The organism is Streptomyces hygroscopicus, assembly GCF_026168105.1.
Classification (GTDB): domain Bacteria; phylum Actinomycetota; class Actinomycetes; order Streptomycetales; family Streptomycetaceae; genus Streptomyces; species Streptomyces hygroscopicus_D.
This window is the reverse complement of record NZ_LBMW01000034.1, coordinates 1-56,263: the sequence shown is the minus strand read 5'-3', so window position 1 is coordinate 56,263 and position 56,263 is coordinate 1. Positions and strand designations below refer to the sequence as shown.

At 71.0% G+C, this 56,263-nt stretch carries 53 protein-coding genes and 2 pseudogenes; 23 read left to right on the top strand and 32 right to left on the bottom strand.

The window, feature by feature from the left end:
- Positions 1-342: 342 nt before the first annotated feature.
- Positions 343-1,029, top strand: a complete 687-nt coding sequence (locus AAW14_RS27715; RefSeq protein ID WP_265566687.1) for an SCO3374 family protein — start codon at positions 343-345, stop codon at positions 1,027-1,029.
- On the opposite strand, the gene AAW14_RS27710 is transcribed toward AAW14_RS27715, so the two are convergent.
- From AAW14_RS27710 to AAW14_RS27665, 10 genes are all read right to left on the bottom strand, one after another.
- Entirely contained in the window at positions 1,008-1,346 is a 339-nt protein-coding gene (locus AAW14_RS27710) for a histone-like nucleoid-structuring protein Lsr2 (RefSeq protein ID WP_265566686.1), read from the bottom strand. The two genes, AAW14_RS27715 and AAW14_RS27710, sit on opposite strands and share 22 nt — an antisense overlap.
- 252 nt (positions 1,347-1,598) lie before the next feature.
- Positions 1,599-2,132, bottom strand: a complete 534-nt coding sequence (locus tag AAW14_RS27705) for an amino-acid N-acetyltransferase (protein WP_265566685.1) — start codon at positions 2,130-2,132, stop codon at positions 1,599-1,601.
- A 9-nt stretch (positions 2,133-2,141) separates the two neighbouring features.
- Complete coding sequence (locus AAW14_RS27700) at positions 2,142-2,666, bottom strand: BlaI/MecI/CopY family transcriptional regulator (protein WP_416223385.1); 525 nt, start codon at positions 2,664-2,666, stop codon at positions 2,142-2,144.
- 198 nt (positions 2,667-2,864) lie between these two features.
- The gene (locus AAW14_RS27695; protein ID WP_265566683.1) at positions 2,865-3,044 is read right to left on the bottom strand and encodes a hypothetical protein; all 180 of its coding nucleotides are present in this window, start codon (positions 3,042-3,044) and stop codon (positions 2,865-2,867) included.
- Positions 3,045-3,317: 273 nt separating this feature from the next.
- Complete coding sequence (locus AAW14_RS27690) at positions 3,318-3,968, bottom strand: hypothetical protein (RefSeq protein WP_265566682.1); 651 nt, start codon at positions 3,966-3,968, stop codon at positions 3,318-3,320.
- A 206-nt stretch (positions 3,969-4,174) separates the two neighbouring features.
- The gene (locus AAW14_RS27685; RefSeq protein WP_265566681.1) at positions 4,175-4,972 is read right to left on the bottom strand and encodes a type III pantothenate kinase; all 798 of its coding nucleotides are present in this window, start codon (positions 4,970-4,972) and stop codon (positions 4,175-4,177) included.
- Positions 4,973-4,980: 8 nt separating this feature from the next.
- Positions 4,981-5,988 carry a carboxylating nicotinate-nucleotide diphosphorylase gene (gene nadC / locus AAW14_RS27680; RefSeq protein ID WP_265566680.1) on the bottom strand — a complete coding sequence of 336 codons (1,008 nt, stop codon included), beginning with the start codon at positions 5,986-5,988 and terminating at the stop codon, positions 4,981-4,983.
- Positions 5,989-5,993: 5 nt separating this feature from the next.
- Positions 5,994-7,751 (bottom strand): L-aspartate oxidase, encoded by a 1,758-nt coding sequence (locus AAW14_RS27675; protein WP_265566679.1) that lies wholly within the window; start codon positions 7,749-7,751, stop codon positions 5,994-5,996.
- Positions 7,748-8,767: a pantoate--beta-alanine ligase gene (panC, locus tag AAW14_RS27670; protein WP_265566678.1), complete on the bottom strand. Its 1,020-nt coding sequence runs from the start codon at positions 8,765-8,767 to the stop codon at positions 7,748-7,750. The genes AAW14_RS27675 and panC overlap by 4 nt, the downstream gene beginning before the upstream one ends.
- Complete coding sequence (locus tag AAW14_RS27665) at positions 8,764-9,693, bottom strand: Rossmann-like and DUF2520 domain-containing protein (protein WP_265566677.1); 930 nt, start codon at positions 9,691-9,693, stop codon at positions 8,764-8,766. The genes panC and AAW14_RS27665 overlap by 4 nt, the downstream gene beginning before the upstream one ends.
- Before the next feature lie 242 nt (positions 9,694-9,935).
- Between AAW14_RS27665 and AAW14_RS27660 the strand changes: the two genes are divergently transcribed.
- Both AAW14_RS27660 and AAW14_RS27655 read left to right on the top strand, forming a co-directional pair.
- Complete coding sequence (locus tag AAW14_RS27660) at positions 9,936-11,132, top strand: threonine aldolase family protein (protein ID WP_265566676.1); 1,197 nt, start codon at positions 9,936-9,938, stop codon at positions 11,130-11,132.
- A 115-nt stretch (positions 11,133-11,247) separates the two neighbouring features.
- Entirely contained in the window at positions 11,248-12,354 is a 1,107-nt protein-coding gene (locus AAW14_RS27655; RefSeq protein WP_265566675.1) for a DUF5937 family protein, read from the top strand.
- An 85-nt stretch (positions 12,355-12,439) separates the two neighbouring features.
- Here the strand turns inward: AAW14_RS27655 and AAW14_RS27650 are convergent, their stop codons facing one another.
- From AAW14_RS27650 to AAW14_RS27640, 3 genes are all read right to left on the bottom strand, one after another.
- Positions 12,440-13,072: an AAA family ATPase gene (locus AAW14_RS27650; protein WP_265566674.1), complete on the bottom strand. Its 633-nt coding sequence runs from the start codon at positions 13,070-13,072 to the stop codon at positions 12,440-12,442.
- A 45-nt stretch (positions 13,073-13,117) separates the two neighbouring features.
- Entirely contained in the window at positions 13,118-13,789 is a 672-nt protein-coding gene (locus AAW14_RS27645; protein ID WP_265566673.1) for a response regulator transcription factor, read from the bottom strand.
- 75 nt (positions 13,790-13,864) lie between these two features.
- Complete coding sequence (locus AAW14_RS27640; protein WP_265566672.1) at positions 13,865-15,070, bottom strand: sensor histidine kinase; 1,206 nt, start codon at positions 15,068-15,070, stop codon at positions 13,865-13,867.
- A gap of 233 nt (positions 15,071-15,303) precedes the next feature.
- Here AAW14_RS27640 and AAW14_RS27635 point away from each other — a divergent pair, with 233 nt between their 5' ends.
- Complete coding sequence (locus AAW14_RS27635; protein ID WP_265566671.1) at positions 15,304-16,341, top strand: SAM-dependent methyltransferase; 1,038 nt, start codon at positions 15,304-15,306, stop codon at positions 16,339-16,341.
- Here the strand turns inward: AAW14_RS27635 and AAW14_RS27630 are convergent.
- The gene (locus AAW14_RS27630; RefSeq protein WP_265566670.1) at positions 16,306-17,457 is read right to left on the bottom strand and encodes an NADH-quinone oxidoreductase subunit D; all 1,152 of its coding nucleotides are present in this window, start codon (positions 17,455-17,457) and stop codon (positions 16,306-16,308) included. The genes AAW14_RS27635 and AAW14_RS27630 overlap by 36 nt on opposite strands.
- Here AAW14_RS27630 and AAW14_RS27625 point away from each other — a divergent pair.
- Both AAW14_RS27625 and AAW14_RS27620 read left to right on the top strand, forming a co-directional pair.
- The gene (locus AAW14_RS27625; protein ID WP_416223384.1) at positions 17,456-17,980 is read left to right on the top strand and encodes a PH domain-containing protein; all 525 of its coding nucleotides are present in this window, start codon (positions 17,456-17,458) and stop codon (positions 17,978-17,980) included. The two genes, AAW14_RS27630 and AAW14_RS27625, sit on opposite strands and share 2 nt — an antisense overlap.
- Positions 17,977-19,308: a PH domain-containing protein gene (locus AAW14_RS27620; protein ID WP_265566669.1), complete on the top strand. Its 1,332-nt coding sequence runs from the start codon at positions 17,977-17,979 to the stop codon at positions 19,306-19,308. Before AAW14_RS27625 ends, AAW14_RS27620 begins: the two co-directional genes overlap by 4 nt.
- 71 nt (positions 19,309-19,379) lie before the next feature.
- On the opposite strand, the gene AAW14_RS27615 is transcribed toward AAW14_RS27620, so the two are convergent.
- Together AAW14_RS27615 and AAW14_RS27610 are read right to left on the bottom strand one after the other, a co-directional pair.
- On the bottom strand, positions 19,380-20,819 hold the full coding sequence (locus AAW14_RS27615; RefSeq protein WP_265566668.1) for a hypothetical protein: 1,440 nt from the start codon (positions 20,817-20,819) through the stop codon (positions 19,380-19,382).
- Positions 20,820-21,386: 567 nt separating this feature from the next.
- Entirely contained in the window at positions 21,387-22,514 is a 1,128-nt protein-coding gene (locus AAW14_RS27610) for an alpha/beta hydrolase (RefSeq protein ID WP_265566667.1), read from the bottom strand.
- Between the two features lie 203 nt (positions 22,515-22,717).
- On the opposite strand from AAW14_RS27610, the gene AAW14_RS27605 reads away from it, so the two are divergent.
- From AAW14_RS27605 to AAW14_RS27580, 6 genes are all read left to right on the top strand, one after another.
- On the top strand, positions 22,718-24,556 hold the full coding sequence (locus AAW14_RS27605; protein WP_265566666.1) for a phosphatidylglycerol lysyltransferase domain-containing protein: 1,839 nt from the start codon (positions 22,718-22,720) through the stop codon (positions 24,554-24,556).
- Positions 24,557-24,858: 302 nt separating this feature from the next.
- Positions 24,859-25,809 (top strand): dihydropteroate synthase, encoded by a 951-nt coding sequence (folP, locus tag AAW14_RS27600; RefSeq protein ID WP_265566665.1) that lies wholly within the window; start codon positions 24,859-24,861, stop codon positions 25,807-25,809.
- Entirely contained in the window at positions 25,806-26,309 is a 504-nt protein-coding gene (locus AAW14_RS27595; protein ID WP_265566664.1) for a nuclear transport factor 2 family protein, read from the top strand. Before folP ends, AAW14_RS27595 begins: the two co-directional genes overlap by 4 nt.
- A 329-nt stretch (positions 26,310-26,638) precedes the next feature.
- Positions 26,639-26,998 (top strand): dihydroneopterin aldolase, encoded by a 360-nt coding sequence (gene folB, locus AAW14_RS27590; RefSeq protein ID WP_265566663.1) that lies wholly within the window; start codon positions 26,639-26,641, stop codon positions 26,996-26,998.
- The gene (gene folK, locus AAW14_RS27585) at positions 26,995-27,606 is read left to right on the top strand and encodes a 2-amino-4-hydroxy-6-hydroxymethyldihydropteridine diphosphokinase (protein WP_265566662.1); all 612 of its coding nucleotides are present in this window, start codon (positions 26,995-26,997) and stop codon (positions 27,604-27,606) included. Before folB ends, folK begins: the two co-directional genes overlap by 4 nt.
- A 79-nt stretch (positions 27,607-27,685) precedes the next feature.
- Positions 27,686-28,171, top strand: a complete 486-nt coding sequence (locus AAW14_RS27580; RefSeq protein ID WP_265566661.1) for a DUF3180 domain-containing protein — start codon at positions 27,686-27,688, stop codon at positions 28,169-28,171.
- Positions 28,172-28,195: 24 nt separating this feature from the next.
- Here AAW14_RS27580 and folE read toward each other — a convergent pair whose 3' ends face one another.
- The 6 genes from folE to dacB form a co-directional block, all read right to left on the bottom strand.
- Positions 28,196-28,801 carry a GTP cyclohydrolase I FolE gene (folE, locus tag AAW14_RS27575; RefSeq protein WP_265566660.1) on the bottom strand — a complete coding sequence of 202 codons (606 nt, stop codon included), beginning with the start codon at positions 28,799-28,801 and terminating at the stop codon, positions 28,196-28,198.
- Positions 28,802-28,945: 144 nt separating this feature from the next.
- A complete protein-coding gene (gene ftsH, locus AAW14_RS27570; protein ID WP_265566716.1) occupies positions 28,946-30,970 on the bottom strand; it encodes an ATP-dependent zinc metalloprotease FtsH in 2,025 nt (674 codons plus the stop codon).
- A 224-nt stretch (positions 30,971-31,194) separates the two neighbouring features.
- Entirely contained in the window at positions 31,195-31,755 is a 561-nt protein-coding gene (gene hpt, locus AAW14_RS27565) for a hypoxanthine phosphoribosyltransferase (protein ID WP_265566659.1), read from the bottom strand.
- Positions 31,756-31,986: 231 nt separating this feature from the next.
- The gene (gene tilS, locus AAW14_RS27560; RefSeq protein WP_265566658.1) at positions 31,987-33,030 is read right to left on the bottom strand and encodes a tRNA lysidine(34) synthetase TilS; all 1,044 of its coding nucleotides are present in this window, start codon (positions 33,028-33,030) and stop codon (positions 31,987-31,989) included.
- Between the two features lie 196 nt (positions 33,031-33,226).
- The gene (locus AAW14_RS27555; protein ID WP_265566657.1) at positions 33,227-34,348 is read right to left on the bottom strand and encodes a zinc-dependent metalloprotease; all 1,122 of its coding nucleotides are present in this window, start codon (positions 34,346-34,348) and stop codon (positions 33,227-33,229) included.
- A gap of 94 nt (positions 34,349-34,442) precedes the next feature.
- A complete protein-coding gene (dacB, locus tag AAW14_RS27550; protein ID WP_265566656.1) occupies positions 34,443-36,104 on the bottom strand; it encodes a D-alanyl-D-alanine carboxypeptidase/D-alanyl-D-alanine-endopeptidase in 1,662 nt (553 codons plus the stop codon).
- 79 nt (positions 36,105-36,183) lie between these two features.
- Between dacB and AAW14_RS27545 the strand changes: the two genes are divergently transcribed.
- Positions 36,184-36,675, top strand: coding sequence for an inorganic diphosphatase (locus tag AAW14_RS27545; protein ID WP_265566655.1), 492 nt, complete (start codon positions 36,184-36,186; stop codon positions 36,673-36,675).
- A 130-nt stretch (positions 36,676-36,805) separates the two neighbouring features.
- Positions 36,806-38,503 carry a threonine/serine ThrE exporter family protein gene (locus tag AAW14_RS27540; RefSeq protein WP_265566654.1) on the top strand — a complete coding sequence of 566 codons (1,698 nt, stop codon included), beginning with the start codon at positions 36,806-36,808 and terminating at the stop codon, positions 38,501-38,503.
- Positions 38,504-38,521: 18 nt separating this feature from the next.
- Here the strand turns inward: AAW14_RS27540 and AAW14_RS27535 are convergent, their stop codons facing one another.
- The gene (locus AAW14_RS27535; protein ID WP_265566653.1) at positions 38,522-39,700 is read right to left on the bottom strand and encodes a DedA family protein; all 1,179 of its coding nucleotides are present in this window, start codon (positions 39,698-39,700) and stop codon (positions 38,522-38,524) included.
- Between the two features lie 159 nt (positions 39,701-39,859).
- Between AAW14_RS27535 and AAW14_RS27530 the strand changes: the two genes are divergently transcribed.
- A complete protein-coding gene (locus AAW14_RS27530; protein WP_265566715.1) occupies positions 39,860-40,225 on the top strand; it encodes a YbjQ family protein in 366 nt (121 codons plus the stop codon).
- 103 nt (positions 40,226-40,328) lie between these two features.
- Here the strand turns inward: AAW14_RS27530 and AAW14_RS27525 are convergent, their stop codons facing one another.
- Positions 40,329-41,090 carry a MerR family transcriptional regulator gene (locus tag AAW14_RS27525; RefSeq protein ID WP_265566652.1) on the bottom strand — a complete coding sequence of 254 codons (762 nt, stop codon included), beginning with the start codon at positions 41,088-41,090 and terminating at the stop codon, positions 40,329-40,331.
- A gap of 150 nt (positions 41,091-41,240) precedes the next feature.
- On the opposite strand from AAW14_RS27525, the gene AAW14_RS27520 reads away from it, so the two are divergent.
- Together AAW14_RS27520 and AAW14_RS27515 are read left to right on the top strand one after the other, a co-directional pair.
- Positions 41,241-42,527, top strand: a complete 1,287-nt coding sequence (locus AAW14_RS27520; RefSeq protein WP_265566651.1) for an ion channel protein — start codon at positions 41,241-41,243, stop codon at positions 42,525-42,527.
- Between the two features lie 305 nt (positions 42,528-42,832).
- Positions 42,833-44,245 carry a glutamate decarboxylase gene (locus AAW14_RS27515; RefSeq protein ID WP_265566650.1) on the top strand — a complete coding sequence of 471 codons (1,413 nt, stop codon included), beginning with the start codon at positions 42,833-42,835 and terminating at the stop codon, positions 44,243-44,245.
- 123 nt (positions 44,246-44,368) lie between these two features.
- Here the strand turns inward: AAW14_RS27515 and AAW14_RS27510 are convergent, their stop codons facing one another.
- From AAW14_RS27510 to AAW14_RS27500, 3 genes are all read right to left on the bottom strand, one after another.
- Positions 44,369-44,917 (bottom strand): DinB family protein, encoded by a 549-nt coding sequence (locus AAW14_RS27510; RefSeq protein WP_265566649.1) that lies wholly within the window; start codon positions 44,915-44,917, stop codon positions 44,369-44,371.
- Positions 44,918-45,089: 172 nt separating this feature from the next.
- Complete coding sequence (locus tag AAW14_RS27505; RefSeq protein ID WP_265566648.1) at positions 45,090-46,550, bottom strand: aldehyde dehydrogenase family protein; 1,461 nt, start codon at positions 46,548-46,550, stop codon at positions 45,090-45,092.
- A 134-nt stretch (positions 46,551-46,684) separates the two neighbouring features.
- Positions 46,685-47,521, bottom strand: a complete 837-nt coding sequence (locus AAW14_RS27500) for a helix-turn-helix domain-containing protein (RefSeq protein WP_265566714.1) — start codon at positions 47,519-47,521, stop codon at positions 46,685-46,687.
- Positions 47,522-47,868: 347 nt separating this feature from the next.
- On the opposite strand from AAW14_RS27500, the gene AAW14_RS27495 reads away from it, so the two are divergent.
- Complete coding sequence (locus AAW14_RS27495) at positions 47,869-48,342, top strand: ATP-binding protein (RefSeq protein ID WP_265566647.1); 474 nt, start codon at positions 47,869-47,871, stop codon at positions 48,340-48,342.
- Positions 48,343-48,459: 117 nt separating this feature from the next.
- Here AAW14_RS27495 and AAW14_RS27490 read toward each other — a convergent pair whose 3' ends face one another.
- The 4 genes from AAW14_RS27490 to AAW14_RS27475 all read right to left on the bottom strand — a co-directional run bounded on the left by AAW14_RS27490 (position 48,460) and on the right by AAW14_RS27475 (position 50,088).
- Complete coding sequence (locus tag AAW14_RS27490; RefSeq protein ID WP_265566646.1) at positions 48,460-48,717, bottom strand: DUF397 domain-containing protein; 258 nt, start codon at positions 48,715-48,717, stop codon at positions 48,460-48,462.
- Positions 48,718-48,888: 171 nt separating this feature from the next.
- Positions 48,889-49,350 (bottom strand): SRPBCC family protein, encoded by a 462-nt coding sequence (locus AAW14_RS27485; protein WP_265566645.1) that lies wholly within the window; start codon positions 49,348-49,350, stop codon positions 48,889-48,891.
- Positions 49,347-49,706 carry an ArsR/SmtB family transcription factor gene (locus AAW14_RS27480; protein ID WP_265566644.1) on the bottom strand — a complete coding sequence of 120 codons (360 nt, stop codon included), beginning with the start codon at positions 49,704-49,706 and terminating at the stop codon, positions 49,347-49,349. Before AAW14_RS27480 ends, AAW14_RS27485 begins: the two co-directional genes overlap by 4 nt.
- A gap of 10 nt (positions 49,707-49,716) precedes the next feature.
- A complete protein-coding gene (locus AAW14_RS27475; RefSeq protein ID WP_265566643.1) occupies positions 49,717-50,088 on the bottom strand; it encodes a VOC family protein in 372 nt (123 codons plus the stop codon).
- A gap of 392 nt (positions 50,089-50,480) precedes the next feature.
- Here AAW14_RS27475 and AAW14_RS27470 point away from each other — a divergent pair.
- From AAW14_RS27470 to AAW14_RS27460, 3 genes and pseudogenes are all read left to right on the top strand, one after another.
- Positions 50,481-50,850, top strand: a pseudogene (locus AAW14_RS27470) (30S ribosomal protein S14).
- A gap of 49 nt (positions 50,851-50,899) precedes the next feature.
- Positions 50,900-51,412: a hypothetical protein gene (locus AAW14_RS27465; protein ID WP_265566642.1), complete on the top strand. Its 513-nt coding sequence runs from the start codon at positions 50,900-50,902 to the stop codon at positions 51,410-51,412.
- A 475-nt stretch (positions 51,413-51,887) separates the two neighbouring features.
- The gene (locus AAW14_RS27460) at positions 51,888-52,421 is read left to right on the top strand and encodes a DUF4232 domain-containing protein (protein ID WP_265566641.1); all 534 of its coding nucleotides are present in this window, start codon (positions 51,888-51,890) and stop codon (positions 52,419-52,421) included.
- A 262-nt stretch (positions 52,422-52,683) separates the two neighbouring features.
- Here the strand turns inward: AAW14_RS27460 and AAW14_RS27455 are convergent, their stop codons facing one another.
- Positions 52,684-53,802, bottom strand: coding sequence for a DUF2786 domain-containing protein (locus AAW14_RS27455; RefSeq protein ID WP_265566640.1), 1,119 nt, complete (start codon positions 53,800-53,802; stop codon positions 52,684-52,686).
- On the opposite strand from AAW14_RS27455, the pseudogene AAW14_RS27450 reads away from it, so the two are divergent.
- Positions 53,803-54,275: pseudogene (locus AAW14_RS27450) on the top strand (Clp protease N-terminal domain-containing protein).
- A 57-nt stretch (positions 54,276-54,332) separates the two neighbouring features.
- Positions 54,333-56,030: a bifunctional 3'-5' exonuclease/DNA polymerase gene (locus AAW14_RS27445; protein WP_265566639.1), complete on the top strand. Its 1,698-nt coding sequence runs from the start codon at positions 54,333-54,335 to the stop codon at positions 56,028-56,030.
- Positions 56,031-56,263 lie beyond the last annotated feature (233 nt).

Sequence of the window (56,263 nt, the reverse complement as noted above, 5' to 3'; positions counted from 1 at the left end):
CATTCCAACTGCCGACACCGTCCTTGGCCTCCTGACCCCGAACGCCGACATCTGCTCCAACCCGATGGTGCGAGACGATGTTCCCGCAGGCCAGGCAGTTACCCCTCTCTCCAGTACGCCCATGGCGAACGTGAGACCGCCCGTCCTTCGCGACGCCCCCTCCCACTAGGGATGTCTTACCCGTCCGCACGGACAGTCCATGCCGAGCGCACCGGTTCCCTCCGCTACGGGCGAACATCCTTGCGCGGCCGAACACCCCCGTACGCCCCCTTTTCCGGCACTGTGCGCAGTCGTCTCGCAACCCAGCGTAACCTGAGGCCGACTTCCCCTGTTGCTCCTGGCATGGCCCGCCCGTCGCCAGACCGCCGCCCCTCGTCGAGGCGCTGCGCGCCGCCGGCGCCCGGCGCGGTCCCTACGCCCCGGCGGCCGCTCGAGCGACCACTGCCCCTGGTCGGGCGGGCGCGTCAGTGGTACGAAAAGGAGCTGGGCTGGGCGACCGCGCCCGGAGAGCCGGTGCGGCTGGTCACAGGCCTGCGCTTCGACGTCCTGGACGTCCCCGCGGAGGCGGGTCTGCCCGCGCTGCGGCATCTGGGTCCCGCGTCCCCTGTCGCGCTGTGCGGGGAGCGGATGCGGCTGCTGGTGGCCGCGGGCAGCTCGGAGGAGCTGCCAGGACTGCTCGACTGGCTGGAGTGGGGCTCCCTGGACCTCGACCTCACGGCGACCGGGGCGGGCGGGCACATCGAGGCGCCGCTGCCGCCCGGGTGGGCCACGTCCCCCGTGCCCCCGGGACCGGCGGGCACCCCGGGACCCCGGCCGCTTCCCCCGGGCGGAGACGATTCACAGGGGGCCGCCGTGTGGCTGCGGCCCCCCGAGCCGGGGTGCGAGGTCGAACTTCTGCTGCCGACAGTGTCGGCCGTCGGGGGCGTCGGAGGCGCCCCCGACCTGGTACGGCTGGTCGACACGGTGGCCACGGAGTGCCACCGGCTCCGGCTGCTGCGCGCGTGCGCTCAGGCGTTGGCCTTCTCGTAGGCCTCGCGGATGGACGCAGGAACACGGCCACGGTCGTTGACCTCGTAACCGTTCTCCTTCGCCCAGGCGCGGATCTGCGCGGTGTCCTGGCTGCCACCGGAAACGGCGGCGCGAGCCTTGCCACGTCCGCCCGAGGCACGGCCCCCGGTACGACGGCCGCCCTTCACATAGGGCTCGAGAAGGCCACGGAGCTTGTCCGCGTTGCCGGTCGTGAGATCGATCTCGTACGTCTTGCCGTCCAGCGCGAACGTGACAGTCTCGTCCGCCTCGCCGCCGTCGAGGTCGTCGACAAGAAGGACCTGAACCTTCTGTGCCACCGGATTTCCTTTCATCGATAACTTCAGGGCCGAGGGTCCGCGGACTGTGCCGCTTGTTTCGCGTCCCCTGTTATATGCAGTACTGCAGTACGTCGGAAAGCAAACCGCTTTTGCCTGAAAAACACAAACCCCCCGACAGAGCCCGACGAGCGGCCGGGAGACCGGAAACATGCGCGTTTCGGACATAGGGAACCTGGGCAACCACGTCCGGCCGTGAAGCGCAGCCGAATAGTCCCGGGCGATCCCCGACGATCACAGATGCAGAAGCATCCGGCTGTTGCCCAAGGTGTTCGGTTTCACTCGTTCGAGACCCAGGAACTCTGCCACGCCCTCGTCATAGGAACGCAACAGCTCGGCGTAGACATCGGTGTCGACCGGCGTCTCACCGATCTCCACGAAGCCGTGCTTCCCGAAGAACTCCACTTCGAAGGTCAGACAGAAAACTCGGCGAACGCCGAGCCAGCGTGCGGTCTGCAGCAACTTCTCCAGCAACTGGTGCCCGACACCGAGACCCCTGGCCCCGGACATCACCGCGAGAGTACGGACTTCCGCCAGGTCTTCCCACATCACGTGCAGAGCGCCGCAGCCCACGACCTGGCCGTTGTCGTCGCGTTCCGCCACCCAGAACTCCTGGATGTCCTCGTAAAGCGTGACCGTCGCTTTGTCGAGCAGGATGCCGCGCCGGACGTAGGCGTCGAGCAGGCTGCGCACCGCCGGGACATCGCTCGTCCTGGCCCGTCGGACGGTGATGGCTTTTGCGGTGACTTCGGGGCTCTCTGCTGGCATGAGCGGACGCTATCGCCCGGTACCGCCCTCGGCCGAGGCGGGGTTCTTCTCCGCACGCATCTCCGCGCGCTTCTCCCCCGGGTTCCCCTCGGCCTTCTCGCCGCCGCTCCCGCCCGGGCGATCGGGGGGGGTGGCGGATTCGGGGGATTCGGGGGGCGCGGCATCCTCGGCGGCCACCGTTTCGGCACTTCCGGGCTCCTGGACACTCGCCGGGCCCTGCACGATGCGTACGGCGTCCTGCAGTGCCTGCCGCTGTTCGTCGCTCATCATGCCGAAGAAGGCGACAAGTGCGGCGGCCGGGTTGTCGCTCTGCGACCAGGCGTCGTTCATCAGCGCAGCCGCGTAGGCGGCACGGGTGGAGACCGCCTCATATCGATAGGCCCGGCCTTCCGCCTCTCGGCGGACCCAGCCCTTCTGATGGAGATTGTCCAAAACGGTCATCACCGTGGTGTACGCGATGGACCGTTCCTGCTGAAGGTCTTCCAGGACTTCTCGAACGGTCACCGGGCGGTTCCACTTCCACACCCGCGTCATGACCGCGTCTTCGAGTTCTCCCAATGGGCGAGGCACTCTCAGCACAATAGTGGGAGAAGTCGCCAATGGCCCGGCGGACGGGCACTTACACGGCGAACGACAACAAAAAGGGCGTACGACTCGAAAAGCGAACGAGTCGTACGCCGGGTGGCGCGGGAGGGCGCCGGGAGCGCCGGGGCGGCGCGGGCCTGCTCCGGATCAGGCCTCGGCGTCACGGACGGCCTGATGGGCGCCCTCGGCACGGGCCAGGGCCGCGTCGACCGCCGCGTCCTCCTTGGCCTTGTTGGCGCCACCCTGGGTCTTCACGATCACCCTGATGAGCCCGATGAAGAAGACGGCCATGACGACCGGGGGCACGAGCGCGGAGACGTAGTCCATGCGTCCAGGGTATCCAGGGCCTGTCCGATGGATCCCGGTCGGGTGGGCGTTACCGGATTCGCGCAGGTACGGCGCACCTCACGCAGGCGGTGTCCGACAATTCGCGCCGGATCAGCGCGCGGCCTCCGGTGCAGGGGACACCTCCCGGCGGCGGCTGGGGGAACATCGCAAGGCGGAGGACCTCCCGCGTACTGGGCGTACTCGGGTGGTCCGACAACGCGGCGAGGAACCGTGCCGGGCGTCGCGCGCCCGGCGGGAATTGCCGGACACCGCCTAGCCGACGGCGAGTTGCCGCTGCGCGTGCGGCGGGCCGGGCTTGCGCTTCGGCGGGAAGACCTCGCCGGGGGTGGGGATGGGACGCGACGGGCGGGGGGTTCCCGGCTCGGGACGAGGAGCGGGCTTCTCCGGCCTCTCGGCCGGCTTGTCGGGCTTGCGGGACGGCTTCTCGGCCGGCTCCTCCGAGGCCGCGAGACCGCCCGGGAGCGCGGTGAGACGAGCCCGCGAGGAGGGGATCGCAGCCTTGCGGGGGGTGAGGCAGGCGCGTACGTCGCGTTCGGCGAGGGCGCGGCAGTGGTCGAGGAGGGCGACGGCAGTGGAAGTGCCGCGCAGGGCGCGCAGCGCGGCGAGGTCGTCCGGGACCGGACGGTAGCCGGCGCGGAGGGCTTCCGCCAGGAGGGTGAGGTAGCCGGTGGCGGCGCCGGGGAGGGCGGCGCGGTAGCGGATGAGGTCGGCCAGCAGGAAGGCCCTCAGACGGGCGCCCTCGCGCACCGCCTCGTCCAGGGACTCGGCGAGGCGGAGGCAGTCCTGGACGTCCTCGGCGGAAGCGGTGCGGGGGTGAAGGGCGAGGGCGAGGGCGCGGCGGAGCACGCGCAGCTCCTCCGCGCCGAACGCCAGGCCGCCGTGGGATCCATATGGCGTGGGCATGCGGTGACGCTACCGCTAATCGGACAAAATAGGCATAACGGGCATGTCGTGTCGCTTCCGGGTTCCCTCAGGTGGGGGCGGCGTGAGCCTCTTCGCCGTGGTGTGTGGTGCGTGTGGGCGACCGCGGGGCTCTCGTGGCTGGTCGCGCCCGCGCGGTGGAGCCCTGCGTGTCACGGCCCCGCGCCCCTCGGGGGCGCGGGCCCTTCTCACGTGCGTGACACGTTCCGTTCGTAGACCAGGCGCAGGCCGATCAGGGTCAGCCACGGTTCGTGTTCGTCGATCACCGTGGCCTCGCCCAGGACCATCGGGGCCAGGCCGCCCGTCGCGATGACCGTGACGTCGTCCGGGTCGTCGGCCAGCTCGCGGGCCATGCGGTTGACCACGCCGTCGACCTGCCCGGCGAAGCCGTACACGATGCCCGCCTGCATCGCCTCGACCGTGTTCTTGCCGATCACCGCGCGCGGACGGGCCAGTTCGATCTTGCGGAGCTGGGCGCCGCGGACACCGAGGGCCTCCACCGAGATCTCGATGCCGGGGGCGATGACACCTCCCGCGTACTCTCCGCGCGCCGAGACCGCGTCGAACGTCGTCGCGGTGCCGAAGTCCACCACGATCGCGGGACCGCCATAGAGCTCGACCGCCGCCACCGCGTTGATGATGCGGTCGGCGCCGACCTCCTTGGGGTTGTCCATCAGGATCGGGACACCCGTCTTGATGCCGGGCTCCACGAGGACCGCGGGGACGTCGCCGTAGTAGCGGCGGGTGACCTCGCGCAGTTCGTGCAGGACGGAGGGCACCGTCGAGCAGATCGCGATGCCGTCGATCCCGTCGCCCAGTTCCTCCCCGAGGAGCGGGTGCATGCCCATCAGGCCCTGGAGGAGCACCGCCAGCTCGTCCGCCGTGCGGCGGGCTTCCGTGGAGATGCGCCAGTGTTCGACGATGTCCTCGCCGTCGAACAGGCCCAGGACGGTATGCGTGTTGCCTACGTCGATGGTCAGCAGCATGGTCCTACCTACTCCGCCGCTCGCAGGTCCAGGCCGATGTCCAGGATCGGCGAGGAGTGCGTCAGCGCGCCGACCGCCAGGAAGTCGACGCCCGTGTCCGCGTACGCCTTCGCGTTCTCCAGGGTCAGCCGGCCCGATGCCTCCAGCAGGGCCCGGCCCGCAGCGATCGCCACCGCCTCCTCGCACTCGCCCGGCGTGAAGTTGTCCAGGAGGATCAGGTCCGCGCCCGCGTCCACGACCTCGCGCAGCTGGTGCAGGGTGTCGACCTCGACCTCGATCGCCACGTCCGGGAACATCCCGCGGACCGCCTCGAAGGCCTCCCTCACGCCACCGGCCGCCACGACGTGGTTGTCCTTCACCAGCGCCGCGTCCGACAGGGACATGCGGTGGTTCACACCGCCGCCGCAGCGGACCGCGAACTTCTCCAGGGCACGCAGGCCCGGCGTCGTCTTGCGGGTGTCCCGCACGCGCGCCTTGGTGCCCTCCAGGACGTCCGCCCACGCGCGCGTGGCCGTCGCGATGCCCGACAGACGGCACAGGATGTTCAGCGCGCTGCGCTCGGCGGTGAGCAGGTCACGGGTTCGGGTGGTCACGGTCAGGAGCTTCTGCCCGGCCTCCACCCGGTCGCCGTCGTCCACATGGCGCTCGACTTCGAACTCGTCCGTGCAGACCACCGAGATGACCGCCTCGGCGACCCTGAGGCCCGCCACCACGCCCGGCTCGCGCGCGGTGAAGTCGCCCGTCGCGACCGCGTCCTCGGGGATCGTCGCGACCGTCGTCACGTCAGGACCGTGGTCCAGGTCCTCCTGGATGGCGACGTTGGCGATGTCCTCGACCTCGACCGGGTCGAGTCCTGCGTCTGCCAGGAGCTGGGCGAGCGCGGGATCGAGCCCGCACTCGATGTGGTCGCCGTATTCGCCGTATGCACCGTACTCGTCGCCGGTGCCGTCGGCGCCGCAGGCACAGCCGTCGCCGCAGCCGCCGTTCGGGACGAGGGGAAGGTCGGGGGTGGTCACTTCTGTCACTGCTCCTGAGGACGGGCGATGGCGGTCTCCCCGGCCCGGCCGGAACCGGGAGCCTGGGAGAAGGTCGGGGGGAAGTCTGAGGTGTCGGTGGCTCGCAGGGCCAGCGTCCGGTCCGGGTTCAGCCGTACGACGATGTGGCGGCGCCAGGCGGTGTCGTCCCGCCCGGCGTGGTCCTCGCGCCAGTGGCAGCCGCGGGTCTCCTGACGCAGGAGGGCGGCGGCCACCAGGACCCGGGCCACGCACAGGAGGTTGGTGGCCTCCCAGGTGTCGACGCCGGGCTCGGAGGTCTTGCCGTTCTCGTCCAGGGCGTCGCGCGCGTCACTGTGCAGCCGCTGGAGACGGTCGGCGGCACCCTGCAACGACGCCGCGGACCTCAGCACCCCGGCGCCGTCCGTCATGATCCGCTGGATCGCGAACCGGTCCTCCGGGGCGAGCAGCGGGTGCGCGGGCTTGTCGGGATACGGGACGGGTTCGGGCACGCGCGCGTGGAGGTCGTCGCCCGTCCGCTCCCGCGCGATGTCGGCGGCGATGCGCTCGGCGTAGACCAGACCCTCCAGGAGGGAGTTGGAGGCGAGCCGGTTGGCGCCGTGGACGCCCGTGCAGGCGACCTCGCCGCACGCGTAGAGGCCCGGCACGGTCGTCCGGCCGTGGGAGTCGGTGCGGACGCCGCCTGAGGCGTAGTGGGCGGCCGGGGCTACCGGGATGGGCTCGGTGACCGGATCGATGCCGTGGGCGCGGCAGGCGGCCAGGATCGTCGGGAAGCGGTGCTCCCACATGTCCGCGCCGAAGTGGCGGGCGTCGAGGAACATGTGCTCGGCGTCCTGCTCCTGCATACGGCGCAGGATGCCCTTGGCGACGATGTCCCGGGGCGCCAGTTCGGCCAGCTCGTGCTGCCCGACCATGAAACGCACCCCGTCCGCGTCCACGAGATGGGCACCCTCGCCGCGTACCGCCTCGGAGACCAGCGGCTGCTGGCCCTCCGCGTCCGGGCCGAGGAACAGCACGGTCGGGTGGAACTGCACGAACTCCAGGTCGCTGATCTCGGCGCCGGCGCGCAGGGCGAGCGCCACGCCGTCACCGGTGGACACCGACGGATTGGTGGTCGCGGAGAAGACCTGGCCCATGCCGCCGGTCGCCAGGACCACGGCGGGGGCGTGCACGGCGCCCACACCGTCGTGCTGGCCCTCGCCCATGACGTGCAGGGTCACGCCCGCGGTGCGGCCCTCGGCATCCGTGAGCAGATCCAGGACCAGCGCGTTCTCGATCGTGCGCAGCCCGCGCGCGCGTACGGCGTCGACGAGCGCCCGGGAGATCTCGGCCCCCGTCGCGTCGCCCCCGGCGTGCGCGATACGGCGGCGGTGGTGGCCGCCCTCGCGGGTGAGCTCGATGCCGCCCTCGTCGTCGGTGTCGAAGTGCGCGCCGGTGGAGATGAGCCGGCGTACGGCGTCGGGACCCTCGGTGACCAGGATGCGCACGGCCTCCTCGTCGCACAGGCCGACCCCGGCCACCAGCGTGTCCTGAAGGTGCTGGTCGGGGGTGTCGCCCTCGCCCAGGGCCGCCGCGATGCCGCCCTGCGCCCAGCGCGTGGAGCCGTCGTCGAGGCGGGCCTTGGTGACGACGACCGTCGTCAGGCCGGCGGCCTCGCAGCGAAGCGCAGCGGTGAGGCCGGCCACCCCGGAGCCGACGACCACCACGTCCGCGGAGAGGGACCAGCCCGGTGCGGGCGCGTGCAGTCGTATGCCGGTGCTGGTCACGAGGCGGCTCCGGGAGGGTCGGCGGGCTCGGGGGCTCCGAAGGACAGCGGGATGTTGTCGATCAGCCGGGTCGTGCCGACCCGGGCGGCGACGGCGAGGACCGCCTCGCCGGTGAAGGCGCCGGAGATCTCGCTGAAGTCCGACGGATCGACCAGCGCCAGGTAGTCCAGGACCAGCGGTGGGTCCAGGTGGGCGGCCTCGTCGAGGACGAGGCGGGCGGCGGCGCGTACGGCGGCGGGGCCGCCGGGTGCGGCCTTCGCCATCGCGTGCGCGTCGGCGGCGGCGCGCGACTCCCCCAGGGCGCTCAGGGCCTCGGCACGCGCGTGTGTGGAGGGCACTTCGCGGGCACGCGCGCGCAGCGCCTCCTGGGCGGCGTGCCGGTCGCGGCCCGCGAACAGGGCCCGGGAGAGCGCGAGCGCGGTGTACCGCTCCTGGGGCGACAGGTAGCGGTTGCGGCTGGAGAGGGCGAGCCCGTCGTCCTCGCGCACGGTGGGCACGCCGACGATCTTCACGCCGAAGTTCAGATCGCGCACCATCCGTCGGATCAGGGCGAGCTGCTGGGCGTCCTTCTGCCCGAACAGGGCCACGTCGGGGCGGGTGAGGTGCAGCAGCTTGGCGACGACGGTGAGCATGCCGTCGAAGTGGCCGGGGCGACAGGCACCTTCGAGGCGCTCGCCCATGGGGCCCGCCGAGATCCGCACCTGGGGCTCGCCACCGGGGTAGACCTCGTCCACGGAAGGTGCGAACACGACGTCCGCCCCGGCCTGTTCGGCGATCTTCAGGTCGGCGTCCAGGGTGCGCGGATAGCGGTCGAGGTCCTCGCCCTTGCCGAACTGGAGCGGGTTCACGAAGACGGTGACGACGACCTCGCCGTCGGGGCCGGCGACGTGGCGGGCGGCGCGGATCAGGGTGGCGTGGCCCTCGTGCAGCGCGCCCATGGTCATCACGACGGCGCGGCGGCCGTGCTGCACGCGCGCGTGCAGTTCGTCGGCGGTGCGCAGCAGGGTGGTGGTCATCGGGCGTTCCCCTCGGTCCCGTTGGTCCCGTTGGCGAGTACCCCCAGCAGGTCCTCGGCCAGCTCAGGCTTGAGCAGTCCGTGAGCCAGGGCCCGGTCGGCGGTCGCCCGGGCCATCGCCAGATAGCCGGCGACCGTCTGGGGGGCGTGCTTGCGCAGCTCGGTGACGTGCGCGGCGACCGTGCCCGCGTCGCCGCGCGCCACGGGGCCGGTCAGGGCCGCGTCACCGGAGCGCAGGGCGTTGTCGAGGGCGGCGCCGAGGAGCGGGCCGAGCATGCGGTCCGGGGCCTCGACGCCCGCCGCGCGCAGCAGTTCCATGGCCTCGGCGACCAGGGTGACCAGGTGGTTGGCGCCGAGTGCGAGGGCCGCGTGGTACAGCGGGCGCATCTCCTCGGCGATCCACTCGGGCTCCCCGCCCATCTCGATCACCAGGGCCTCGGCGGCCATCCGCAGTTCCTCGGGCGCGGTGACCCCGAAGGAGCATCCGGCCAGGCGCTGGACGTCCACCGGAGTGCCGGTGAAGGTCATCGCGGGGTGCAGAGCCAGCGGCAGCGCTCCGGCGCGCAGCGCGGGGTCGAGCACCTTGGCGCCGTACCGCCCGGAGGTGTGCACGAGCAGCTGTCCCGGCCGTACGGCCCCGGTGTCGGCTAGGCCTTCGACGAGACCCGGCAGGGTGTCGTCCGGGACGGTCAGGAGGACCAGGTCCGCGCGCTGCAGGACCTCGGCGGGCGGGACGACCGGCACATCGGGGAGCATCAGCGCCGCGCGTCGTCGCGAGGCGTCGGAGACCGCGGAGACGGCCGCCGGGCGGTGCCCGGCGAGCTGCAGCGACGCGGCGAGCGCGGGCCCCACCCGGCCGGCGCCGACCACGCCCACGGCGAGCCGCGCTGGGCGGTCCTTGGGATCTGGCTGTTGGAATGTACTCACTCGACGGCGGCCTTCCCGTTCCAGTCCGCTCTGGGTACCGGACGATTTCTCGTCATGTTAACGCGATTGGCTCCCGGGCCCGGCCGGTTGTCCACAGGCTGTGGGTTTCCGCAGTTCACGGGGCAGGGAAAAGGAGGTGCCCGCCGAGGCGGGAGCGCGGCATCATCCGCAGGACGGGTGACAGGACGTAGGGGACGGCGGACGGCGGACGACGGACGGCCGGGCGGCCGGTGGATGGGGACATGACGGGAACGGCTGGACGGGACGAGGAGCACGCGGCGGAGTCGGCCGACGAGGTGCGGCGTCTGCGGCGGGAGCGCCGGATCGCCGCCTACCGGCGCGCGGACCGCGTCCTGGCGCGCCCGGGCTTCCTGGGGACGCTCCGGGAGCGCCTGGCGCTGCTCGACGGCGCGGGGGATCTGTACGACCTGGACGAGAGCGTGGACATCTACGGGACGGGGGTCGTCGAGGCGCTGGAGGAGAAGGTCGCCGGGCTGCTCGGCAAGGAGGCCGCCGCATTCTTCCCGACGGGGACGATGGCCCAGCAGGTGGCGCTTCGGTGCTGGGCGGGCCGTACCGGGAACACGACGGTGGCCCTGCATGCGCTGGCCCACCCCGAAGTGCATGAGCGGAAGGCGTTCAGTGAGGTCAGCGGGTTGCGCCCGGTGCGCGTGACGGGCGAGCCCCGGCTGCCGACCGCCGCGGAGGTGCGCGACTTCGAGGAACCCTTCGGGGCTCTCATGCTCGAACTGCCCCTCAGGGACGCCGGTTTCGTCCTGCCCTCCTTCGATGAACTGACCGAGGTCGTGGACGCCGCGCGCGAGCGGGACGCGGTGGTGCACTTCGACGGCGCACGCCTGTGGGAGACCACGGTCCACTTCGGCCGTCCGCTGGAGGAGATCGCGGGCCTCGCGGACAGCGTCTACGTGTCGTTCTACAAGTCCCTCGACGGGTACGGCGGGGCAGCCCTCGCGGGGCCGAGGACACTCGTCGAGGAGGCGAGGACCTGGCGGCACCGCTACGGCGGGCTGGTCTTCCAGCAGTTCCCGACGGCGCTGTCGGCCCTCGCCGGGCTGGAGCGGGAGCTGCCCCGGCTGCCGGGGTACGTGCACCACGCGCGCGTGGTCGCCGCCGCGCTGCGCGAGGGGTTCGCGGCCGCCGGGGTGCCCTGGGCGCGTGTGCACCCCGGGCAGCCGCACACCCATGAGTTCCAGGTCTGGCTGCCGTACGACGCCGACGTCCTCGCGGAGGCCGCGGTCCGGCAGGCCGAGGAGACCGGAACCCTCCTGTTCGCCAACGCCTGGGACCGCGGCGGCCCGGACCTGGCCTTCACCGAGGTGTACGTACTGGCCGACGGCCTGGCGTGGACGGCGGACGACGTGGCGGCGGCGGTGACCGACTTCGCGGGGCGGCTGCCGGAGGCCGGTGGGCGGGGCTAGGGGCGGAGCCACCGGGGCGGGGAGGCGGAGGGCGTCGCAGGCCGTGCGTCGCCCCGATTGGCAGCCGTCGTCAATCGTCGGCGGCGTTGTCGGTGGCGGGATGCACCATGAAATCATGAGCGTCGACATCGACATCAGCGGACTGCGGCGGGAGAGGATCACCGCCGTCATCTCCCCGCTGGCCGAACTCGGTATGGCCCTGCACGCGCTGTCCGAGCCCGGTCACCACCCGGGGCTGCAGGGCTGGGTGACCACCGTGACCGCAGGCCTCGACTCGCACCTCGCCGACCGCATGTGCGAGGCAGACTTCCTGTGGCGCAGTACGTTTTCGGACATCTTCCAGCCTTACGCGGGCATACCGGGCCGGGACACCCTCCCCGGTGCCACGCTCGCCGAGGAGCTGGACCTGCTGGACAAGCTCAGCGACGAGCAGTTCGTGGACGCGGCACTGGAGTTCACCTGCGCGCTGCCGTACAGCAGGCCGGGCCCCGCCGCGCTCGCCGACGCCGACGCCCGGGCACGCGCCCTGGAGCTGGCCGCCGCGCGCGGGCCGCAGCAACTGCTCTTCAGCGAGCGGCTGCTGGCCGACCCGACGCGCACCCGGGCCTGGCTGCGGCAGTTCCTGGAGGACTGCGACGCGGCGTTCTTCGCCGACACCTGGTCCCGGCTGCGCCACCAACTCGCTGCGGACGCCCGCCACAAGACGGACCTCCTGCGACGCAAGGGCCTGGCCGAGGCGCTGGCGTCGGTGTCGTCCGCGGTGACGCTCGACGAGGCGGCCGACCGGATCGTCGTGGACAAGCTCGGCGACGGCCGTACCGCCACGGCGGACGGAGGACTGCTGCTCGTCCCGACCAGCCTGGGCCGGCCGCATCTGATGGTGCTCCACCGCCACGGCTGGCAGCCGGTGCTGCACTACCCCATCAGCTCGCCGGCGCTCGCGGCGCCACCGTCCCTGGAGCGGCTGACCCTGCGGATGGCCGCCCTGTCCCACCCGGTGCGCATGCACATGTGCCGCAGCCTGGCCCGCAGCGCGTTCACCACGGGCGAGCTGGCCCAGATCCACGGCATGACGGCGCCCGAGATATCCCGGCACCTGAGCGCCTTGAAGAAGGCGGGACTGCTCACCACGCGCCGCCGCGGCCGCTACGTACTGCACCAGCTGGACGTGACCGCCGTGGCCCGGCTGGGCAGCGACTTCCTGGAGGGCATTCTCAGATAGCCGTCGGCCCAAGACAGCCGTCGGCCCGAAGAGGCCGTGGGCCCGAAGAGGCCGTGGGCCCGAAGACAGCCGTCCGCCGAAGCCGTCAGTCGAAGCGGACGTACCTCAGCGAGACCTTCGTCTGTCGCAGCCGTGTCCGCAGGGCGCCCTCCCGGTTGGCCCTGAGCGTCAGCCCGGCGAGCACCGCGATCCGGTCCGCCGTCTTGGGCACCGTCGAGTGGTCCGTCCACAGGTGCTCGGCGAACTCCGGCTCGCTGAGCCGCTCCAGACAGTGATCGAGCTGCTCGACGGCCCAGCTCTCCCTGCGCAGAGGGGCGCCCTTCCCGGCGACGCACTGGAGGAGATGCCCGAAGCCGCGCTCCCGCAGCCGTCTCAGGACGGTCTCGCGTTCGGCAAGAAGCGTGAAGTGGCGTACGTCGTGCCCGAGTTCACGCAGTCGGCCCACCGTCTGAGCGAAATAGTCCGGCTCGGTGACCGTCATGGGGGCGATGACCACGCCGTCGTGCTTGCTCAGCGCGAGGTCCAGGACCTCGACCACGCCCTGCCGCCAGGACGCCAGATCCTGGAAGTCTCCGCGCAGTTCGGGCGGCAGCATACGGCGCAGCCCGAAGCCGGCGTGTTCCGGATCGCAGACGACACTGCCGGGCAGGCGGCGCTGGATCTCATGTGCGGTCTGTGTCTTGCCGCCCCCGAAAGGGCCGTTGATCCACAGGAGCATGCGCAGACCCTAGTGGGCGCAGGTTGCACGGGGGCCAGATGTGACTCAACCGTGCCCGCCCGCCCGTACGAGACCCGTCTCGTACGCGAGGACGACCACCTGCACCCGGTCCCTGAGCCCCAGCTTCGTCAGAATGCGGCCGACATGGGTCTTCACCGTCGCCTCGGACAGCACCAGCCGAGCCGCGATCTCGCCGTTGGACAGGCCTTGCGCGACCAGCACCATGACCTCGCGCTCACGGTCGGTGAGCCGCTCCAGCTCCTTGTGCCGGGGCTCCGTGGTGCCGCCCGGCAGCATCGGCGCGAAACGGTCGAGCAGACGGCGGGTGGTGGAGGGCGCGACCACGGCGTCGCCGCTGTGCACGGAGCGGATGGCCGTCAGCAGTTCACCGGGCGGCACGTCCTTGAGCATGAAGCCGGAGGCTCCCGCCTTGAGCCCGGAGAAGGCGTACTCGTCCAGGTCGAAGGTGGTAAGGATCAGCACCTTCGGGGGTTTGGGGTCCGAGCAGATGCGGCGGGTGGTCTCCACGCCGTCCAGCTTCGGCATGCGGACGTCCATGAGCACCACGTCGACCTCGGTGGAGCGCAGCACCTGAAGGGCCTCCACGCCGTCACCCGCCTCCGCGACGACCTCCATGTCCGGCTGGGCGGCGAGCACCATCCGGAACCCGGTGCGCAGCAGCACCTGGTCGTCGACGAGCATCACACGGATCGGCATGGCGGGGATCCTCCGGTCGGTCTTCGGGTCGGTGGGCTGGGCCGTGGGGCGGTCGGGCGGGCGAGCGTGCACGTGTCAGTGGGCCGGTTTCAGCGGCAGCAGGGCGCTGATGCGGAAGCCTCCACCCGGGCGGGGGCCGGCGTCCAGGGTGCCGCCGACCATGCCGACCCGCTCGCGCATGCCGATCAGTCCGTGGCCCCGTCCGTCGGCGCCGCCCTCCTCGTACAGCTCGTGCGGGGCACCCTTGCCGTCGTCCTCCACGAGCAGTCCGAGGCCGTCGTCGAAGTACACCAGGCGCACGCTCGCGCCCGCGTTGGGCCCCCCGTGCTTACGGGTGTTGGTGAGCGCCTCCTGGACGATGCGATACGCCGTCAGCTCCACCCCGCTGGGCAGCGGGCGCGGGGTGCCCTCCACCTTGAAGTCGACTGGCAGGCCCGCGCTGCGGCACTGTTCGACGAGCTCGTCGATCTGCTCGACGTCGGGCTGCGGGACGTACTCGCCGGCCTCCTTGTGCTCGCCGGTGCGCAGCACGCCCAGCAGGCGGCGCATCTCGGCGAGGGCCTGGCGGCCGGTACCGGAGATCGTCTCCAGGGCCTTCTTCGCCTGCTCGGGGGCGGCGTCCAGGACATAGGCAGCGCCGTCCGCCTGCACCACCATCACCGACACGTTGTGGGCGACCACGTCGTGCAGCTCGCGGGCGATGCGCGCGCGCTCGGCGGCGACCGCGACCTTGGCCTGCGCCTCGCGCTCCTTCTCCAGCCGGGCAGCCCTCTCCTCCAGCTGGGCGAGATAGGCGCGGCGGGTGCGGAAGGAGTCGCCGAGGACCCAGGCGAGGGTGAAGGGCACGGTCTGGAAGACGGCGATCGCGACCGTACTCAGGGCGCTCGAGTGGTGGTCCGCCCAGCGCGTCTGTGACAAGGTGCCGGCGCACAGGCCGCCTATCAGGCCCACTCGGGACGCCCAGCGGGCGCCGTCCGCGGCGACCGTGTAGATGATCACCAGCATGGCGAAGTCGGCGACCATCGGCTGCTGGTCGAGCACCAGCTGCGCCAGTCCCGTCGCGACCGCCACGAGAAGCATCGTCTCGGGCATACGACGGCGCAGGGCGACGACCACCGACAGGACAGCGGAGATCGCGACCCCCGCGGGGAGCGAGCCGTGGTAGTTCCGCGCCCCGCTGAGGTTCGTCACACTCGCGCAGGAGAGCCCGAACAGGACGACGGCCCAGAAGCTGTCGACCCACGTGGGGTGCCTGCGGAGGAAGTCATAGAGGCGCTGCACGTAACCCAGAGTAGGGACACCTGTTGCGTGCCGGGGTCAACCGGAGGGCCGATCCGGGACGGACACGCGTACTCCGCAAGGTGGATGCCCCCGTGATCCCGCACGGTGAGGGGCGTCTTCGGGAGCCACGCGGGGGCGAGGCGCGCTCCGGCGCACACCACTGGTTGCCCCCATCCACTCCCCGCCGCCCCCCGCGCCCACCTGCACCTTGCCCACCGCCCTAGCCTGACCCCGTGGCACACGAGGCGAGTGGTGAGTGGCGGGGATGGCGGGCGGCGGCCGAGGAGGCCCTCTACGGGAAGCGCGGGTTCTACCGGCGGGCCGAAGGGCCCGCCGGGCACTTCCGTACGTCCGTGCACGCCTCGCCACTCTTCGCCGTCGCCGTGGCCCGGCTGCTGTGCCGGGTCGACGAGGCACTGGGGCGGCCCGCCGAGCTGGCCTTCGTGGACATGGCGGCCGGCCGGGGCGAACTGGTCGCCCGTGTCCTGGGGGCGCTGCCCCCCGATGTCGCCGCCCGGGTACAGGCCTACGCCGTCGAGATCACCGGCCGCCCCGAGGGCCTCGACCCCGGGATCGAGTGGCTCGGCGAGCCCCCGAAGCGGATCACCGGGCTGCTGTTCGCGAACGAGTGGCTGGACAACGTGCCGGTCGAGGTCGCGGAGGCCGGCCCCGACGGCGTACCCAGGCGGGTCCTCGTACGGCAGGACGGCAGCGAGCGCCTCGGGGAGCCGGTCACGGGCGCGGAGGCACATTGGCTGGAGCGCTGGTGGCCGCTGTCCGGTGAAGGGGCGCGTGCGGAGATCGGACTCCCCAGGGACACCGCCTGGGCCGACGCCGTCGCCACCGTCGGCCGCGGCCTCGCCGTCGCCGTCGACTACGGGCACCGCGCGGACGCCCGGCCGCCCTTCGGCTCGCTCACTGGATTCCGGTCGGGCCGGGAGACCGCCCCGGTGCCGGACGGCTCCTGCGACATCACTGCGCATGTGGCGCTCGATGCGTGCGCCCTGCCAGGGGCGCGCCTGCTCACCCAGCGCACGGCGTTGCGCGCGCTGGGTATCACCGGCGCACGCCCCCCGCTGTCACTCGCGTCCACCAACCCCACGGCCTACGTACACGCCCTCGCGCACGCCGGAGCCGCCGCCGAACTCACCGCGCCCGGCGGCCTCGGTGACTTCGGCTGGCTGCTCCAGCCCGTAGGCATCGCGGACGCCCGCCTCGGGGACGCACTGGGCGACCTATTTGTCGATGTCGCCGACCACGAAGAACATTGATCCCAGGATCGCCACCATGTCCGCGACCAGCGTCCCCGGCAGCAGCTCGGTCAGCACCTGGATGTTGTTGTACGAGGCCGAGCGCAGCTTCAGCCGGTACGGCGTCTTGTCGCCCTTGCTGACCAGGTAGTAGCCGTTGATGCCGAGCGGGTTCTCGGTCCAGGCGTATGTGTGGCCCTCGGGCGCCTTGAGCACCTTGGGCAGACGCTGGTTGACCGGCCCGGGCGGCAGCTCGGCCAGCCGGTCCAGGCACGCGTCGGCCAGATCGAGCGCGTTGTGCGTCTGCTCCAGGAGGCACTCGAAGCGGGCCAGGCAGTCGCCCTCCTGACGAGTGACGACCCGAAGCGTGTCCTGGAGCTCCCCGTAGGCCAGATACGGCTCGTCCCGGCGCAGGTCGAAGTCCACCCCGGAGGCGCGCGCGACCGGTCCGCTCACGCCGTACGCATGCACGGCCTCCGCCGTGAGGACGCCCACGCCCCGGGTGCGCCCCCGGAAGATCTCGTTCCCCAGCACCAGGTCGTCGAAGCGGTCCATGCGGGAACGCACCCCGGAGACCGCGTGACGCGCGCGCGAGGTCCAGCCCGCGGGCAGGTCCTCCTTGAGGCCGCCCACGCGGTTGAACATGTAGTGCATGCGCCCGCCGGAGATCTCCTCCATGACGTTCTGAAGTTCCTCGCGCTCCTGGAAGGCGTAGAAGACCGGCGTGATGCCGCCGAGTTCAAGCGGATAGGAGCCGAGGAACATCAGATGGTTCAGGACCCGGTTCAGCTCCGCGAGGAGTGTGCGCATCCACACCGCGCGCTCGGGGACCTCCATGCCGAGCATCCGCTCGACGGCGAGGACCACACCCAGCTCGTTCGAGAACGCGGAGAGCCAGTCGTGGCGGTTGGCGAGCATGATGATCTGGCGGTAGTCGCGCGCCTCGAACAGCTTCTCCGCGCCCCGGTGCATATAACCGATGACCGGCTGGGCGCCCTTGATCCGCTCGCCGTCCAGCACGAGCCGCAGCCGGAGCACTCCGTGCGTGGACGGGTGCTGGGGCCCGATGTTGAGCACCATGTCGGTGCTCTCCGCGGCGCCGCCGATTCCGACCATGGTCTCCGTCGTAGGAGTCATGGACCCAGTCTCCCCCACGTACGCTTGCGGCGTGGAAACGGGGACTGTGCACGGCGGCGCTGGGACCGTATGGACCGGACTGCCGCCGGGGCTGCTGCGGATGCGCCGATTGTTGCTGGTGGTGTGGCTGGGGCTGCTGGCCCTCGGCACGGGACTGCTCCTCGGTCTGCTCGCCGGACCCGCCTGGGCGCTCTTCGCGCTGCTGCCGCTGGCCTCGATGCTGTGGGGATGGGTGCTGCTGGGCCGCAACTGGCGTTCCTGGCGTTACACCGAGCGGGCCGACGACCTCCTGATCAGCCGGGGCGTGCTGTGGCGCGAGGAGACCGTGGTGCCGTACGGGCGCATGCAGCTCGTCGAGGTCACCTCCGGTCCCGTCGCGCGGCACTTCGGGCTGGCGAGCGTGCAACTGCACACCGCCGCAGCCGCGACCGACGCCACCATCCCGGGCCTCGACCCGGCTGAGGCGGAACGGCTGCGGGATCGGCTGACCGAGCTGGGCGAGGCCCGATCGGCGGGGCTGTGAGCGCGCCCGAAGCGGAAGGCGGCATACCGGAGGGGCAGGAGGTCGCCGAGCGGCGGCTGCACCCCGTGACCCCGCTGCGCCGCGCCTGGGCGCCGGTCGCCCTGATCGCCGGCTGGGCGGCGCACGACCCCGACCAGGCCCAGGAGCAGCTGACCCGGCTCACCACGGTCACCCTCCTGGCGGGCCTCGCCGTACTGCTCCCGGCCGCCGCCCTGTACGGCTTTCTGAGCTGGTGGTTCACGCACTACGCGGTGACCGAGACCGAACTGCGCATCCGCACGGGCCTGTTCTTCCGCCGCACGGCCCATATCCGTCTGGACCGGCTCCAGGCCGTCGACATCAACCGGCCGCTGCTGGCCCGGGTCGCGGGTGTCGCCAAGCTCAGACTCGACGCCATAGGAACGGACAAGAAGGACGAACTCGCCTATCTGAGCGAGGACGAGGCCCGCGCGCTGCGCGCCGAACTGCTCGCCCGTGCGGCCGGTTTCGCGCCCCGGACGGCACGGGAGGTCGGCGAGGCTCCGGTGCGGCAACTGCTGCACGTGCCGCCGGGGATGCTGGCCGTCTCCCTTCTCCTGATCGGGTCCACCTGGGGTTCGCTGCTCTCCGCGCTCGCCGTGCCGACGCTGCTGTGGTTCGGCACGCACAGCGTGTGGTCGGTGCTCGCGACCGGGCTGCCGCTGGCCGGCGGGGCGGCCACGAGGACCGCGGGCCGGTTCGTCCGCGCGTACGACTGGACGGTGGGCGAGTCGCCGGACGGGCTCCGCATCGACCACGGGCTGCTCGACCGCGCGCACGAGACGGTGCCGCCGGGGCGCGTGCAGACCCTGCGGATCGTGGAGCCGCTGCTGTGGCGGCGGCGCGGCTGGGTGCGGGTGGAACTGGACGTGGCGGGCTCGTCCAATCCGGTGCTGGTCCCGGTCGCTCCGCGCGCGGCCGCGGAACTGGTGATCGCGCGGGTGCTGCCCGGGGTGACCGTGCCCACGTCCCTGTCCCGGCCGCCGCGCCGGGCGGGCTGGTGCCTGCCGCTGTGGTGGCGCGGCCACGGCCTCGCCGTCACCGACTCGGTCTTCGCCGCCGGGCGCGGCCTGCTGCGCCGCCGCCTGGCCCTCGTACCGCATGCGAAGGTCCAGAGCGTACGGCTGACCCAGGGCCCGTGGGAGCGGTTCAGGAAGGTCGCCGACGTGAACGTGGACACCGGCGCGAACCGGACGGTGCGGGCGCGCCTGCGGGACGCCGAGGAGGCGGCGGCGCTGCTGATGGCCCAGGCGGACCGTTCGCGCACCGGGCGACGGGACGCCCTGCCGGACCGGTGGATGGTCCCGTGACCGAGGGGCCGAACGGCGTGAGGGGCGGCGGCACACCAGGTGCCGCCGCCCCTCACCCGTGTCGACCGGCCTCAGGAAGCCGCGGTACGCAGCCCCTGGACGTCGATCTGCTCGGTCTCGTCATGGGCCGTCAGGTCGATGATCTGACCGGCGCCCTGCGCCTCGGGGTCCGCGGGCTTGAAGCCGGACTCGGACTCCGCCTTGTGCACCGCGAGTGCCTCCTGGCCCACGACGTCGGCGAGGTCCTCGTTCTGCACGGACTCGAGGTCCTGGCGTGACTTCTGCGTGCCGAAGAAGTCGAAACCGCCCTCGGCGGTCGGGCGCCGCCGGGGAGCCGCCGGTACGACGGCCACCGCGGTCGGCACGGTGAAGTGCCCGGTGGCGTGCGCCGGCTTGGCGGGAGCCTGCGGGGGCTGCTGCTCGGTCGGGGCGGCCGCGTCCTCGCGCTCGGCGGCCACCGCGGACTTCCCCTCCGCCTCGCCCTCCTCACCGGCGCCGGTGCGGGCATCGGTGGCGGGTGCCTCGGGCTCGGCGGAGTGCCGCTTCCCGCCGCCGTTGCCCGGGCCGCCCTTCGTGGGCGGCGTCCTCGGGGTCGGGACGGTTGTCGTGGACGTCCTACGGACCTCGCCCTGCGCGGTGGTGTCAGGCCTCTTCGGGGCGGAGTCCTGTTCCGCGGACGCGGTCGTCCCCGCGGCGCCCTCGCCCTCGTCCTCGCCCTCGTCGGGGGTGGCACCGGTCGCCCGCGTCGCATCCTCGGTGGAAGAGGTCGCGTACGTCGCGCCGCCGTCCTCCGTGGACGCGGCCGTGCCGGCCGTGTCGCCGGCCTCCGTGGAGGCGGTGGCCTCCGTGGAGGCGGTCGCCTCCACGGCGTCGTTCTCCCGTGCGGAGGCGGTCTTCCCGGTGGGGTCGCCGTCCGTCGTACCGTCCTCGTCGTCGGCGAGCCGTGCCAGCGCCGAACCGGCCCGCCGGAAGAGCGCTGAGCCCTCCGGGGAGAACACTCCGTAATCCGACGCCTCGGAGGCGGCATCCCGCTCCGGCGCGCCGGCCGAAGCGGTCACGCCCTCGGGTTCCCGTACGTCCGTACCGGCAGCCTCGTCCAGGGCGGCGTCCGGGGTCTCCTGCGCGGGGGCAGTCCGCGGCGCTGCCGCCGGAAGCGCACGCGTGGGCACCGCCGCCTCTATCTCCAGCAGACGGCGGCCCTCCAGGGCGCTCGCACGTTCCGTCTCCGCCGTGGCGTACCGCCGCAGCAGGGCCGCGTGCTCGTTGCGCAGCTTCGCCAGCTCCGCGCGCTTGACGCGCAGCCGCTGCTCCAGCTTGGTGCGCAGCTCGCGCGACTCCTCCAGGTCGGTCTCCAGTTCGGCGACCCGCTCCTCGTGACGCCACTCGTCGCTCGCCCGCGCGCGCGTGAGGTCGGCGACGCGTTTACCCGCGGCCGCGTCCCAGCGACGCATGACGACCGCGCCCACGACCGTCGTCACCGCGGCACCCGCGGCCAGCCCACGGAGCACCATCGGCTCCGTGAACAACCAGGGTCCCACGGCGCAGACGACCGAGACGCCGGCGATCACCAAAGGAGGCAGCAGCCTGTGCAAGGGCGGGGAATGGCGGTGACGTCCACGTGGCATGGCCAGAAACTTACCGCGCGTAGGCGAATGATGGTGCCCCGCGCGGTAAAAACACGGCCATTGCCGGAGCCTTCGCGCAGCCCCACGGGCCACGTAAACGGAACAGCCGCCTCGCAAATCCGGCACATTCCCTATCGTCCACGGATACGCCGTGGCCGCCCGAAGGCGTCGGCGGGCGCCCCCGAAGGCCCTCTCCAGCCCTCCGCAGGAGCCTCGTGAAGACGTCGCCGCCCCCATTCAAGATCACATCCTGCCCGGCCGCAGCGGGATCTCCGGACCCGGCTCCTCCGACCCGAAAGGTCTTGACGTCGCGCCACCCGGCGAATTCCCGGTCCCCCCGGCGACAACGCCGAGGGGGCCGGCCCCTTGCCGGAGCCGGCCCCCTTCGGATTGCGCGGAATTACTGGCGGTTGCCGCCGCATATTCGCCGCTCGGCGATCACCGAGGCGTCGGTCAGCGCTCTTGGAGCCGTCCGCTCAGCCACTGCAGCGCTGCCGGGATCTCCCGGGACCACGTGTTGAAGTTGTGGCCGCCGCTCGCGAGGATGATCGACGAGATCCGGGTCTTCTTGTTGGCCTGCACCAGCTGAATGAACTTGAGCGTGTTGTTGTAGTCCTTCTCGCCCGACTTGCTGCTGGTGACGAGCAGTGAGGTGTCCGGGGCCGGCATGTTCTTGGCGAACCACATCAGGTCGGCGCGGCTCTGCAGAGTCTTGTTCTTGTGGAAGAGGTCGCCCGTGGTCGGGTCGAGCGGCGCCTTGTAGTACGGCGACAGGCCCACCCCGGCGAAATAGGCGTTCGGACGGTGCATCGCCAGCTTCAGCGCGCAGTAACCGCCCGTGGAGTCACCGATGATGCCCCAGCCGGTGGGAATCGGGCCCACCCGGTAGTGGGACCGGACCGCGTCGGGGATGTCCTTCGCGAAGAACGTCTCCGTCTGCGGGCCGCCCGGGATGTCCACGCACTCCGTGTCGCGCGGCGGCGCCACGGTCGGCCGCAGCATCACCAGGATCATCGGCTGCATTTTCCCGGACTTCGCCAGTTCGTGCGCCGTCTGCGGATAGTGCAGCCCCTTGATGAGCGCCGAGGCCGTACCCGGATAGCCGGTGAGGACGACGGTCACCGGGAACGTCCTCGCCTTGTACTGAGGCTGGAAGTACTCAGGCGGCAGATACACAAAGGCAGATGACGAAATATGTGTCTTCTGCCCGAATATGCCTACCTTCTGAATCTGGCCGCCGATCGTCGGCTGCGCACCACCCGGCACGTTCACGGTCTGAGTGTCCATCACCTGGAGGGGGCCACCACTCGCCCCGCCGACGCCGTGGTCGACGACCAGAGCCTGTCCGTTCTCCTGCCCGAACAGGTCCGCCCAGCTGGCGTAGAACCCGAAGGCCTGGTTGGCCGCGAGACCGATCGACGCGAAGATCGCCACCTGAGTGGCGAACAGCAGACCGATCCGTCCGCCGACGGCCCGCCAGTTGCGCCGGGCGAAACGTGGCCAGTACCACACCGTGCCGAAGAACAGCAGCACGGCGAACACGACCGCGAGTGCCAGCACTTTGTTGCTCGTGAGACCCATGGGCTCTTTCCTGCCTGCGCTTTCCATCCATGGGCGGCCCCGCACCAACGAGCGGGCTTGCCCCGGACTTTCCTTCGCCTTTGAACCGGCTTTGCGTTGGGGAGTGAACCTCCCTCCCCCAGACACCGTCCTAGAGGGCGCAATGTCGCCGGATGCCCCGATCGGCACCGGGCTCAAGGTCTCTCGCAGAACTACGGGATGCGATGTCTGTCAGGATAGATGGGGAAAAGTCGGGTGAGGTTCCGGAGCGATCAGATGTGGTGCGGCGCATACTCCGCGGCCCACGCCCGGAGGCCGTTCCCGCCCTGATCTCCAGGGCCTGCACACTCGTGGGCGTCCTGGACGTCGCCGCGGGCGTCTTCCCGCGCTTCCGGCACAGCCGTATGCACCGCATGGCCGAGGTGCTGCCCGGATCGCTCGGTCCGTTCGCCGCGGCCCTGTCCCTGAGCGTGGGCATCCTTCTGCTGCTCCTCGCGCACGGGCTGCGGCGCCGCAAGCGGCGGGCCTGGCGCGCCGCCGTACTGCTGCTCCCGGCGGGTGCCGTCGGTGAGTACGTCTACCGGCACTCCGTCGTGGGCGTCCTCATCTCGGTGGCGCTGCTGGTGCCGCTGCTGCGGCACCGGACCGAGTTCGCGGCCCTGCCCGACCCGCGCAGCCGCTGGCGTGCGCTCGCAAACTTCGTGCTCATGGGTGCCGGGTCGCTGGGCCTCGGTCTGGTCATCGTCAGCGTCCACACGAACCGGATGGTCGGCGACCCGAGCGTGTCCGACCGGATCGCACACGTGCTGTACGGCTTCTTCGGCTTCGAGGGCCCGGTCGACTACACCGGGAACACCTCCTGGACGGTGGGCTTCTCGCTGGGCGCGCTCGGCCTGCTGACCGCGGTCACGACGATCTACCTGGCCTTCCGTCCGGAGCACCCGGCCGCCCGGCTCACCGAGGAGGACGAGGCACAGCTGCGCGCCCTGCTGGAGAAGCACGGCGCCCGTGACTCCCTTGGCCACTTCGCGCTCCGCCGCGACAAGGCGGTGGTCTTCTCGCCGAGCGGCAAGGCGGCGGTGACGTACCGCGTCGTGTCGGGCGTGATGCTGGCCAGCGGCGACCCTATCGGCGACGTGGAGGCCTGGCCCGGCGCCATCGAGCGCTTCATGGACGAGGCGAAGGCCCACTCCTGGACCCCCGCGGTCGTGGGCTGCTCGGAGACGGGCGGCGAGGTGTGGACCCGCGAGACCGGTCTGGACGCCCTCGAACTGGGCGACGAGGCGGTGGTGGACGTCGCGGATTTCTCCCTCTCCGGGCGCGCGATGCGCAACGTGCGCCAGATGGTGAAACGCATCGAGCGCGCGGGGTACGAAACCCGGGTACGGCGCATCCGCGACCTCAGCGAGGGCGAACTGGAGCGCATACGGCGGGCCGCCGAGGACTGGCGCGGTACGGACACCGAGCGCGGCTTCTCCATGGCTCTGGGCCGCGTCGGCGACCCGGCCGACGGTGACTGCCTGATCGCCACGGCCCACAAGCCGGACGACGAAACCGGCCCGTACGGCGACCTCAAGGCCGTTCTGCACTTCGTGCCGTGGGGCACGGACGGGGCCTCCCTGGACCTGATGCGCCGCGACCGCTCGGCGGACCCGGGCATGAACGAACTGCTGATCGTTGCCTCGCTCCAGGCCGCCCCGGATCTGGGCATCAAGCGGGTCTCGCTGAACTTCGCGATGTTCCGCTCGGCGCTGGCGCGCGGCGAGAAGATCGGCGCGGGGCCGGTGCTCCGGGCGTGGCGAGGGCTTCTGGTCTTTCTCTCCCGGTGGTTCCAGATCGAGTCCCTGTACAAGTTCAACGCAAAGTTCCAGCCGCGCTGGGAGCCGCGCTTCATGGTCTATGCCTCCTCCCGCGACCTCCCGCGCATCGGCCTGGCGGTCATGCAGGCGGAGGGCTTCGTGAACCTGGCGATGCCCCGCGTCCTGCGCCGCACGACGCGGGCCGCGCGGCCGTGCGCCCACGGCGTCGCCGAACGCGGCGTCGGCGCCGCGAGCCGGGCCTGACCCCGGCGCCCCAAGACCGGGCCTGAGCGAGCCCCGCCCCACCCCGCGGTCCTCGCTCAGGCCCCACCCTGGCCCCCGCGAGGAAGCCAAGGTGCGGGTTTCCCCGGGGCCCGTGGGATCCGGTCCCTGCGGCCCCCTGGAGCCCCCGCAGAGGCCTCCCGCCGCACCCCCCGGCCCATCCGGCCATGCCGCCCCACCCGGCCACACCCTCCGGCCGCCCCATCCTTCCTCCCCCGCATCGCGATGGCGCTGAGCCCACCCAGGAGCCGAACGTGGGGGCACCCGGGGCCTACGCTGAACGTATGAGCACGAAGACGGGGCGCGGCCACGTGGCAGGCCTTCCGACATGGGACCGCTGCGCGGTCATGGGGGTCGTCAACGTGACCCCCGACTCCTTCTCCGACGGCGGCCGATGGTTCGACACGACCGCCGCCGTCAAGCACGGCCTCGACCTGGTCACCGAGGGTGCCGACCTCGTCGACGTCGGCGGTGAGTCCACCCGCCCCGGCGCCACCCGCGTCGACGAGGCCGAGGAACTGAGGCGGGTCATTCCCGTCGTCCGCGGCCTCGCCTCCGAGGGCGTCACGATCTCCGTCGACACCATGCGAGCCTCCGTCGCCGAGCGGGCCCTCGCCGCCGGCGCCTCCCTCGTCAACGACGTCAGCGGCGGCCTCGCCGACCCCCGGATGATCCCCGTCGTCGCGGCCGCCGGCGCCCCCTTCGTGGTCATGCACTGGCGCGGCTTCCTGCAGGGCGGCAACGTCAAGGGCGCGTACGAGGACGTCGTCACCGAAGTCCTCGACGAACTGCACGCGCGCGTGGAGGCCGTTCTGGAGGGCGGCATCGCCCCCGAGCGGATCATCGTCGACCCCGGCCTCGGCTTCTCCAAGGAGGCCGAGCACGACCTCGCCCTGCTCGCCCACCTCGACCGCCTGCGCCGCCTGGGCCACCCCCTGCTGGTGGCGGCCTCCCGCAAACGGTTCCTGGGCCGGGTCCTGGCCGGTCCGGAGGGCGCCCCGCCCCCCGCGCGCGAGCGCGACGCCGCCACCGCCGCCGTCTCAGCACTCGTCGCCCACGCCGGCGCATGGGCGGTCCGTGTGCACGAGGTGCGCGCGACAGCGGATGCCGTGCGTGTCGCACGCGCCGTCGAGAAGGCGAGTGAGACGGGTCACACACCGGGCGCCGACTCCCCCGAAGGCACCCCCGCCACCGGCACGGGCCCCGGCACCGCAGCCCGCGAAGGAGCCCGGTGAGCACCGCCCACACCGATGTCGAACAGGTCGAACAGGCCAACACCGCCTTCTACGAGGCGATGGAGCGGGGCGACTTCGAGGAGCTGACCTCGCTCTGGCTGACGCCCTCCGACCTCGGCATGGACGAGGAGTACCACGACCCCGCCGACGCGGGTGTGATCTCCTGCGTCCATCCCGGCTGGCCCGTTCTCACCGGTCGCGGCGAGGTCCTGAGGTCGTACGCCCTGATCATGGCGAACACCGACTACATCCAGTTCTTCCTCACGGACGTCCATGTCTCCGTGACCGGCGACACGGCCCTGGTGACCTGCACCGAGAACATCCTCAGCGGGGGCCCGGCCCCCGAGGACAGCGACGAGCTGGGCCCCCTCGTCGGCCAGCTGGTCGTCGCCACGAACGTGTTCCGCCGCACCCCGGACGGCTGGAAGCTCTGGTCGCACCACGCCTCGCCGGTCCTGACCGAATCCGGCGACGAAGAGGACGACGACTCCCCTTCCTGAGGAACGAAGATCCCGCGTCCTGAGGGAGGAAGATCCCGCCTCCTGAGGGAGGAAGATTCCCCCTCCTGAGGGGGGTGGGCTTCGTCACCCGCTGGGTAGGCGGGCTCATAGTGGTTGGAATCACCTACTCCTGGGTACGAGCGGCTACCAACCCGTGAGCCGCCGTGTTCCCCAGGGGAAACGCCCGATGAACGCTCCTGACCGTCACACCGGCGCACGCCCTCGTGAGTGAGCTATGTCAGTGCCCGCAGGTAAATTCGTTCGAGGCCGGTGTACCTACCGCACCCGGTGAGTACCTGCCGCTACCGACGATTGCAGGAGTGATTCGCGTGGATCGTGTCGCGCTGCGCGGCCTGAAGGCCCGCGGGCACCACGGTGTGTTCCCCAAGGAACGCGAGGAGGGTCAGACCTTCATCGTGGACCTCGTCCTGGGCCTGGACATCCGACCGGCCGCGGCCGACGACGACCTGTCCAAGACCGTGCACTACGGCGTCGTGGCGGAGGAAGTCGTCTCCCTGGTCGAAGGAGAGCCCGTCGACCTCATCGAGACGCTCGCGGAACGCATCGCCCTGTCCTGTCTCAAGCACGCCCCGGTCCTGGAGGTCGAGGTCTGCGTCCACAAACCGGACGCGCCGATCACGGTCCCCTTCGACGACGTGACCGTCACCATCACACGGAGCCGAGTATGAGCGCCTTCCTCCCCGGGGGTCAGAGCGACCCGACCGTGCAGCCGGTGCCCGCCTCCGTGGTGGAGCGCGTGGACGCCGCAGACACCACGCTGCAGAACCCCAAGCGCGCCGTGATCTCCCTGGGGTCGAACCTGGGCAACCGCCTGGAGACGCTCCAGGGCGCGATCGACGCCCTCGAGGACACTCCGGGCGTCCGCGTCAAGGCGGTCTCGCCGGTGTACGAGACGGAGCCGTGGGGCGTGGCGCCGGGCAGCCAGCCGGCGTATTTCAACGCGGTGGTCGTCGTGAAGACGACCCTGCCCCCCTCCTCCCTCCTGGAGCGGGCACACGCCGTGGAGGAGGCCTTCCACCGGGTACGGGACGAGCAGTGGGGCGCACGCACCCTCGATGTGGACATCGTCACATACGCGGACCTCGTCTCCGACGACCCGGTGCTGACGCTCCCCCACCCGCGCGCGCATGAGCGGGCCTTCGTCCTCGCCCCGTGGTACGACCTGGACCCGGGGGCCCAGCTCCCCGGCCGCGGCCCGGTGGCGGACCTGCTCGCCATGATCACCCGGGAGGGGGTCACGCCCCGCGCCGACCTGGAACTCCGGCTGCCCGAGTAGTCGTTAAGGTCTACCGGGCCGGGGATCTCCCGGTCCACGACCGCGTACCGGCGACCCGTCGGGCTGACGAAGGGACATCGTGAGAGAGCTGCGCATCAGGACGCTGGCAGCTGTGTTCGTGGTGGCCGGATTGCTGTCCTGGGCGGGCGCCCGCCTGTGGAACTCGGTGGGCACACTGCCCCGGGTCCCCCTGGCCGCACCCATCGTCCTCGCCCTGATCGCCGTGGTCCTGCTGGCCACGGCTTTCTCCCTCCGCGCCCGCCTCAAGGCCCAGCGGGAGCGCCGCCCCGGCGCCAAGGGCGTCGACCCGCTGATGGCGGCCCGCGCGGTCGTCTTCGGCCAGGCAAGCGCCCTGGTCGCGGCCCTCGTCGCCGGTATGTACGGCGGGACGGGGGTCTTCCTCCTGGAGTCCTTGGACATCCCGTCCCACCGTGACCAGGCCATCTACGCCGGGTTCTCGGTCCTGGCAGGCATCGCCGTCATAGCGACGGCCTTCTTCCTGGAACGGGTCTGCAAACTCCCGGAGGACGACGACCAGAACGACGGCACGGCGCCTGTCTCCTAGGACCCGGCGGGGTACGTACGGGAGTCAGTGGGCCATGATGAGGCTCATCGCCTCGTTGCGGGTGGCCGCCTCCCGCAGCTGACCGCGCACCGCCGAGGTGATGGTCTTCGCGCCGGGCTTGCGGATGCCGCGCATCGACATGCACATGTGCTCGCACTCGACCACCACGATCACACCGCGCGGCTCGAGTATCTCCATCAGCGAGTCGGCGATCTGCGTGGTCAGCCGCTCCTGCACCTGCGGGCGGCGCGCGAAGACATCCACCAGCCGGGCCAGCTTCGACAGACCTGTGATCTTGCCGCTGGTGGACGGAATGTAGCCGACGTGCGCGACGCCCCGGAACGGCACGAGGTGGTGCTCACAAGTCGAGAACACCTCGATGTCCTTCACGAGCACCATCTCGTCATGACCGAGGTCGAACGTCGTCGTCAGGACGTCCTCGGGCTGCTGCCACAGACCCGCGAATATCTCCCGGTACGCCCGAGCCACCCTCCCCGGTGTCTCGCGCAACCCCTCTCGGTCCGGGTCCTCCCCGACAGCGATGAGCAATTCCCGTACGGCGTTCTCCGCGCGCTTCTCATCGAACTCGCCGATCGTGCCCTCGCCGTCAAGCGTCACCGGGTCGGTCATCCTGCTGCCTCGTTCCTGCGCCTGTGACGCGCACGGACCACGCGTCTGATGTGCGGCTCTACGGAAACGCCGCGCCCCCCAGGCTAGAACCCTGGGGGGCGCGGCAGAAATTCCGGGCCTGGTGAGGCCCTGGGGACAGGTGGCTCAGCTCTCCCGGCGGTCCTCCGGGACCGCGTCCGTGGGAACGGCCTCGGTCGCGTTGGCGATCGCCGGAGTCGCGCCGTTCGCCCCGTTCGTCAGTGCGAGCTCCTTCGGGGAGAGCACCGGCGGGCGGGTTGACGGCGTACGACGGGAGGATCCGGTCCAGGCGGGCCGCGGCGGACGCTTGACGACGGGGGCGAAGATCTCGGCGATCTCCTCCTTGCCCAGCGTCTCCTTCTCCAGCAGCGCGAGCACCAGGTTGTCGAGGACGTCGCGGTTCTCGACCAGGATCTCCCAGGCCTCGTTGTGCGCGTTCTCGATGAGCTTCTTGACCTCTTCGTCGACGAGCGCCGCGACCTCTTCCGAGTAGTCGCGCTGGTGCGCCATCTCACGTCCGAGGAACGGCTCGGTGTTGTCGCCGCCGAACTTGATCGCGCCGAGGCGCTCGGTCATGCCGTACTGAGTGACCATCGCGCGGGCCGTGGACGTGGCCTTCTCGATGTCGTTCGCGGCACCCGTGGTCGGGTCGTGGAAGACGAGCTCCTCGGCCGCTCGGCCGCCCAGCATGTAGGCCAGCTGGTCCAGCATCTCGTTGCGGGTCGTGGAGTACTTGTCCTCGTCCGGAAGCACCATCGTGTAGCCGAGCGCGCGGCCGCGGGACAGGATCGTGATCTTGTGGACCGGGTCGGAGTTCGGCGAGGCCGCCGCGACCAGGGCGTGGCCGCCCTCGTGGTACGCGGTGATCTTCTTCTCCTTGTCCGACATGATCCGGGTCCGCTTCTGCGGGCCCGCGACCACGCGGTCGATCGCCTCGTCCAGCATCTGGTTGTCGATCAGCTTGCGGTCGCTGCGGGCCGTGAGCAGTGCCGCCTCGTTGAGGACGTTCGAGAGGTCCGCGCCCGTGAAGCCGGGCGTGCGGCGGGCGACGGCCGACAGATCGACGTCCGGAGCGACCGGCTTGCCCTTCTGGTGGACCTTGAGGATCTCCAGACGGCCCTGCATGTCCGGGCGGTCGACCGCGATCTGGCGGTCGAAGCGGCCGGGGCGCAGGAGGGCGGGGTCGAGGATGTCGGGGCGGTTCGTGGCGGCGATGAGGATCACGCCGCCCTTCACGTCGAAGCCGTCCATCTCGACGAGCAGCTGGTTGAGGGTCTGCTCGCGCTCGTCGTGACCGCCGCCGAGACCGGCGCCGCGGTGACGGCCGACCGCGTCGATCTCGTCGACGAAGACGATCGCCGGCGCGTTGGCCTTGGCCTGCTCGAACAGGTCACGGACCCGGGAGGCACCGACACCGACGAACATCTCGACGAAGTCGGAACCCGAGATCGAGTAGAAGGGGACGCCCGCCTCGCCGGCAACGGCACGCGCGAGCAGCGTCTTGCCCGTACCGGGAGGCCCGTACAGGAGCACGCCCTTGGGGATCTTGGCGCCGACGGCCTGGAACTTGGCCGGCTCCTGGAGGAACTCCTTGATCTCCTGGAGCTCCTCGACCGCCTCGTCCGCGCCCGCGACGTCCGTGAACGTCGTCTTCGGCGTGTCCTTGGTGATGAGCTTGGCCTTGGACTTCCCGAAGTTCATGACCCGGGAGCCGCCGCCCTGCATCTGGTTCATCAGGAACAGGAAGACGACCACGATGAGGACGAAGGGAAGCAGGGAGAGCAGAATCCCGACGAACGGGTTCTGCTTGGACGGCGAGACCGTGTAGCCGTCCGGGATCTGCTTGTTCTGGAACTTGTCCTGCAGAGTCTGGGCCAGGGTCACGCCCTGCTGGTCGATGTAGCTCGCCTGGATCTTGGAGCTGCCGTCGACCTTCTCGCCGTCCTTGAGCGAGACCTTGATGATCTGTTCGTCGCCGGTGGTCAGTTTGGCCGACTGGACCTTGTTGTTATTGATCGCCTGGACGACCTGGCCGGTGTCCACCGTCTTGTAGCCGCCGGAAGAGCCGACGACCTGCATCAACACGACCACGGCAAGGACGGCCAGCACGATCCACATGACCGGCCCACGGAAGTATCGCTTCACGTCCATCCATACGGAGCGGTGCCGCCCCGTCCCTCCTGCCATAGTGAGTTTGATAAAGACAGTTCTTCTGACGGTACCCCAGGATTGTCACCCGAAGCCGCAGGGGACTTCCGGCAATACCGTCCACGCCTGCTTCAACGGCGCGGAACCCGCTGGGGTTCCCGGACGTCTTGCGAGAACCACGACCTGGGGGTTCCGGCCGCCGCCGCCGACGGCCGGAACCCGGGGGTTCAGCCGCCGTAGACGTGAGGGGCGAGCGTACCGACGAACGGGAGGTTGCGGTACTTCTCCGCATAGTCGAGGCCGTAGCCGACGACGAACTCGTTCGGGATGTCGAATCCGACCCACTCGACGTCGATGGCGACCTTGGCGGCCTCGGGCTTGCGCAGCAGCGTGCACACCTTGAGGGAGGCGGGCTCGCGGGAGCCGAGGTTGGAGATCAGCCAGGACAGGGTCAGGCCCGAGTCGATGATGTCCTCGACGATGAGGACGTGCTTGCCCTTGATGTCGGTGTCGAGGTCCTTGAGGATCCGTACGACACCGGAGGACTGGGTGCCCGCGCCGTAGGAGGACACGGCCATCCAGTCCATGGTGACGGGGGTGGACAACGCCCGGGCGAGGTCGGCCATGACCATCACCGCGCCCTTGAGGACGCCGACGAGCAGCAGGTCCTTGCCCGCGTACTCCGCGTCGATCTTCGCGGCCAGCTCGGCCAGCTTCGCGTCGATCTCTTCCTTGGTGATGAGCACCTGCTGGAGGTCGGCACCCATGTCTTTCGCGTCCACCCGCATCACTTTCGGTCGTCCCGCACTTGTCGCCCGTTGGCCCCCGGGGTGCCGGTGCCGCCGTCGGCGGCCGACCGTGTCCGGATGTCCGCGCGGCGCAGCCGTAGGACGGCTGCTGCCCGCGCGGCTTGGGCGCACTCTCCCTGTGTCGGCAGCGGCGGGCCCTTCGGCTCGCTCGCACGGCTGACCGGACCCTCCCTGGAGGGGCGGCCGGGCGCCCCCCGCGGGAGCGTGTTCTCAGCCTTGCCGAATCACCAGTCTGCCACCCTGCCGCTGGGCGACGACCTTGCCCGGGAGATTGATGGCTCCCTGGCCGCGCCATCCGGTGATCAGCCGGTCGACTTCCTCGATGTGGCGGGCGAAGAGAGAACCGGCCGGGGCACCGGCCTCGATGGCGGCGCGGCGCAGGACACGGCGCCGAACGGCGGGAGGCAGGGCGTAGAGCTTGGCGCATTCCAGGAGACCGGAGGAGTCCCGCACGGCGGCCTCGGCCTGGCCGGCCCAGGCGTCGAGTGCGTCGGCGTCGTCGCGGGAGAGCTGGGCCGTGCGGGCGAGGGCTTCCACGACACCCTTGCCGAGCGCCTTCTCCAGGGCGGGCAGGCCCTCGTGGCGGAGCCGGGAGCGCGTGTAGGCGGGGTCGGTGTTGTGGGGGTCGTCCCAGACGGGCAGGGACTGGACCATGCAGGCCTTGCGGGCGGTCTGCCGGTCGAGCTGGAGGAAGGGGCGGCGGTAGCGGCCGCCGGCCCCCGAGACCGCGGCCATACCGGACAGGGAGCGGATGCCGGAGCCGCGGGCAAGACCGAGCAGGACGGTTTCGGCTTGGTCGTCGCGGGTGTGCCCGAGGAGAATCGCGGCGGCGCCGAGGCGGTCGGCGACGGCGTCCAGCGCGGTGTAGCGCGCGTCCCGGGCCGCGGCCTCGGGGCCTCCGTCGCGGCCGACGGTCACGGCGACGGACTCGGCGGGAGCCAGGCCGAGCTCGCGCAGGCGCAGGACGACTTCTTCCGCGCGCATGTCGGAGCCGGGCTGCAGACCGTGGTCGACGGTGACGCCGCCCGCGCGGATGCCGAGTTTGGGGGCTTCGAAGGCGAGGGCGGAGGCGAGCGCCACGGAGTCGGCGCCGCCCGAGCATGCCACGAGCACGAGCGGCGCGGACGGGCGCTCGTGCGGGGGATGACCGGTGGTCTGCTCGGTGCTCTGCTCCGTGGTCTGTGAGATGAGGATGTCGTGGAGGACGCGGCGGACCGCCAGGCGTATCGCCGCGACCGCAGGATGGGGACCCATGTCCGGTTCCCTTCATGAAGTTTTCGGGGGGTGATCCCGAAGTTCGGTCACTCAGAGTATGTAGATGGTGACAGAAACGGGGCGTTCCCCGAGCATTGCACGCCTACCCATCGCTCACGGTCCCTCGGACGGGTGATTGGCGAGGCGTTCACCTGCCGACGGCCGGATTCGTTTCACTACGCTCGCGCGGGGCTCACTACTCCGCCTTGCGGTGCACCCGTGCGACCCAGTCCGCCGGTTTGGCGATCTCCGCCTTGGTGGGGAGGGTGTTCGGGGAGGTCCACACCCGGTTGAAACCGTCCATGCCGACCTGCTCGACGACCGCTCGCACGAAACGCTCACCGTCGCGGTACTGCCTGAGCTTGGCGTCCAGGCCCAGCAGTTTGCGCAGGGCGAGGTCGAGGCGCGAGGCGCCCTTGGCGCGGCGCTGCTGGAATTTCTCGCGGATCTCGGCGACGGACGGGACGACATCGGGGCCGACACCGTCCATCACGAAGTCGGCATGTCCCTCCAGGAGCGACATCACGGCGGTGAGACGGCCGAGGATCTCCCGCTGGGCGGGCGTCTGCACGAGTTCCACGAACGAGTGGCCGTCGTCGCCCTCCTCGCCCTCCGGACGGCCCCCGGCGAGCGACTGGGCGGCCTCCCTGATGCGCTCCAGCACCGTCATGGGGTCGATATCGGTCTCCGCCAAGAAAGACTGGATTTCGCCCTCGAGGTGGTCGCGCAGCCAGGGCACCGCGGTGAACTGCGTGCGGTGCGTCTCCTCGTGCAGGCAGACCCAGAGGCGGAAGTCGTGCGGACGTACGTCCAGTTCACGCTCCACGTGCACGATGTTCGGCGCGACCAGCAGCAGGCGGCCGCCGCCGTTCTCGTCGGCGGGCAACTCGCGGGTGGCGGGGGCGAAGGTCTCGTACTGGCCGAGGACCCGGGAGGACAGGAACGACAGGAGCATGCCGAGTTCCACCCCGGTGACCTTGCCGCCGACGGCGCCGAGGACGGCTCCGCCGGGGGTGCTCCCGCGCCGCTCCTGCATCTTGTCGAGGAGGGGCTTGAGGAGTTCGCGGAACCCGGCGACGTTCGCCCGGACCCAGCCGGGGCGGTCGACGACGAGGACCGGGGTGTCGTGCACGCCCTCTTCACCCATCCGGGTAAAGCCCCGGACGTGCTCCTCCGAGGCCCTTGCGTGCCTGCGCAACTCCGCGACGACGGCCCGGGCCTCGTCGCGGCTCACCTCGGGCCCCGGCCGCACGAGCCGGGTCGCGGTCGCCACCGCGAGATTCCAGTCGACCATCTCGGCACCACCGACGCTCGTCATGCGTCAACGGTACGTGCTCGTGCGCGAGTGCGGTGAGGGGTACGACGCCGGGGCGGGCCCCGCTACGGGGCCCGTGAGGCCGGTGGTACGGCTGTTACCGGCAGCCACAGCCCGCCAGTGCCGCCGCCGTGCGGTCCAGGGCCGCTCTGGCCGTCGTCTGGTCCATCGAGCCGTCGGTCAGGAACGCGAAGGCCAGCAGGCGGCCGTCCGCGTCGACCACCGTCCCGGCCAGGCTGTTGACGCCGGTCAGGGAGCCCGTCTTGGCGCGTACGACGCCGACGCCCGAGCGTTCGGCACCGTCCTCGTAGCGGTCGCTGAGGGTGCCGGTGAAGCCTGCCACCGGCAGGCCCGTCAGGACCGGACGGAGTTCGGGGTGGGCCTGGGAGCCCGCGGTGGCCAGCAGGGCCGTGAGCAGATCCGCGGTGAGCCTGTCGGCGCGGTTGAGCCCGCTGCCGTCGTGGAACTGGGCACCGGCGAGCGGCAGCCCCAGCTTCCCGAGCCGGGCGGAGATCGCGGCCGCGCCCCCGTCGAAGCTCGGCTGCCCGCCCGTGGCGAGGGCGGTCTGCCGGGCCAGGGCCTCTGCGATGTCGTTGTCGCTGTTGGTGAGCATCCGCTCGACCAGGGCGGACAGGGGCGGCGACTGGACCGAGGCCAGCGTCTGGGCGCGTGGTGCGGCCTTGGCCGGCGACGCGCCGGGGGCCGAGGTCTTGATGCCGCGCTCGCGCAGCAGACCGCCGAACGTCCGGGCCGTGTCGGCCGCCGGGTCCGTGCTGCGCGGTGCCGGCCCGCTGGTGGAGTCGTCCGTGCGTCCCTCGTCGGCCGTCAGCGCGGTGACCGGCGCGAGATTGTCGTTGTCCCCGATGGGGTGCTTCATGGGGCCCGTGAACAGAGAGGCGTCGTACGCGAGCGTCACCGAGGCCACGTGACGCTGCCTCAGGGCGGCGGCGGTCTCGTCGGCGAGGGTGCGCAGGCTGGCCCAGCCCCCGGCGTCCTTGCGGGCGGTCAGGGTCGGGTCGCCGCCACCGACCAGTACGAGCTTGCCGGTCCCGGGCTCCAGCACCGCGCGCGTGGCGAGACGGTGGTCGGGTCCGGCCGCGGAGAGCACGGCGACGGCCGTGGCGATCTTCGTGGTGGAGGCGGGGGTCAGCGCGTCGCCGGCACTGCTGTCGTACAGGTGTTTGCCGGTGGTCACGTCGACGACCGAGGCACTGTGCCGGGAGCCGAGGGAGGCGTCACGCAGAAGCGGGTCGAGCACACCGGCCAGGGCCCCGTCGACCGAAGCCGACTTGGTGGTGAACGTGGCCGCGCCGAGGGCGGTCAGCACGGCCGCGGCGCTCGGTGCGGGCGCGGGTGCCTGCTCCGCCGTACCGGGGCCACGCCCGTGATCTGCGCCACCCTCGTGGCCCCACGCTGCGGCCCTGAGGCGCTCGGCCGTACGCTGACCCGTGGAGTCCCAGGGACCGGCAGCGGTCGCGGCCCCGGCCGCGAGCGTCAGTCCCACGGTGGCGGCGACAGCCGTCAGCTGAGGGGTCGTGAGGCCCCCGGCGCGTGGGCGCAGGGCGCGCGCGACCCGCGCGACGTGCGGTTTCACCACCCCGGTGAGCGGCGTCACGCGCGGTCTCACGGCGTCGGCACTCCGCGCCGCACGGGGTTGCACGGCCTGGGCCACGCGCGCGAGGCGCGGTTTCACGGTCTGCGCGGCCCGCACGAGATGCGGTCTCGCAGCCTGCCAAGCCCTCAGCTCCGGCACGACCACCAGCCCCTTTCGCGATCACACACCTGCGTGAGGGACACTTAACCACCAGAACTATGTGTTGATCATGGAGGAGCCACCGGTGGAGTTCGACGTCACGATCGAGATCCCGAAGGGTTCGCGGAACAAGTACGAGGTGGACCACGAGACCGGTCGGATCCGCCTGGACCGTCGACTCTTCACCTCGACCAGCTACCCGGCCGACTACGGCTTCGTCGAGAACACCCTCGGCGAGGACGGCGACCCGCTGGACGCACTGGTCATCCTGGAGGAGCCGACCTTCCCCGGCTGCCTCATCAAGTGCCGCGCCATCGGCATGTTCCGGATGACGGACGAGGCCGGCGGCGACGACAAGCTGCTGTGCGTGCCGGCGTCCGACCCGCGCGTCGAGCACCTGCGGGACATCCACCACGTCTCCGAGTTCGACCGACTGGAGATCCAGCACTTCTTCGAGGTCTACAAGGACCTGGAGCCCGGCAAGTCCGTCGAGGGTGCCAACTGGGTCGGCCGCGCGGACGCCGAGGTCGAGATCGAGCGGTCCTTCAAGCGCGCCAAGGAGCACGGCGGGCACTGACCTCCGTGAGCCCCGCGGGCCGCGTCACCCCTCCCGGGTGACGCGGCCCGTTCGCGTATCGGTTGCGCATACTGAAATGTACGGGAGGTACGTACGGTAAGCAGGCGTACGAGAGGCGAGGCAGAAACTGGTGGCGCAGCCGGAGACGGAGGACCGCAAGCCGCGGTCGGATGAGGCGAGGAGCGCGTTCGCGCCTCCCGGGCAGGGCGGGAGCGATTCCGCCACGACCTCCGAGTTCGCCGTCCCGCAAGGGCTCGACGTGCCGGCGGCGGGCGGCGAGTCCGAGACGACGTCCGAGTTCGCCGTCCCGCGGGGCCTCGAGGTCCCGCAGCAGGCCGCGGCCGAGCCGGAGGGGTCGGCGTTCAGCCCGCCGAGCACATACAGCTCCAAGAACGCACCGCCCGCCTTCACACCGCCCGACGGGATCCCCGTCGTCCGGCTGACAAACGAGGCGCCCTGGCAGGACCGGATGCGCACGATGCTGCGGATGCCGGTGGCCGAGCGGCCCGCACCGGAGCGTGCGCACAAGACCGACGAGGCGGGTCCCGCCGTGCCGCGCGTGCTCGACCTGACCCTCCGCATCGGCGAACTCCTTCTGGCGGGCGGCGAGGGCGCCGAGGACGTGGAGGCGGCGATGTTCGCGGTCTGCCGGTCCTACGGGCTGGACCGCTGCGAGCCGAACGTCACCTTCACGTTGCTGTCGATCTCGTACCAGCCGTCCCTGGTGGACGACCCGGTGTCGGCCTCGCGGACGGTTCGCCGCCGCGCCACCGACTACACGCGCCTTGCGGCCGTGTTCCGGCTCGTGGACGACCTCAGCGACCATCACACGGCGATCTCCCTGGAGGAGGCCTACCGCCGGCTCGCCGAGATACGCCGGAACCGGCATCCCTACCCCGGGTGGGCGCTCACCGGGGCGAGCGGCCTGCTCGCCGGTGCGGCCTCCGTGCTCGTCGGCGGTGATCTCGTCGTGTTCATCGCGGCCGCGCTCGGCGCGATGCTCGGCGACCGGCTGGCATGGCTGTGCGCCGGGCGCGGGCTGCCGGAGTTCTACCAGTTCACGGCGGCTGCGATGCCCCCGGCCGCGATCGGCGTCGCGCTCACGGTCGCCCACGTGGACGTGGAGGCGTCCGCGGTGATCACCGGTGGCCTGTTCGCCCTGCTGCCCGGGCGGGCCCTGGTGGCGGGCGTGCAGGACGGACTCACCGGCTTCTACATCACCGCGGCCGCGCGCCTGCTGGAAGTCATGTACTTCTTCGTCGGCATCGTCGTCGGCGTCCTGGTGGTTCTGTACTTCGGCGTGAAGCTGGGCGCGCAGCTCAACCCGGACACGGTCCTGAACACCTCCGAGCGCCCGGTCGTGCAGATCATCGCCTCGATGCTCCTGTCCCTGACCTTCGCGGTACTGCTCCAGCAGGAGCGCTCCACCGTGCTGTGGGTGACCCTCACCGGGGGTGTCGCCTGGAGCGTGTACGGCGCCCTGCACTATCCGGGCGGCATCTCGCCGGTCGCGTCCACGGCCGTCGCCGCGGGGCTGGTGGGACTGTTCGGGCAGTTGCTGTCGCGCTACCGTTTCGCGTCCGCGCTGCCGTACACGACCGCCGCGATCGGGCCCCTGCTGCCCGGTTCGGCGACGTACTTCGGACTGCTGTCGATCGCCCAGAACAACGTCGACAAGGGCCTGGTCTCGCTGGCCAAGGCCGCCTCGCTCGCCATGGCCATCGCGATCGGTGTGCACCTGGGATCGGAGATCTCCCGGCTGTTCCTGCGGGTGCCGGGAGGCTCCGCCGCCGGGCGCCGGGCGGCCAAGCGGACTCGAGGCTTCTAGGCCGACCGCGCGGGCCGCTCAGTTCTGCGGGTAGCCGTTCTGCGAGTACTCCTGGTCGTACGGGTACTGCTGCTGGTGGCCCTGGGGGTACTGCTGGGGCTGCTGGTGGCCCTGGGGGTACTGCTGGGGCTGCTGGTGGCCCTGTGGGTACTGCTGGGGCTGCTGGTGGCCCTGTGGGTACTGCTGGGCGTAGGGCTGGGTCTGGCCGTGGTTCTGGCCGTACCCCTGGCCGTATCCGTGGTTCGGGTCGTACGGCTGTCCCCCATGCGGATAGGCCTGGCCGTGGTTGCCGTAGGCCTGGCCCTGACCCTGCGGGTAAGCCTGGCCCTGACCCTGCGGGTAGGCCTGCCCCTGGTCCCCGTACGCGTGATCCCGGCCTTGGTTGCCATACGCCTGGTCATGGCCTTGGTTGCCGTACGCCTGGTCATGGCCTTGGTTGCCATACGCCTGGTCCTCGCCCTGGTGGGCCGACGGCACTCGGCGCAGCTGGGCCGTCGCGTCGTCCATGACCGGGGGCTGCTGCAGGCCCTGGGCGGGGGGCTGCTGAGCGGAGGTCTCGGACTCGGACGGGTTCTTCCTGGCCTTCGAGCGGGCCCGCAGGAACTCGATGGCGATCGGGACCACCGAGACGAGGACGATCAGGATGAGGATCGCCTCGACGTTGTTCTTGACGAAGGCGATGTTGCCCAGCCAGGAGCCGAGCAGGGTGACGCCCGCGCCCCACAGCACGCCACCGATGACGTTGAACACGAGGAACGAGCGGTACCTCATGCCGCTGACGCCGGCGATGATCGGCGTGAAGGTGCGCACGACGGGCACGAAGCGCGCCAGAACCAGGGACTTCGGGCCGTACTTCTCGAAGAACTCGCTTGCCTTGGTGACGTTCTCCTGCTTGAAGAGGCGGGAGTCCGGGCGCCTGAAGAGCGACGGGCCGACCTTCCTGCCGAACATGTAACCCGCCTGGTCACCCAGGACCGCGGCGAGGCAGATCAGGGCGATGGCTCCCCACAGGGGGAACTTCAGCTGATTCGACGTGATCAGCAGGCCGCACGTGAACAGCAGCGAGTCACCCGGCAGGAAGAAGCCGATGAGCAGCCCCGACTCGGCGAAGACGACGAGGAGCAGGCCCCATATTCCGTAGGTGTCGAGCAGGTAGTTCGGATCCAGCCAGCTCGGTCCGAGGGCAAGCGTCGTCACGGTTCCGGGCTCCTGAGGGGTGAGGGGAGGTGCGGCGTCCTGAAAGTGGCCGACCCGACGGCGATGGCCGGACAAAGCTATCAACGGGCGGTGTCCGCCCCAGGTTCCACCGGTGACGGGGGATTGCACGGCGCGCGAACCATGGCGAAGCTGTGGGCCATGGGCATCGAAGAGTACGGCGGCGGCCAGGGCCCCCAGCCGGACGTGCTGGTCGTCACGACGAACGACGTACCCGGTCACCGCGTCGAGCAGGTCATCGGCGAGGTCTTCGGCCTCACCGTGCGCTCGCGGCATCTGGGCAGCCAGATCGGCGCGGGCCTGAAGTCGATGATCGGCGGCGAGCTGAAGGGGCTCACCAAGACGCTCGTCCAGACCCGCAACCAGGCCATGGACCGACTCGTAGAGCAGGCACGCGCGCGTGGCGCGAACGCCGTACTGGCGTTCCGTTTCGACGTGACGGAGGCCGCGGACGTGGGCACGGAGGTGTGCGCCTACGGGACCGCGGTGGTCCTGGCCAAGGAGTGAGCGCGCAGTGGGCGGAACGGGAAGGAACCCTCGGCACTGGTGAGGGGCGTCCGCCTGGCGGACGCCCCTTACGGTGTCCGGCCTGGCGGACACCGTTGCGCCTTCACTCGCCGTGCCGTGCCGCGTTCGCCACGATCGCGTCCCTGAGGTGTCCGGCGAGGCCCGGCCGCATGGAGTCGTAGTACTCCTTGAAGCGCTCGTCGGAGAGGTACATCTCGGCGAGCCCGCGGTGCATCTCGTACGAGCACGCGTAGAACCACTTGCTGATGTGCTGCCGGTGCTCCTCGGCCATGTCCATGGCGGGCTCCCCGGCCGGCGGCTCCCCGGCAGCCATCAGGGCCTTGTAGCGCTCGCCCCAGGAGGCCACCTCGGCCTGTATGCGCTTCCAGTCGTCCTTGGTGTAGCGGGCGGCGCGCCGCTGTGACTCGACGTACGCCTCCGTGCCGCCCCAGCGGCGCTCGGCCTCCTCCGCGTGCTCCTCCGGGTCCTTGTCGCCGAAGACCTCGAACTTCTCCTCGGGCGTGAGGTTGATGCCCATCTTGCGTGCCTCCATCGCGTGCTCCACGGCCGCCGCCATCTTCTGCAGCCTCTCGATCCGGGCGGTCAGCAGCTCGTGCTGGCGGCGCAGATGCGCGCGCGGGTCCGCGACCGGATCGTCGAGCAGGGCGGCGACCTCCTCGAGCGGGAAGCCGAGCTCTCGGTAGAACAGGATCTGCTGGAGCCGGTCCAGGTCGGCGTCGCCGTAGCGCCGGTGACCGGCGTACGTGCGCTCACCGGGCACGAGCAGGCCTATCTCGTCGTAATGGTGCAGCGTACGCACGGTCACGCCGGCGAAACCCGCCACCTGGCCCACCGAGTAGCTCACTTCCGCTCCCTTCTGGGTACGCGCTTCAGACTGGGGCCTCACGTCGCGTCAGGTGCAAGCGAAATGCCTTCGGGTGGCACCGTGCGCCCCGACCGCACACTCGGGATGTTGTGCCAGATCTGCCGGTTTGTTCCCGTTTATGGTGAGCCGGTGGCCCAGGACACCGTGCAGCAGGAATCGGCCGCCCCGGCGACCCCGGCGCGGGGTCTGCTGCCGTTGGTCCTCCCGGCGCTCGTCGTCGGGGTCGGGGCCAGTCTGCTCTACCTCGGGGTGAGCGGTCTCGCCGAGCAGCTCGAACACGTCCTGTGGCGGAACCTGCCCGACGCGCTGGGCGTCGGCCGCTACTCCGTGCTGTGGATGACGGTCATGCTCACCGCGACGGGCGTCGCGGTGGGCCTGATCGTCTGGAAGGCGCCGGGGCACGCCGGTCCCGACCCGGCGACCCTGGGGCTGGCCGTGACGACCCCCCTGCCGCCCTCCGTAGTGCCGGGCCTGCTTGCGGCGGCCGCGCTGATGCTGGCCGGCGGCCCGAGTCTGGGCCCCGAGAACCCCGTGATCGTGGCCAACGCGGCGCTGGCGTTCTGGCTGGGCCGCAGGATCGCGCCCCGGCTGCCGGGCGCGGTGTGGGTGACGCTGGCCGAGGCGGCGACGATCGGGGCACTGTTCGGGACGCCGGTCGCGGCGGCGCTGCTGCTCTCCGAGGCACTGGCCGGCCGGCCGATGCGGGGCCGGATGTGGGACAACGTCTTCGGACCGCTGATCGCGGCCGCCGCGGGCGCGCTGACCACCACCCTGCTGGCCCGGCCGTCACTGGATCTGGATCTGCCCTCCTTCGGCGGGCCCCACTGGGGCGATCTGCCGAGCGTGCTGGTGGTCGCCTCCGCGGGCGCGCTGCTCGGGATGGCCGCGGTGTACGCGTTCCCGTACGTCCACGGGGCCTTCCGGCGCCTTGGCCACCCCATGGTGGCGCTTCCCGCCGGCGGACTCGCCCTGGGCCTCCTGGCGGCCCTCGGCGGCCATCTGACGCTCTTCAAAGGGCTCGACGAGGTCGCGGCTCTGGCGCGGAATCCGGACAGCTGGTCGGCCGGGCAGTTCGCGACGATGTCCGTGGTGAAGCTCGCGGCGATGCTGGTGGCCGCGTCCTGCGGGTTCCGCGGCGGACGGATCTTCCCGTCCGTGTTCATCGGCGCCGCTCTCGGGCTGTGCGCGCACGCGCTCGTCCCCGCCGTGCATCCCGCGCTCGGTGTCTCCGCGGGAGTGCTTGGCGTACTCCTCGCGGTCACCCGGCACGGCTGGGTGAGCCTTTTCACGGCCGCGGTGCTGGCACCCTCGCCGGGAATGCTGGCCCTGCTCTGCGTGGCGTCGCTCCCGGCCTGGCTGCTGGTCACGGGCCGCCCGCAGATGCAACTCCACGAGGACGGCACGGCGCTCCGGTGAACCGGGGAGCCGGGGAGCCGGGGAGCCGGTCCCTTGAACGGGTGAATCGTGGGGAACCGTTGAACCAGCACGGCACGCCGGTCCGATGAAGCAGCAGGATCCCCGGATCCCGCTGGTCCGCCGAAGCTCAACCCCGTAGAAGTACACGATCCGATGAGCGCGCAGGACTTCACGCGCCGCCCAACCGATGAACGCGTACGACCTCCAGCTCCGCCCAACCGATGAACCCGTACGACCTCCAGCTCCGCCCAACCGATGAACCCGTAGAGCCGCGCACCGCCGACGCGATGGGAGACGGAAACACCATGTCGCTCCACTCAGGCCCGAGGAAGCACAACGAGCACACCATCTCGATGAACCCCTTCTTCGGGGAGGCGAACCCGATCGTCGAGATGACCGAGGCGCCCCCCAAGCACCGGCTGCCCAGGCACCCCCTACCGCCCTCGATCGCGTACCAGCTGGTCCACGACGAGCTGATGCTGGACGGCAACTCACGGCTGAACCTCGCCACCTTCGTCACCACCTGGATGGAGGACCAGGCCGACCGGCTGATGAGCGAGTGCCACGACAAGAACATGATCGACAAGGACGAGTACCCGCGCACCGCAGAGCTGGAGAGCCGCTGCGTGGCGATGCTGGCCCACCTGTGGAACGCGCCGGATCCCGAGTCCGTCGTGGGCTGTTCCACGACCGGCTCGAGCGAGGCGTGCATGCTCGCCGGGTTGGCGATGAAGCGACGCTGGGCTCGGCGCAACGCGGACCGCTACCCCTCCAAGGAGGCCCGTCCGAACCTGGTCATGGGCGTGAACGTGCAGGTCTGCTGGGAGAAGTTCTGCAATTTCTGGGAGGTCGAGGCACGCCAGGTGCCCATGGAGGGCGACCGGTTCCACCTGGATCCGCAGGCCGCCGCCGAGCTGTGCGACGAGAACACCATCGGGGTCGTCGGCATCCTGGGCTCCACCTTCGACGGGTCGTACGAGCCGATCGCCGAGTTGTGCGCGGCCCTGGACGACCTTCAGGAGCGCACGGGTCTGGACCTCCCCGTGCACGTGGACGGCGCCTCAGGGGCGATGATCGCGCCCTTCATCGACAAGGACCTGGTGTGGGACTTCCGGCTGCCCCGGGTCGCCTCGATCAACACCTCCGGCCACAAGTACGGACTGGTCTACCCGGGCGTGGGCTGGGCGCTGTGGCGCGACAAGGAAGCGCTCCCCGAGGAACTCGTCTTCCGGGTCAACTACCTGGGCGGCGACATGCCGACCTTCTCGCTCAACTTCTCCCGGCCCGGGGCAGAGGTCGTCGCGCAGTACTACACGTTCCTGCGGCTGGGCCAGGACGGCTTCCGCGCGGTCCAGCAGACGACACGGAACGTGGCGCAGGGACTCGCCAAGCGGATCGAGGCGCTGGGCGACTTCCGGCTCCTCACCCGTGGCGACGAGTTGCCGGTCATCGCCTTCACGACCACGCCTGAGGTGACGGCGTACGACGTCTTCGACGTCTCCCGGCGCCTGCGCGAGTTCGGCTGGCTGGTGCCCGCGTACACCTTCCCGCCCAACCGCGAGGACCTGTCCGTGCTGCGCATCGTGTGCCGCAACGGCTTCTCGACGGATCTCGCCGACCTCTTTCTCGACGATCTCACCCGTCTGCTGCCCATGCTGCGCCGGCAGCCTCACCCGATGACCCACGACAAGAATCTGTCCACGAGTTTCCATCACTGACACCGCCGGGTACGCCGCCGGGGCGGCCCGGGGTACAGCCCCGTACCACCCCGGCCCGGCCACCGGCTCGGTCGCTCGAACCTCCCTGCCGCCGGCGGGAGGAGGCGGGTCCGCCTGCCCGGGTCAGCCCGAGGACGTCTCCCGCTCCACGGCCACCAGCTCGAAGGCAGTCTTCCCGTCCAGCGACTCCCTGATGATGTCCGCGTGCCCCGCGTGCCGGGCCGTCTCACGGATCAGATGGAGCATCAGCCAGCGCATCGACACCCGCCCCTCCGGCGGGAACCAGGGGGCGTCGGGCAGCGGGAAGGTGTCGTCGAGACTGGGCACCGAGCGGATGAACGCCTCCGTCTCGGCCGCGACCTTCTCCCAGTACGCGAGCTGTGACCGGACCGTCTCCTCGCCCGTCAGCCGGAAGCACTCGTGCCAGTTCGACTCGTCGCGCTTCACCGCGGGTGCCTCGCCCCTGGCCCAGGCCAGCCAGGTCTGTTCGACCTCCGCGACATGCTTCAGCAGCCCGGACAGGGACAGTTCGCTGGCGCTCGGGCGCGAGGCCGCCTGCTCCTCCGTCAGACCGAGCAGGGCTCGGCGGATACCGCCGCGCTGCTCCTCCAGGAAGGAGAGCAGTGCTCCACGCTCGTCGCCCCGCTCCTCCGCCTGCACATGAGTCACCATGACCGGCCGCCTTTCATCGGTTTCCGCGGGGTCGCCCCCTGCCTGACACCGACGACACTACGAACCCTTGCGGTCAGGTTCCGTCCGCAAGGGCCCCGGTGCGCCGTGAGGATCCAGCCAAAAGGAACCCGGTCGAAAGGAACTAGATCGAAAGCAACAAGGCCGAAAGCAACTAGAAGGGGAACTTGCTCCGCCCATGCTGCACCGAGATCCACTTCTGAGTGGTGAACGCTTCGACGGTCGTCCCGCCGTTCAGTCGGCCCAGGCCCGAGTGCTTCTCGCCGCCGAACGGGACGAGCGGCTCGTCGTGGACCGTGCCGTCGTTCACGTGGAACATGCCCGTGTCGATTTGCTTGGCGAAGGCCACACCGCGCTCGATGTCGGCGGTGTGGACGGCGCCGCTGAGGCCGTAGGGGGTGTCGTTGACGATGCGGACGGCCTCCTCCTCGCCCTCGAAGGGGATGAGGACCGCGACCGGACCGAAGATCTCCTGCTGGAGGATCGAGGAGTCGGCGGGGACGTCCGTCAGGACGGTCGGCTCGATCAAATTGTCGGTGGTCGCTCCGTGCACGAGTGCCGTGGCGCCCTCCGCAAGGGCCTGCTCCACGGCGCCCGAGATCGCGTCCGCCTGTGAGGAGTTGATGACCGGGCCGACGACGGTCTCCGGGTCGCGCGGGTCGCCCGTCTTCAGGGACTTCACCTTGGCGACGAACTTCTCGGTGAACTCCGCCTGGAGCGTGCGGTCCACCAGAACGCGGTTGGCGGCCATGCACACTTGACCCTGGTGCACGTACCGGCTGAAGACGGCCGCGTCGACCGCGTAGTCCACATCCGCGTCGTCCAGGACCACCAGGGCGCTGTTGCCGCCCAGTTCGAGGACGGAACGCTTGAAGAGCGAGGCACAGACGGTGGCGACATGGCGGCCGACCTTGTCGGAACCGGTGAAGGAGATGACCTTCGGGACCGGGTGCTCGAGGAAGGCGTCGCCGATCTCGGCTATGTCGGTGATCACGACGTTCAGCAGACCCCCGGGCAGACCCGCCTCCTCAAGGATCTTGGCCACCAGCGAGCCGCCGGTGATGGGGGTGTTCTGGTGCGGCTTGAGGACGACGCCGTTGCCGAGCGCGAGCGCCGGGGCGACGGACTTGATCGACAGCAGGAACGGGAAGTTGAACGGGCTGATCACACCGACGACGCCGACAGGCACACGGTAGAGACGGTTCTCCTTGCCGTCGACCGGCGACGGGAGGATCCTGCCCTCGGGACGCAGCGCCAGCTGGATCGACTCGCGGAGGAACTCCTTGGCGAGGTGCAGCTCGAAGGCAGCCTTCAAACGGGTGCCGCCCAGCTCGGCGATGATCACTTCGGTGATCTCGGCCTCGCGGTGCTCGATGATTCTGAGGGCCTTCTCGAACACCGCGCGGCGCGTGTACGGGTTGATGCCGGCCCACTCCCTCTGAGCGGCCGCGGCGGCCCGGTAGGCCTCGTCGACCTCGTCGACCGTGGCTATCGTGATCGACGCCAGCTTCTCGCCGTCGTACGGGTTGAAGTCGATGATGTCCCAGGAGCCTGTGCCCGGGCGCCATTCACCGCCGATGTACTGCTGAGCAAGATCGGTGAAGTAGGACGACATGAGATCCCTCAATCCCTCGCAGCCGACGCAGACACCCGTTCACGCACCCGCGTTCGAGTTACGGTCTGATCGCGCGTCATCGTACTTGCGTTTAAGGGGAGTTGGAGGACCCCTCGGGATACTCCGGAAAACCCTCAGGAAAGCTGGAGCAGCCCCCGCAGCAGATCGCGGCTCTCGTCCGGTCCGGGGCAGTCCTGCTGCAGCTGCGTCATCGCCGCCTCGTACTGGGCGACGTCCTCGCGTTTGTCCAGGTAGAGCGCGCTGGTGAGCTGCTCCAGATAGACCACGTCGGACAGGTCGGACTCGGGGAAGCTCAGGATGGTGAAGGCACCGCTCTCGCCGGAGTGCCCGCCGAAGCTGAACGGCATGACCTGCAGCCGTACGTTGGGACGCTCCGAGACGTCGATCAGGTGCTGGAGCTGGCCGCGCATCACTCCCCGGTCGCCGTAGGGGCGGCGCAGGGCGGCCTCGTCGAGGACGACGTGGAACTGCGGGGCGTGCTCGGAGACCAGATACTTCTGCCGCTCCAGCCGCAGCGCCACCCGCCGGTCGATGTCCGCCGCGCTCGCGCCCTGCATGCCCCGGGCGACGACCGCGTGGGCGTAGGCCTCGGTCTGCAGCAGGCCGTGCACGAACTGGACCTCGTACGACCGGATCAGATGCGCCGCGCCCTCCAGGCCGACGTATGTCGGGAACCAGCTCGGCAGGACGTCCGAGTAGCTGTGCCACCACCCGGCGACGTTGGCTTCCTTCGCCAGGGAGAGCAGGGAGGTGCGTTCGGCATCGTCCGTGATCCCGTACAACGTCAGCAGGTCCTCGACATCACGTGTCTTGAAGCTCACCCGTCCCAACTCCATGCGGCTGATCTTCGACTCCGAGGCCCGGATCGAGTAGCCGGCCGCCTCCCTGGTGATGCCGCGCGCCTCCCGCAGGCGCCTGAGATGGGATCCCAGCAGAATGCGCCGCACCACCGACCCACTCGAGTCCCCAGCGCTCACGTTCGTCAGCCTCCCCAGCCGTCCTTCAGACCGCGCAGTCTGCCACTAAAACACTTCGAGCAGTACTCGTACGGTTACAGAAATGGAAAGGAGCCAAAGTCGGGGGACAGTGAGAGATCAGGAAGGAGCAAGCAAGCGGGAAGAAAGTGACAGAAGAAATAAGCAGAAAGCGGTACGGGAACGGCCAATTCTGGCGCGTGCACGTGCATCTGCCCTTGCATCTGCTTGGCTCATCCGAAACCATGGTCCCCGCGCCACCGCTGCATTGCCACGACCGCGAACACCCGGGAGTGCCTCGCATGGGGACGAATGGATCGACCATGCTCGAGCCCTTACGGCAGGGACTTCCGCCGCTCGACCCCGCGGCCGTGTCCAACGCCGCCTCCTGCGCCCTCCCCGCCCGCCTCGAAGCGGTGCGCGAGGCACGGCAGTTCACCCGCAGGACGCTGGGCCAGTGGGACGTGGGCGAGCGCTTCGACGACGTCTGCCTGGTGGTCTCCGAACTCGTGACCAACGCACTGCGGCACGCCCTGCCCTCGCCCGCCCTCAGAACGTGCGAGCAGGAGCCGCCGGTTCGGCTGCATCTGATGCGCTGGACCTCACGCCTGGTGTGCGCCGTGCGCGACCCCAGTCACGACAGTCCGGTCGCGGGCGACTCGGAGGACTTCTCGGCGGAGTCGGGCCGCGGACTGTTCCTGGTCGACTCGTTCGCCGACAGCTGGGGCTGGCATCCGCTGGCGGGCACGCTCAGCGGCAAGGTGGTCTGGGCCCTGTTCCGGCTGCCTCCCGCGTAGGTGTGCGCGAAATAGCTCCCCGCGGCGCTCCCCGAGACCGGATCTACGCGCGTTACGGCCTGCGGTGCACCGATGCGCCGCAGGCCGGCCCCTGTACTGCCCTGTGACGCACGCGCGTTACGTGATCAGGTGGTCGAACTCGCCGTCCTTGATGCCCAGCAGCATCGCCTCGATCTCCGCGCGGGTGTAGACCAGCGCCGGGCCATCGGGGAAGCGCGAGTTCCGCACCGCCACATCTCCCCCGGGCAGCCGGGCGAACTCCACGCAGGAGCCCTGGGAGTTGCTGTGCCGGCTCTTCTGCCAGGCCACTCCGTGCAGCTCTGTCGCAGCCATGCCGTTGTACACGTCGTCCACGTCGTACACGTCGTGGTCCACAGGTCGCTCCCCGGATGGTGCCTCGGCTGTCATGGCCATTGATGCAGCGGTCAACTGCCCGGATCATAACTCCGTTCACATGCAGATGCATGCGCAGATGCACGTGCACGCGGGGTGTTCCTGCGATTACAGCCTTTCCAGTCCCTTGACTACAGCGTGACGGCGACCTGACTACAGTCCGTCAAGCATGCGCCCCAGAGCTCGCATTACATGCGACCTCCAGCCCCCGTCCATGATCGTCCGCGCCAACATCTGTGCGGGGTCGTCAGGATCGAACCCTTCATGTACTAGGAAGAGACGCGTACCGCGGCCTTCCTGTTCCAATGTCCATGTGATGGTCCAGTCCGCGGGATTGGCGGGGTCGGCGTCGGCCCAGCGCAGGCGCAGCATCCGCCCTGACTCGAACGCGAGAACCCGCACGTCGACCGTGCCGGAGAAGTTGGCGTTGGGCCGCGGGACCGAGGTCATCCGATATCGGTGACCGACTTCGAGGCGAAAGTCCCCGGCACCGGGCATCTGCCACTGGGCGAGCAACCCGGGCTCGGTGAGGGCGCGCCAGACCTTGTCCGGCGGATGCGGCAGGAACTGGTCGACGCGGATGGTGGTGAGGTCGTCGTCAGGTGCGGTGTTCATGGCCGGTCATCGTCGGGCATGCGGTCGAGCAGTTCACCGAGCCCCTTCAGCTGCTCGCGCCAGAACCGCTCGTACGGATGGAGCCAGTCCTGAACCTCGGCGAGCGGCCCCGCCTCGAGGCGGTAGATGCGCTGCCGTCCGCTGCGCTGCTCGGCGACGAGCCCGGCCTCCCGCAACACCCTGAGGTGCTCCGAGAGGCTGGGCCGCCGCATGTCGAAGTGGTCGGCCAGGGCTTGGACGGGCTGCGGCCCCCGCTCGCGCAGCAGGCGCAGCACCTCGCGGCGCGTGGCGTTGGCGAGCGCGGCGAAGACGCGGTCCTCGGCGGCGGTCTCCGCACCGGACTCGGTCGTGGTCATGCCGGACTCCCTATCCGTGAGCCTCCGTCAGCAGCATCAGACCGTTGCCGTCCGGGTCCCGGAACGACGCCATACGGCCCCAGGGGAGGTCGTCCGGCCCCTGCACGGCGACCCCCGCCGCGGCCAGCCGCGCACAGTCGGCGTCGACATCGGTCGTGACCAACATGATCCCCCGGGCCGAGCCGGGCCGGAAATCGCCCATTCCCGGACCGGAGAGCGTGAAGACGGTCTGCGCACCCTTGGGGGCGACCTGGAGCCAGCGCCCCTGCGGCAGATCCAGATCGGCGGTGACCTCGAAGCCGAGGACATCCGTGTAGAAGCGCAGGGCGCGGTCCTGGTCGGTCACGGGGAGGGTGAGGAAGGAAGTGTGTGTGATGGTCATGCGGACGACAATAGGTAGGAGTTTCCCTACGCGTCAAGCGTAGGGAAACTCCTACCTGTCTGCCGCAGGGCCGCGGCCAGCGGGGACGACCGCAGGGCCGCGGCCACCGGGGCGAGAAGGACAGCAGCGTCATCCCCAGGGCGTCCATCACCGCGCGGGCCGGCAGGCGTTTGCTGCCGGACCGTCACACGGGTGGCCCGGCCGCCGCAGATCTTGCCGCGGTCCGGGGCGAACGAAAGGGGTCAAGAAGGCGAGCGAAAAAAAGGGGTCAAGACGGTCGACGCCATCGACATCGGGTCGGCGGCGGCCCGAATCCGCGCCCGTGCGCGAAGATCTGTCGTGGCGCGAAGATCTGCCGTGGCGTGAAGATCTGAAGGGGGTGGGGGAGCGATATGGCGAAGAAGAGCAAGATCGCGAAGAACGAGCAGCGGCAGCTGATCGTTGCGCGGTACGCGCAGCGGCGGGCCGAGCTGAAGGAGATCATCCGCGGCCTGTCCTCCACGGAGGCCGAGCGGCTCGCCGTCCAGCGGGAATTGCGCAGACAGCCTGATGACGCCGACGCGACCCGGGGCGCGCGACCGGCATGGCGTGCACGGGCCGCCGCGCGGTCGTGTCCACGCTTTCGGGCTCTCCCGGGTGAATCTGTGTGAGCACCGGGCGACTCTGTCTGAGCACTGGGTGAATCTGTCTGAGCACTGGGTGAATCTGCGTGAGCAAACGCACGCCGGTCATCCGCCCGGCGTGTGCAGGTCCTCCTGGTAGCTTGCTGCGGTCGTTCGCGCGACCTCATCGGCAACCTTGGGAGACTTCAGTGAATTCGGCGACTCCTGGCACGCACCGGCAGGCGCGCATCGTGCTTGCGGCCGCGGGGCTGACGACCGCGCTCCTGCTGACCGGCTGCAGCAGCGGCTCCGGGGGCAGCGGGTCCGGGGGCGGCGACTCCTCACCGAGCGCGTCCGCGTCCTCGGCGGACACCGGTGGCGGCTCCGGCACGCCCGGCGCCAAACCGGGGAAGCTGGAGGGCAGCTGGCTGGCCACGACCGGTGGCAAGGCCGTGGCCCTGGTGATCACCGGAAAGCAGGCCGCGCTCTTCACGACGGGCGGCAGCGTGTGCACCGGGACCGCAGGCGAGGAGGCGGGCATGCAGATGATCCACCTCAAGTGCACGGACGGCGGCAAGGACCGCCGGACCGGGATGGTCGACTCCATGAACGCCTCGGGCATGAAGGTGACGTGGGAGGGCGGCATCGGCACGGAGACGTACACGAAGTCCGAGAGCGGCAAGATGCCGAGCGGGCTGCCGACGGCGAGCCTGGGGTCCTGACACGGCGCCCGCCAGGGTCTCTCACCTCGGCCGATGGGCCGCGGAACCTCCGGGTTCCGCGGCCCTTTGCGGTGTCGGGGGCTGTCGCCATGGTTGGGAGCCGCTTGGGCGAGGACCCTCCCGGCGCTCGCATTTCCCGTAAGACCCGTACTTGCGGGAGGTCGAACCGCGTGCAGCCTCCCCCTCACGCCCCCGCCTCTTGCGGTGCCGCGCGAGCCCCGTCGCACCGCGCATCGCGCATCGCGCACCGCGCACCGCGCACCGCGCACCGCGCACCGCGCATCGCGACCAGCGGCTCGATTCGCTGCCGCTCGATCCGGTAGCCGGCTCACTCCTCCGGCATACGGGAGGCATACGTGATGAATTGCGGCAATCACGTCCGGCGGCGCAGGGGGGAATTGAGGGGGGCGCGCAACGCACTGCCGCCCGCCTGCGTGATGATCCCTGGATACCGTCACGATCCCAGAGGACCCACATGCGCAGCACCGTCCCCGTCCCCCTGGCCGTCACCGTTCTCGCCGCGGCCCTCGCCCTGACCGCCTGCGACAGCAAGAGCAGCGACGACGCCAAGCATTCGGAGAAGTCGGCTCCCCCGGCCGCCGGCTGCCCGATCGCCCTGAAAGTGGGGCCCGCCAACGCGGCCACCACCGCGGGCGACACCGGCAACGTCCCGGTCACCCTCACCAACCGCAGCGGCGGCAAGTGCACCTTCCAGGGCTTCCCCGGGGTCGAGCTGAACGCCGGCTCCTCCTCCTGGAGCGTGGCGGACGACAAGGCCGCGACGCCCGAGAAGGTGACGCTGCAGAAGGGCGAGGCAGCGACCTTCACCCTCACCTATGTCCGCGGGAAGTCCGGCGGCTCGCAGAGCGCCGCCGTGAAGGCCCTGAAGATCACCGTCCCAGGCGCCGGGCCCGCGCAGAGCTACCCGTGGTCGTACGGCGAGGTGTCCCTGAAGAGTGCGGGGACCCCCGACGCCTCGGTGAGCCCGATCCAGGTCGCGGGCGACTGACGTACGGATCCGTCGGCCGGCCCCGTCGAGCGGCCCGTTCAGGACAGCCTGGGCCGCGTGATGACAACCGGGCCGGTCACGACAACCGGTGCCACCGCGCAACAACCGGCCCCGTCACGACAACCGGAGGGGTTGCACGACAAGCGGCCGGTCACGACAGCCGAGGCCGCCCCACAACAACCAGCCCGGTCACGACAGCCGGAGGCGCCGCACGGTTAGCAGCCCGGTCACGGCAGCCGGAGGCGCGCACGGCACGCAGCGGTCACGGCAGCCGGGGACGTCCCGCCACCCGTGCCCGGTCGGCTGCCGCGGCCCCTTGCTCCCATCCGGCCGCGTCGCCCGCCCCGCGCAGCCGGGTGGTGACGGTGTCCGGGAACATTCGCTCCATGCGGTCCGCGACGGCCACGTCGCGGGCTGCGAGCACCGGCAGCAACTCCCCCTCGCTCCCGGCCACCTGCTCTTCCGTCGCGGCCCGGAGCCGGTCGCCGATGCGGTGCGCGTACGCGGCCAGGAACGACTGCCGGAACGTTTTCGTACGCTTCCGGCCGCCCTTCCGCTGCGCCGCCTCCGCCTTCGTCATCGCGGCGGTGGCCTGCACGAGCAGCGAGGTGTAGAGCAGTTCGACCGACTCGAGGTCGGGTTCGAAGCCGATGACCGTGGAGAAGCCGAGAGCCTCGTGCCACACGGCACGGCAGCGGTTCGCGTCCGCCACCGCGTCCAGGAGCACCGCCTTGGCCGTCTCGTAGGGCGGGTCGACGCCGATGCGGCAGGCGCCGGGCGTATCCCCGGCGTGCGTACGGGCCGCGAGCAGCGCCTCGTCGATGCTGTGCCGCGCCATCAGCTCCTGCGCCTTGGCGCTGAGCGCCTCCGCCTCCTCCGGATAGCCGGTCGCCTCCGCCTTGGCGAGCAGGGCGCGGATTCGGGTGAGCATGCGGGACTCGGGCTGCTGCGGGGCGGCGGACTGCCGCGGCACATCTAGGGCCTCGAGGCCGGGGAGGCGCAGCAGCAGGCGATACAGCTCCAGGGCGGCGGTGGCGTACGAGAAACGGTCGAGGCCGCGCGGCGGCTCCGCGTCGAGTTCCTGGAGCTGGGCCGCCCAGCGTGGCCCCGGGGGCGGCCGCTCCCCCGCCTCCTCGATGATCAGCACCGACACAAGACTTACGTGCGGGTCGTCGAGTTCACGGCGGACGATGCGTACGACGTCGGCGGGCTGCCAGCCGCGCCGCCACGCCGCGGCGACGAACTGCTTGCCTCGCCGGGCGAGTTCGGCGTCGGCCGCGGGGTCGGCGGCGAGCAGCGAGGCGCCGGTGTCCAGGGCCGCGTCGGTGTCGTCGTACAGCGCGGCCTCGAAGGCGCGGTCCACGGTGGTCGTCGTACTCACGTGTTCGATCGTGACACGAACGTCTTCGGTGGGACGGCGCTCAGCCGGACCGGCCGTTGCGACGTGGCTGACCACCTGATCGGCCACTTCGTGGACCAGGCCCGCCGTTCGGGCGCGTCCTGGACCGACATCGGCAAGAGCATGGGAGTGACCCGGCAGGCCGCCCAGAAGCGCTTCGTGCCGAAGGAGTCCGCCGGCCTCGACCCCAGTCAGGGGTTCAGCCGGTACACCGTCCGCGCACGGAACGTGGTCATGGCCGCGCACAACGAGGCGAAGGCCCGCGGGCAACAACGAGACCGGCCCTCCGGGTCGGCTGCAACTGCATCGGCACCGAGCACATCCTCCTCGCGCTCCTCGAACTGGAGAACGGAAAGGGTCTGCTGACCGGACTCGGCATCGACAAGGCCACCGCCGAGGAGTTCCTGATGAAGGAGGTGGCCGAGGTGGCCAAGGCCCGCGAGCAGCAGGCCTGAGCCGACTCGGGTCGCGCGTCCGGGCCCGTTGTCGGACCCCCCTGTCACACTCGCGGCATGACCGGGCGCTGGGCTCTCGTTCCGGCCGAGGACGGTGGCGCGGAGGTCGCCGCCCTCGGCCCGGACGGGCTGCTCGCCGGGCCCGTGGTCCGGGAGGGGGATCTCGCCGGGGCCGTGCGTGCGCGGCCCGGGGTCACCCGGTGGGTGTGGCGGTCCACCGCCGACGTCCAGCCGCGTCTGCTCGCCGCGGGGGTGCGAGTCGACCGGTGCTATGACGTCGAGGCGGCCGAGACTCTGCTCCTGGGCCACGAGGGACGCCACGGCGAGCCCCGGTCTGCCGCCGCCGCGCTGGCCCGGCTGCGCGGCGGCCCCGTACCGCCGGATCCCCGCCCGCGCTCCGCAGAGCCCGGCTCGCAGTCCTCTCTCTTCGAGCCGAGCCCCGTGCACGTCTCCCTCGCCGACCTCGTCGAGGTGTATGCCGACCAGCAGCGCCGGCACGACGCCACCGCGTACCCGGAGCGCATGCGGCTGCTGACCGCCGCCGAGTCGGCCGGCATGCTGGTGGCCTCCGAGATGAACCGCTGCGGGCTGCCCTGGAGCCCGGACGTCCACCGCGCGGTGCTGCACGACCTGCTCGGCGAGCGGTACGCGGGCGGCGGCGAGCCCCGGCGCCTGGCCGAACTGGCCGACGAGGTGTCGGCCGCATTCGGACGCCGTGTCCGGCCCGATCTGCCCGCCGACGTCGTGAAGGCCTTCGCGCAGGCCGGGATCCGGGTGCGCTCCACCCGTCGTTGGGAGATCGCGTCGCTCGACCACCCCGCGGTCGAGCCCCTGCTGGAGTACAAGAAGCTGTACCGCATCTGGGTCGCCCACGGCTGGTCCTGGCTGCAGGGCTGGGTGCGCGACGGCCGCTTCCGGCCCGAGTACCTGCCGGGTGGCACGGTCACCGGCCGCTGGGTCACCAACGGCGGCGGGGCGTTGCAGATCCCCAAGGTCATCCGGCGCGCCGTCGTCGCCGACCCCGGCTGGCGGCTGGTCGTCGCGGACGCCGCCCAGATGGAGCCGCGTGTCCTCGCCGCGATCTCGCGCGACCCCGCGTTCATGGAGGTCGCGGCGCGCGGGGCCGACCTCTACCAGTCGGTGTCGGACCGGGCGTTCTCCGGCGACCGCGGCCAGGCCAAGCTCGCCGTGCTCGGCGCGATCTACGGCCAGACCTCCGGGGACGGCCTGAAGAACCTCGCCGCGCTGCGCCGCCGTTTCCCGCGAGCGGTCGCGTACGTCGACGACGCGGCCCGCGCGGGCGAGGAGGGCCGGCTCGTACGGACCTGGCTCGGGCGTACGTCCCCGCCGGCGGCCGGAGCGTCGGAGGACGCGGCGGAGGAGGCGGGCATTCCGCAGGAGGTCGACCCGGAGAGTCCCGCCGGGGAGCCGCAGCAGTGGATGCCCGGCTACGCCTCGCACAACTCCCGGGCCCGCGGCCGTTTCGCGCGCAATTTCGTCGTGCAGGGCAGCGCAGCCGACTGGGCTTTGCTGCTGCTCGCCGCCCTGCGCCGCGCCTGTGCGGACCTCGCCGCCGAGTTGGTCTTCTTCCAGCACGACGAGGTGATCGTGCACTGCCCGGTCGAGGAGGCGGACCTGGTGGTCGCGGCGGTCCAGGAGGCCTCGGACCTGGCGATGCGTCTGACGTTCGGCGAGACACCGGTGCGCATTCCGTTCGCGACGGCGGTGGTGGAGTGTTACGCAGACGCCAAGTGAGGCGGCGGACGCCGAGCGGGGGCACGGGCGCTGGGTGGAGGCACGGGCGCTAGGCGGGGGCACGGGCGCTGGGTGGAGGCGGGGACGCTGGGTGGAGGAGGGACGCCAGGCGAGGACGCGGGCGTCGGGCCGGGAGGAGGCACTGGGCGGGGGCGCGGGCACTGGGCGGAGGCGCGGGCGTCGGGCCGGGGGAGGGAGGGCACTGGGCCGGGGGGAGGGCACTGGGCGGAGGC

Excerpts from the sequence above, each read along its gene's own strand:
- AAW14_RS27715 (WP_265566687.1), top strand. The coding sequence starts at position 343 with ATGGCCCGCCCGTCGCCAGACCGCCGCCCCTCGTCGAGGCGCTGCGCG.
- AAW14_RS27705 (WP_265566685.1), bottom strand. The coding sequence starts at position 2,132 with ATGCCAGCAGAGAGCCCCGAAGTCACCGCAAAAGCCATCACCGTCCGA.
- AAW14_RS27700 (WP_416223385.1), bottom strand. The coding sequence starts at position 2,666 with ATGACGCGGGTGTGGAAGTGGAACCGCCCGGTGACCGTTCGAGAAGTC.
- AAW14_RS27695 (WP_265566683.1), bottom strand. The coding sequence starts at position 3,044 with ATGGACTACGTCTCCGCGCTCGTGCCCCCGGTCGTCATGGCCGTCTTC.
- AAW14_RS27690 (WP_265566682.1), bottom strand. The coding sequence starts at position 3,968 with ATGCCCACGCCATATGGATCCCACGGCGGCCTGGCGTTCGGCGCGGAG.
- AAW14_RS27685 (WP_265566681.1), bottom strand. The coding sequence starts at position 4,972 with ATGCTGCTGACCATCGACGTAGGCAACACGCATACCGTCCTGGGCCTG.
- panC (WP_265566678.1), bottom strand. The coding sequence starts at position 8,767 with ATGACCACCACCCTGCTGCGCACCGCCGACGAACTGCACGCGCGCGTG.
- AAW14_RS27660 (WP_265566676.1), top strand. The coding sequence starts at position 9,936 with ATGACGGGAACGGCTGGACGGGACGAGGAGCACGCGGCGGAGTCGGCC.
- AAW14_RS27655 (WP_265566675.1), top strand. The coding sequence starts at position 11,248 with ATGAGCGTCGACATCGACATCAGCGGACTGCGGCGGGAGAGGATCACC.
- AAW14_RS27650 (WP_265566674.1), bottom strand. The coding sequence starts at position 13,072 with ATGCTCCTGTGGATCAACGGCCCTTTCGGGGGCGGCAAGACACAGACC.
- AAW14_RS27645 (WP_265566673.1), bottom strand. The coding sequence starts at position 13,789 with ATGCCGATCCGTGTGATGCTCGTCGACGACCAGGTGCTGCTGCGCACC.
- AAW14_RS27625 (WP_416223384.1), top strand. The coding sequence starts at position 17,456 with ATGGACCCAGTCTCCCCCACGTACGCTTGCGGCGTGGAAACGGGGACT.
- AAW14_RS27630 (WP_265566670.1), bottom strand. The coding sequence starts at position 17,457 with ATGACTCCTACGACGGAGACCATGGTCGGAATCGGCGGCGCCGCGGAG.
- AAW14_RS27615 (WP_265566668.1), bottom strand. The coding sequence starts at position 20,819 with ATGGTGCTCCGTGGGCTGGCCGCGGGTGCCGCGGTGACGACGGTCGTG.
- AAW14_RS27610 (WP_265566667.1), bottom strand. The coding sequence starts at position 22,514 with ATGGGTCTCACGAGCAACAAAGTGCTGGCACTCGCGGTCGTGTTCGCC.
- AAW14_RS27605 (WP_265566666.1), top strand. The coding sequence starts at position 22,718 with ATGTCTGTCAGGATAGATGGGGAAAAGTCGGGTGAGGTTCCGGAGCGA.
- folP (WP_265566665.1), top strand. The coding sequence starts at position 24,859 with ATGAGCACGAAGACGGGGCGCGGCCACGTGGCAGGCCTTCCGACATGG.
- folK (WP_265566662.1), top strand. The coding sequence starts at position 26,995 with ATGAGCGCCTTCCTCCCCGGGGGTCAGAGCGACCCGACCGTGCAGCCG.
- folE (WP_265566660.1), bottom strand. The coding sequence starts at position 28,801 with ATGACCGACCCGGTGACGCTTGACGGCGAGGGCACGATCGGCGAGTTC.
- ftsH (WP_265566716.1), bottom strand. The coding sequence starts at position 30,970 with ATGGACGTGAAGCGATACTTCCGTGGGCCGGTCATGTGGATCGTGCTG.
- hpt (WP_265566659.1), bottom strand. The coding sequence starts at position 31,755 with ATGCGGGTGGACGCGAAAGACATGGGTGCCGACCTCCAGCAGGTGCTC.
- tilS (WP_265566658.1), bottom strand. The coding sequence starts at position 33,030 with ATGGGTCCCCATCCTGCGGTCGCGGCGATACGCCTGGCGGTCCGCCGC.
- AAW14_RS27555 (WP_265566657.1), bottom strand. The coding sequence starts at position 34,348 with ATGACGAGCGTCGGTGGTGCCGAGATGGTCGACTGGAATCTCGCGGTG.
- AAW14_RS27530 (WP_265566715.1), top strand. The coding sequence starts at position 39,860 with ATGGGCATCGAAGAGTACGGCGGCGGCCAGGGCCCCCAGCCGGACGTG.
- AAW14_RS27515 (WP_265566650.1), top strand. The coding sequence starts at position 42,833 with ATGTCGCTCCACTCAGGCCCGAGGAAGCACAACGAGCACACCATCTCG.
- AAW14_RS27510 (WP_265566649.1), bottom strand. The coding sequence starts at position 44,917 with ATGGTGACTCATGTGCAGGCGGAGGAGCGGGGCGACGAGCGTGGAGCA.
- AAW14_RS27505 (WP_265566648.1), bottom strand. The coding sequence starts at position 46,550 with ATGTCGTCCTACTTCACCGATCTTGCTCAGCAGTACATCGGCGGTGAA.
- AAW14_RS27495 (WP_265566647.1), top strand. The coding sequence starts at position 47,869 with ATGCTCGAGCCCTTACGGCAGGGACTTCCGCCGCTCGACCCCGCGGCC.
- AAW14_RS27485 (WP_265566645.1), bottom strand. The coding sequence starts at position 49,350 with ATGAACACCGCACCTGACGACGACCTCACCACCATCCGCGTCGACCAG.
- AAW14_RS27480 (WP_265566644.1), bottom strand. The coding sequence starts at position 49,706 with ATGACCACGACCGAGTCCGGTGCGGAGACCGCCGCCGAGGACCGCGTC.
- AAW14_RS27475 (WP_265566643.1), bottom strand. The coding sequence starts at position 50,088 with ATGACCATCACACACACTTCCTTCCTCACCCTCCCCGTGACCGACCAG.
- AAW14_RS27460 (WP_265566641.1), top strand. The coding sequence starts at position 51,888 with ATGCGCAGCACCGTCCCCGTCCCCCTGGCCGTCACCGTTCTCGCCGCG.
- AAW14_RS27445 (WP_265566639.1), top strand. The coding sequence starts at position 54,333 with ATGACCGGGCGCTGGGCTCTCGTTCCGGCCGAGGACGGTGGCGCGGAG.